Genomic DNA, 55971 nt, shown 5'->3' on the forward strand with positions numbered 1-55971 from the left:
TCGCGGGAATCTGTAGCGGTCGCGGCCGGCGCCGCGCTCGGCCGGCGCCGCGCTCGGCCGGCGCCGCGCTCGGCCGGCGCCGCGCGCGGGCGGACTGCCGCGCTCGGGCGGACTGCCGCGCTCCGGCCGCCCTGCTGTGCTCGGGCCGACCTGCCGTGCTCGGGCGGCGTGCGTGATCCCGGTCTCGAGGAAGGCTCAGCTGATCGAGACGAGCCGATTCACGTCGTCCTTCGGGAGGGTGCCCGCGGTCGCCGTGACGGTGAAGTCCTGCAGCGTGGAACGCCCCGACAGCACCGTGAGAAAGGCTGTGTCGGCGGCATCGCGTCCTGTCGCGATCCGCACGAGCGTGTCTCGTGGAGCGAGCGCTGTCGCGTCGACCACGCGCCATTCCCCGCCGATCCACGCTTCGGCGACGGCGTGGAAGTCCATGGGCGACAGTCCGGGCGCGTAGACCGAGACCAGGCGGGCAGGAACGTTCCGCGCGCGCAGCAGCGCGATCGTCAAGTGCGCGAAATCGCGGCACACCCCTTGACGCGACAGCAGCGTGCGCACGGCGCCGTCGGTGGGCAGGCTCGATCCGCTGACATAGGCGAGCCGTGTGCCGACCCATGAGGACACGGCGGCGAGCAGGTCGGGTCCGGCCGGAATGTCGTGGAACTCGGCCGCGGCCGTCGGGGCGAGAGTGTCGGACTCGGCATAGCGGCTGGGACGGGTGTAGCGCACCGGCTCGGCGGGTGGGACGTTCGCCGTGGGCCCGGCCTCGCCCGCTGCGCTGTCGCTGACGGTGCCGTCGATCGTCGCGGTGTAATCCAGCACGAGGATTCCGGGTGGGGCCTCGACCCGGTGCAGACGCGTGCCGTGGTCGTCGGCGAATTCGATCACTTCGAGCGGATGGCCGTCGAGCGTGAGCGCGAGCCTCTCGGCAGACGGTTCGTACGTCGAGGCGACTGCGACGGAAAAGATGAGATCCGCCGTCTCGGTCACGGACAGTTCGATGTGTGCAGCGACGTCTCTCTTCACGCGCCTACTCTCGCACGATGCGAGCCCTCCTCGGGCCGCCGAGGTCGACGGGACCACGCCTGGGTCGGCGCGAAAGGACCCATGCGTCAGTACGAAGGGCGTTCGGACGACTCCGGCATGGCTCGCTCGGCAGCGGATCCGGCGGATGCGGGTCCGACGAACCGGGCAGCCAGCGCCTCGGAGCCGCGAGCGAGGAGCGCGACATCGGCTCCGACGAGGATGAAGGAGGCCCCGGCCTCGAGATAGGCGTCGGCCGCGACCGGGTCGAAGGCGTTCACCCCGGCGGGCTTGCCGGCGGCGCGTACGGCCTCGAATGCACGGAGGGCGGCGGCGACGACATCCGGATGCGTCTGCTGGCCCAGCAGCCCCATGGACGCCGCCAGATCGCTTGGCCCGACGAACACGCCGTCGACCCCGTCGACCGCGGCGATGTCGGCCGCCGCCTCGACGCCGGCCGCGGTCTCGATCTGCACGAACAGCGACACGTGGGCGTCCGCGTCCTGGAGGTAATCGTCCACGCGGTTCCAGCGCGCCGAGCGCGCGAGGGCGGAGCCCACACCCCTCGTGCCACGCGGCGGATAGCGCACGGCGGCGACCGCGGCTTCGGCATCCGCCCTCGACGACACCATCGGCACGAGCAGGTTCTGCGCTCCGAGGTCCAGCACCTGCTTGATCGTCACGACATCACCGATCGGCACGCGCACGACGGGGATCACGGGGTACGCGGCGACCGCCTGCAGCTGTGCGAGCACCGACTCCAGCCCGTTCGGGGAATGCTCCATGTCGATGAGCATCCAGTCCAGGCCCGCTCCGGCGCAGATCTCGGCGACCAACGGCGATCCCGAGCACACCCAGATCCCGGCGAGGGGGCGACCGGATGATCTCGGTACGCCTTCTTCGTCGGCACTCGATCCGGCGGGCGCGGCCAGCGCCGCGCGGAAGGTCGGGGCTAGACGAAGCGGCATGTGATCTTTCCCATCGGTCCGTAGTCGCACAGCACGCTATCGCCCTGCGATACCCACATGGGGCGTGTGAACGATCCGGCGAGGATGATCTCGCCTGCTTCGAGGCGCGCGCCGTGCTGGTGGAACTTGTTCGCCAGCCACGCGACACCGGTCGCGGGATGGCCGAGCACGCCGGCGGCGACCCCGGTCTCTTCGATCTCGCCGTTGCGGCTCAGAACACCCGGGACCCAGCGCAGGTCGATCTCGTCGGGTCGTTTGCGGACGTCGCCGAGCACCATCGCGCCGTAGGCGGCGTTGTCCGAGATCGTGTCGACGATCGTGCGGCCCTCGAGCTCGATGTGCGAGTTCAGCACCTCGAGGGCGGGGACGGCGTAGTCGATCGCGGCCAGGGCATCGTCGAGCGTGCAGTCGGGGCCCTCGAGGGGCGCCTTGAGGACGAAGGCGAGCTCGACCTCGATCCGCACGTTCGAGAACAGGTGGACCGGGATCTCGCTACCGGACTCGTACACGGTGTCGTCGAACATCACGCCGTAGTCGGGCTCGGTGATTCCCGTGGCCTGCTGCATGGCCTTGGATGTCAGCCCGATCTTGCGACCGATCAGCGTGCGTCCGGCGGCGATGTTCTTGTCGCGCCAGACGCCTTGGATCGCATACGAGTCCTCGATCGTCGCGTCCGGATAACGCGCGGTGATCCGGGGGATCACGCCGTGTGTGCGATCGGCCTCGGCGAGCTCGTCGGCGAGCTGGGCGATCAGCCCTGGTGACAGCATCCGTCTCTCCTTCGTCGTCGGGTAGTGCGTGAAACCCTCAGAGTTGGTTGCCGAGCTTGTACTCGCCCTGCTTGTACTCCGGCATCGACTCCTCGCCGGGGCGCGTGTACGAGAAGCCGTCGGCACCGATCGTGACGGCCATCTCGGAGTCGTCGGTGCGCGCGACCACCGGCTGCGGGTTGCCGTCGAGGTCGAGCACGAGCGAGGCTTCGGTGTACCAGGACGGCACGACGGGGTTTCCCCACCAATCGCGGCGCTGGTTGTCGTGCACGTCCCAGGTCACCACGGGGTTGTCGGGGTCGCCGGTGTAGTAGTCCTGCGTGTAGATCTCGACCCGGTGGCCGTCGGGGTCGCGCAGGTACAGGTAGAACGCGTTCGAGACGCCATGGCGGCCGGGGCCGCGCTCGATCGCGTCGGAGCGGCGGAGGGCGCCGAGCTTGTCGCAGATGGCGAGGATGTTGTGCTTCTCGTGGGTCGCGAAGGCGACGTGATGCATGCGCGGGCCGTCGCCGCCGGTCATCGCGGTGTCGTGCACGGTGGGCTTGCGGCGCATCCAGGCGGCGTAGACGGTGCCGGCTTCGTCCTGGATGTCTTCGGTCACGCGGAAGCCGAGCGACTGCATGAAGTTGACCGCACGCGGCACGTCGGGGGTCACCTGGTTGAAGTGGTCCAGCCGCACCAGCTCGCCCGGCGTGTGGAGGTCGTAGCGCCAGGAGAGCCGCTCGACGTGTTCGGTCTGGAAGAAGAACTCGTACGGGAAGCCCAGCGGGTCCTCGACGCGCACCGAGTCGCCGATCCCTTTCGTGAAGCCCTCCGCGCGGCGCTCGATGCGGCAGCCGAGCTCGGAGTAGAACGCGACGGCCTTGTCGAGGTCCTCGGCGGTGCGCACGCGGTACGAGAATGCGGCGACGGCAGCGACGGGGCCCTGGCGCAGCACGAGGTTGTGGTGGATGAACTCCTCCGTGGAGCGGAGGTAGATCGCCTCGTCGTCCTCGTCCGTCACGTACAGCCCGAGCACGTCGACGTAGAACTGCCGCGACGCGACGAGGTCGGTCACGACGAGCTCCATGTAGGCGCAGCGCAGGATGTCGGGCGCGGGGTTCGTGGGCGTCGGTACCGGGTTGTCCGAGTGGATCGGCGCCTCCTGGCTCACGTAGAAGCCGGAAGAGGTGAGGGTCATGTCGTCACGGTGGGTCATTTCGCGTCCTTGCGTGTGGAGTTCGGCTGGGCGACGGGATCAGTGGGATGCCGGGGATCCGGCTTTGCCGAAGGTCGGGTTGTGTGCGGGGCCGAGCGTGATGTGCACGGCCTGCTGGTCGGTGTAGAAGTCGATCGAGCGGTAGCCGCCCTCGTGCCCGAGGCCGGATGCCTTGACGCCGCCGAACGGGGTGCGCAGGTCCCGCACGTTGTTGGAGTTCAGCCACACCATGCCGGCCTCGATGGCTTGCGAGAAGTTGTGGGCGCGCTTGAGGTCGCTGGTCCACACGTACGCCGCCAGGCCGTACTTCACGCCGTTGGCGAGGGTGAGGGCCTCGTCGTCGGTGTCGAACGGCGTGATCGCGACGACGGGACCGAAGATCTCCTCCTGGAAGATGCGGGCGTCGGGGGCCACGTCGACGAACACCGTCGGTGCGACGTAGTTGCCCGTGGGGAAGCCGTCGGGCCGGCCGCCGCCGGCGACGAGGCGGCCCTCGGTCTTGCCGATCTCGATATAGCTCATCACCTTGTCGTAGTGCTCGGGGTGCACGAGCGCTCCGACCTCGGTCGCCGGATCCTGCGGGTCGCCGACGATCACCCGCTTCGCCTGCGCCGCGTAGCGCTCGACGAATTCTTCGTAGATCGGGCGCTCGACGAGGATGCGGGAGCCCGCGGTGCAGCGCTCGCCGTTGAGCGAGAAGACGCCGAAGATCGTCGCGTCGACGGCGGCTTCGAGGTCGGCGTCGGCGAAGACCACGGCGGGGCTCTTGCCGCCGAGCTCCATCGACAGGCCCTTGAGGAACGGCGCCGCGTTGCCGAAGATGAGCTGCCCGGTGCGGCTCTCGCCCGTGAACGAGATGAGCGGGACATCGGGATGCTTCACCAGCGCGTCGCCGGCATCCTCGCCGAGCCCGTTCACGAGGTTGAAGACGCCCTGCGGAAGTCCTGCCTCTTCGAAGATGCCCGCCCACAGCGATGCCGACAGCGGCGTGAACTCGGCGGGCTTGAGCACCACGGTGTTGCCCGTGGCGAGGGCGGGGCCGAGCTTCCACGATTCGAGCATGAACGGCGTGTTCCAGGGCGTGATGAGGCCGGCGACGCCGATCGGCTTGCGGTTGACGTAGTTCATCTGGCGGCCGGGCACCTTGTAGGCGTCATCGGCCTGCGCGACGATCAGGTCGGCGAAGAACCGGAAGTTCTCGGCCGCGCGACGGGCCTGCCCGAGCGCCTGCGTGATCGGCAGACCGGAGTCGAAGGACTCGAGTTCGGCGAGGCGCGCATCGCGTGACTCGACGATGTCGGCGATGCGATGAAGGATCCGGGAACGTTCGCGCGGCAGCATCCGCGGCCAGGGGCCCTCTTTGAACGCGCGCGTGGCGGCGGCGACGGCCCGGTCGATGTCGGCCTTCTTGCCGGCCGCGGCGCGGAGGTACGTCTGGTTCGTCACCGGGTCGAGCACGTCGAACGTGTCGCCGTCGAGCGAGTCGACGAACTCTCCGTCGATGTAGTGCTGGATGCGGTCGGGCAGGTCGGCGGGCACGTGGCGCTCTCCGGCGAGCGTGACGGTGTCGGTCATGTGGTGCTCCTTCGCGTGTTTCAGAATGCAGGGAGACCGAGGGCCTCGTCGGGGTGCTCGTGGATCATGTAGGCGTCGAGTGTGGTCGAACGGTGTCGGCGGGCGACCTGCTCGATCTCTCCGAGCGGGGCGCCCGTCTCGATCAGATGCAGGATGCTCTCGTGCTCGCGCACCGACTCCTGGGCACGGCCGGGCACGAAGCTGAACGTGGAGTCGCGCAGGTGCCCGAGCCGGCCCCACTCCGCGTTGACGAGTTCGAGCATGCGTGGGTTCGCGCACTTCTCGAACAGCACGGCGTGAAACTCCTGGTTGAGCGCGGTGAAGGCCCGTGGGTCGAAGTGCCCGAGGGTCTCGATCATGAGCTCGTTGATCCGGCGCGCGTTGCGGATGTCGTCGGCGGTCAGGCTCCGTGCCGCCAGTGCGGTCGCGGTGCCTTCGAGGATCGACAGCGCTTGCATGCTGAACCGGTACTGCGAGTCGTCGACCATCGATACGCGTGCGCCGATGTTGCGCTCGAAGGTCACGAGGCCCTCGGCCTCGAGCTGACGGATCGCCTCGCGCACCGGCACCACGCTCATGGCGAGGTCGCCCGCGATCGTGCCGAGCACCAGCCGGTAGCCCGGGGTGTAGTCCTGATTGGCGATCCGCTCCTTGATGAAGCGGTATGCGAGCTGCGACTTGCTCGGCGTCGCGACGTTCTCGACGGTCATCGCCCCGCCTCCCGCGCCGCGTCCGGCTCCACTTTCCTGTTGGGGCTGCGCAGATCTGCGGCGCCGCTGCCGGAAACTGCAGCCGAAGCGCGCTCCGCGCCGTAGCGGGCGCGCCATTCGGCGTTCATCGGGAAGAGTCCGTCGACCGGGTTGCCCGCTGCGACGCGCGCGGCGATCCAGGCGTCCTCGTCCTCCTGAGCGAGCGCGGCATCGACGACCTCTTCGACGAGGCCCGGCGGGATGACGATGACGCCGTCGCGGTCGCCGACGATGACGTCGCCCGGCTGGACGGTGGTGCCGCCGCACGCGATGGTCACGTCGTGGTCCCACGGCACGTGCTTTCGGCCGAGGACCGCGGGGTGTGCGCCTGCGGAGTAGACGGGGATGCCCACGGCGGTGACGGCATCGGCATCGCGCACGCCGCCGTCGGTCACGATTCCGGCCGCGCCGCGCGCGTGCGCCCGGATCGCGAGGATGTCGCCGAGGGTGCCCGAACCGGCCTCGCCGCGGGCTTCGATCACGATCACGTCGCCGCCTCCGACGGCGTCGAACGCGCGCTTCTGCGCGTTGTAGCCGCCGCCGTGGCTCGCGAACAGGTCTTCGCGATTCGGCACGAAACGCAGTGTGCGGGCAGTGCCGACGAGCTTCGATTCGGGATGCAGCGGCCGAACGCCGTCGATCGTGACGTTGTTCAGTCCGAGCTTGCGCAGCTGCGCCGAGAGACCGGCGACCGGGACGGCTTCGAGCTTCTCGCGCAATGCGGGGGAGAGCGACGGGGTGGGTTCGGCGCCCTCGGCGGGTTCGGGCGAGAGTCCCGCCGCTTCGCGGGAGCCCCACGCCTCGGTGCGCTGCAGGTCATCGGCGGCCGGAAGCGAGCCGAGGTCGGGGTCGAACCCCGCCGCACCCTCGATGACCGTCGTGACGAGCCGGCCCGAGGTCGGACCGCCGTCGACCGAGACCTCGACTTCGACGACGTCGCCGGGGACGGCGACCGATGAGCCCGCCGGAGTGCCGGTGAGGATCACGTCTCCGGGCTCGAGGGTGAAGTGCTGCGACAGGTCGGCGACCAGCTGCGCGAGCGGGAAGATCAGGCCGGCCGTGGTGTCGTCCTGGGCGAGCCCTCCGTTCAGCCATGTGCGCACACGCAGCGCGGCGGGATCGACCGTGCGCGCGTCGATGAGTGACGGTCCGATCGGCGTGAAGCCGTCGCCGCCCTTCGAGCGGACGTTCGAGCCCTTGTCGTTCGCACGCAGGTCGTAGAGGCCGAAGTCGTTGGCGGCGGTGACCGCGGCGACGTGGCTCCACGCGTCGGCGGCCGCGACCCGTCGCGCGGGGGCGCCGATCACCAGCGCGATCTCGCCCTCGAAGGCGAGCAGCTCCGTTCCTGCCGGCCGTTCGATCGTGCTGCCGGAGGCTGCGACCGAGCTCGACGGCTTGAAGAAGTACGACGGATGCTGCGGCCGCCGTCCCCGCTGGTCTGCACGCGAGGCGTAGCTGAGGTGGATCGCGACGATCTTGCCGGGGCGACAGGGGAGGGCCGCGAATCGCGGATCGGCAGGGGAGTGCTCCGTGGGCGGTGCCACGGCATCCGCTGTCGTGTCGTTCTCAGTGGTCATGAGCTCCCTCGCTCTTGCGTCGTATTCGAAATCGTATATGATCGTCCCCACATCCGGCAACACCTTCCCCGAACGCGTTGACCGGTGACGACGACGTCAGCCATTCGACACAGGAGTCATGAAATGAGCACACCGCAGTCCGCGCCCGGCGGCGCACCGGGCTTCACCCCCACCGGCACGATCGCCGCTTCGACCGACCGGCGACGGGTCGTCTTCGCGACGGTCGTCGGCACCACCGTCGAGTGGTACGACTTCTTCATCTACGCGACCGCGGTCGGCCTGGTGTTCGGCCAGCTGTTCTTCGCCCCCCTCGGCGCCAACAGCGCGATCGTCGCGTTCGCCACGGTGGGCGTGAGCTTCCTGTTCCGCCCGCTCGGCGCGTTCCTCGCCGGCCACTTCGGCGACAAGTACGGCCGCAAGGTCGTGCTGATGTGGACGCTGATCCTCATGGGCGCGGCGACCTCGCTCATCGGTCTGCTGCCCACGTACGAGACGATCGGCATCTGGGCGCCCATCCTGCTCGTGCTGCTGCGCATCCTGCAGGGCATCTCGGCCGGTGGCGAGTGGGGCGGTGCCGTGCTGATGGCCGTCGAGCACGCACCCAAGACGCGCCGCGGCGCCTTCGGCGCCTCGCCCCAGATCGGTGTGCCGCTGGGCCTGCTCCTCGCGTCGGGCGTCATGGCGCTGATGGCGATGATCGCGCCCGGCGATGCGTTCCTCGTGTGGGGCTGGCGCATCCCGTTCCTGCTGAGCGTCGTGCTCATCGTGGTCGGCTACTACGTGCGCCGCCGCGTCGAGGAGAGCCCCGTCTTCGCGGAACTCGCCGAGCGCAAAGAGAAGGCGCGGATGCCGATCGTCACGCTGTTCCGCAAGCACCTGCTCCTCGTCTTCATCGCAGCGCTCGTGTTCGCCGGCAACAACGCCGTCGGCTACATGACCACCGGCGGCTACATCCAGGGCTACTCGACCAACCCCGAGGGCCCGATCGGCCTCGAGCGCGGGCCGGTGCTGTGGGCGGTCGCGGGCTCGGCCGTCACCTGGTTGCTCTCGACCCTCGCCGCAGGCTTCCTCTCGGACCGCATCGGCCGTCGTTCGACGTACATCATCGGCTGGATCCTGCAGCTCGCCGGAGTGTTCCTGCTCTTCCCGCTGGTCAACACCGGCGACATCTGGCTGCTGTTCCTGGGTCTTGCGATCCTCACGGTCGGCCTCGGCTTCACCTACGGCCCGCAGGCGGCGCTGTACTCCGAGCTGTTCCCGGCATCCATCCGCTTCTCGGGCGTCTCGATCTCGTACGCGATCGGAGCGATCCTCGGCGGCGCCTTCGCGCCCACCATCGCGCAGTGGCTGGTGCAGACGACCGGCTCGACGATGTCGGTCACGTGGTACCTGGCCGGCATGACGATCGTCGGTCTGATCGCGACCCTGCTGCTGCGCGATCGCTCGGGAATCCCGCTCGGCCCCGACCACGAAGCCGAGCAGTCGGTCAGCCCGATCTACGGGCTGTCCAAGGCCTGACGCTTCCGCCGCCCGCCTGTCACGGTGCTGTCGCCAACCGGCAACACGTGACGGGCGAGCGGCACGCGTGCGGCGCGGGGTTCAGGGGCGCGGCATCCCGGTCTCGCGGGTGCGCCCGCGCAGTTCTGCCACGATGCGGCCGTCGCCCGTCGAGACGCGCACGTCGTAGAGGCCCGACCGTCCTTCGAAGGCGCGGCGCTCGGCGACGGCCTCGAGCTCGTCGCCCTCATGTGCGGGGGAGAGGAAGGCGATGTCGGCCCCGGCGACGAGGGTGACGGCTTCCGTCTCGTTGCACGCCAGCGCCAGCGCGGTGTCGGCCAAGGCGAACACGAAGCCGCCGTGCGCCACCGCGAAGCCGTTGAGCATGTCGGAGCGCACGGTCATGCGCACCACGGCACGGCCGGGCTCGGCGCGCACGACCCGCATGCCGAGCGCCCCCGACGCCGCGTCGCCGGCGATCATGCGGCGGGTGTGGTCGGTGGCGTAGACGTCATCGTCCATTCGGCATCCCTTCGCCTCGCCCGAGGCGTGCCCGACGTCGATCGCAGCGGCGTTGAGCGGGGCACTCTCGTGTGCGATCATCGTACAGAACGAGCGTTCAGTAATCCATGACGCTCGACGTCGACGAGGACGAGCGGATGCCGGTGCCACGCACGGGCTCACTCGCAGGTGAGGAGCAACGGATGACGATGGAGACGCCGATCGGTCAGGCCACGTCTGCTCACGCGGACGACGCCCCGCTTCTCGAGAGCTACATCGGCGGTCGATGGGCCGCCCCCGACGGGTCGCGGGCCACGCTGCTGCAGGATGCCGCCACGGGCGTTCCCGTCGCACGCGTCGGAGCCGCCCCCGATATCCCGGCGGCCGTGGACTACGCGCGAACGGTCGGCCAGGCGTCCCTCGGCGACCTTCCGTTCCACCGGCGTGCGCTGATCCTGAAGGCGCTCGCGCAGGCCCTCACCGCCGCGAAGGACGACCTGTACGCCGTCAGCGCCCAGACCGGCGCGACGGCCCGCGACAGCATGATCGACGTCGACGGCGGCATCGGCGTGCTCTTCACCTACGCCTCGAAAGGGCGGCGCGAGCTGCCCAATGCGACCGTCCTCGTCGACGGCGCACCCGAGGCGCTCTCGCGCGACGGAAGCTTCGGCGGCCAGCACGTCTGGACCCGGATGGCCGGAGTCTCGTTCCAGGTGAACGCCTTCAACTTCCCGGTGTGGGGCATGCTCGAGAAGTTCGCGCCGGCGTTCCTCGCCGGCGTCCCGACGATCGCGAAGCCCGCGACGCCCTCGGCGTATCTCGCTGCGGCGGCTGTGCGTGTCATGGTCGATTCGGGGCTGCTGCCCGACGGATCGCTGCAGCTCGTGGTCGGGTCGGCCCACGGATTCCTCGACCACCTCGATGCGCGGGACTCGGTGAGCTTCACCGGCTCGGCGTCGACCGGACGGATGCTGCGGCGCGACGACGCGGTGGTCGTCCGGGGCGTCTCGCTCACCACCGAGGCGGACTCGGTCAATGCCGCTCTCCTCGGACCGGACGCGGTGTCGGGGACCCCCGAGTTCGACGCGTTCGTCGCATCGGTGGTGACGGAGATGACGGCCAAGGCGGGGCAGAAGTGCACCGCGATCCGGCGTGTGATCGTGCCGGCGGCATCCGTCGAAGATGTCGTCGAGGCCGTGCGGGCGAGGCTGGCGGTCAGGGTCGTCATCGGCGACCCTCGCGCCGAGAGCGTCACGATGGGACCGCTCGCAAGCCTCGCGCAGCGCGACGAGGTGCGGGCGCGCGTGATGGACCTGGTCGCGGGCGGTGGTGAGATCGTCATCGGTTCGCTCGACGAGCCCGAGGTCGTTCGTGCGGATGGCTCGGTCGGGGACGCGCCCGACGGGGCGTTCCTCGCGCCGCTGCTGCTGCGGTTCGCCGATGCGCGCGACGAGGACGCCGAGGGGGAGGTGCAACCGGATGCCGGACCCGCCGCCGCCAGGAGCGCTGCGGTGCATGAGGTCGAGGCGTTCGGACCCGTCGCCTCGGTGATCGGTTACCGCACGCTCGACGAGGCCGTCCGACTCGCGAACTTCGGCGGCGGCTCGCTCGTGGCGACGGTGTGCTCGGCCGATCCCGATGTGGTGACGGCGCTGGTCGCGGGCATCTCGCCGTGGCACGGGCGCGTGCTCGTGCTCGACGGTTCGGTCGCGCGGACCTCGACGGGCCACGGTTCGCCCGTGCCGCACCTGGTGCACGGCGGCCCCGGTCGTGCCGGCGGCGGCGAGGAGCTCGGCGGCATCCGCTCGGTGCTGCACCACATGCGCCGCACCGCGCTGCAGGGGTCGCCCGAGGTGCTGACCCGGCTCACCGGGCAGTGGCGGGCGGGCGCGGCGACCGATGACGGCATCCACCCGTTCCGAAAGCCCCTGTCGGCGCTGCGCGTGGGAGACCGCGTGGTCTCGCAGCCGCGGCCGATCACTCTCGACGACATCGAGCACTTCGCCGAATTCACCGGTGACACCTTCTACGCGCACATGGACGAAAAGGCCGCCACGGCGAACCCGTTCTTCCCCGGCCGTGTCGCGCACGGGTATCTGCTGCTGTCGTGGGCGGCGGGGCTGTTCGTCGACCCCGCTCCCGGCCCGGTGCTCGCCAACTACGGCCTCGAGAATCTGCGGTTCGTGACGCCGGTGTCGCCCGGCGACGAGGTGCGCGTCACCTTGACGGCGAAGCAGATCAGCCCGCGCGAGAGCGAGGAGTACGGCGAGGTTCGCTGGGATGCCGTGCTCGTGAACGAGCGCGACGAGATCGTCGCGACGTACGACGTGCTGACGCTGGTGGCCAAGGAGGCCTGAGCCGGGCGCGGCTGCGCCCTCGTCGCTCGGTCGGTGAGCGGATCGACGGGCGTCAGCGCGCCCGAAGGCCGTCGAGGGCGACCGAGACGGTGGCGTCGGCGAGGGCGGAGGCGTCCATCGGGCCGCCGGGGCGGTACCACTCGACGATCGAGTTGATCATGCCGAACAGCAGCCGCGAGGTGGTGCCGGCGTCGAGATCCGCGCGCAGCGACCCCTCGTCGTGCGCGGCCTCGACGAGCTCGGACACGCGATGGTCGAAATCACGGCGCCTGCGGATCGCGTCGCGCTCGAGGTCGGTGTTGCCGCGAAGCCGCAGCAGCAGGGTCACGTAGGGCAGCTCCGCGACGAGCACGCGCACGGCGCCGCGCAGTACCGACTCCAGACGCTGAGCGGCGTCGCCCTCGAGCACGACGGCGGCCTCGAGCACGGCTTCCAGCTCGTCCAGTGCACGGTCGAGCGCTCGCCGCAGCAGTTCCTCTTTGCCGCTCACGTGGTAGTACAGGGCGGACTTGCTGGTGCCCAGACGCTCGGCCAGCGCGCTGATCGAGGTGGCCTCGTAGCCGCGCTCGTTGAACGTGGCGACGGCGACGTCCAGCACCGCGTCGAGGTCGTACGGCGGCCGGTCGATGCGGCCGTTGCCGCGGCGATAGGCGACGGCCGGCGACGAGGCCTCCGCCGCGGTGCGGGCGGGGGTCGCGGCATCCGTGTTGCCTGTCATGGAACGCAAGAGTAGCATTACTGAACGACCGGTAAGTAGCACAAGGAGGTGTGATGACCCAGGTGATCCACGATGTCCGCGGCGTCGGGTACGACGCCGATGCGGACGGACTCGCGCGCTTCGAGCAGCTGATCGCGGCCGACGACAAGGTCGAGCCGGCCGATTGGATGCCCGACGCCTACCGGCGCACGCTCGTGCGGCAGATCTCGCAGCACGCGCACTCCGAGATCATCGGCATGCAGCCCGAGGGCAACTGGATCACCCGCGCCCCGAGTCTGCAGCGCAAGGCCATCCTGATGGCGAAGGTGCAGGACGAGGCGGGCCACGGCCTCTATCTCTACTCCGCCGCCCAGACGCTCGGCACCGCCCGTGACGAGATGTACGACCAGCTGCTCACCGGCCGCGCGAAGTACTCGTCGATCTTCAACTATCTCACCCCCACGTGGGCCGACATGGGCTCCATCGGCTGGCTCGTCGACGGAGCCGCGATCTGCAACCAGGTGCCGCTCTGTCGCGCGTCCTATGGCCCCTACGCCCGCGCGATGATCCGCATCTGCAAGGAGGAGTCGTTCCACCAGCGTCAGGGGTTCGAGATCCTGCTCGCCCTCATGAACGGCACCGACGCACAGCGAGAGATGGCGCAGGAGTCGGTGAACCGCTGGTACGCGCCGGCCCTCATGATGTTCGGCCCGCCCGACGACGAGTCGCCGAACTCGGCGAGATCCATGGCGTGGAACATCAAGCGGTTCTCGAACGACGAGCTGCGTCAGCGCTTCGTCGACATGATCGTGCCGCAGGCCGAGATCCTCGGCGTGACCCTTCCCGATCCCGATCTGCGCTGGAACGAGGAGCGCGGCCACTGGGACTACGGCGATCTGGACTGGGACGAGTTCCACGACGTGCTGGCCGGCCGGGGCCAGGCCAACAGCATCCGCATCGCGAAGCGCCGCCGCGCACACGACGACGGAGCCTGGGTGCGCGAGGCCGCTCGGGCATACGCCGAGAAGCAGAAGGCGACGGATGCCGCCGGCCGGGTACGACAGGCGGTGGCGTCGTGACCGGGCCCGGCGCCGAGGTGCGCCGCGAGGACGGCGGGCCGGAGATCTGGCCGCTGTGGGAGGTGTTCGTGCGCTCGTCCCGCGGGCTGTCGCACGTGCATGCGGGCTCGCTGCACGCGCCCGACGCCGAACTGGCCCTGCACAACGCCCGCGACCTGTACACGCGCCGCGGCGAGGGCGTCTCGATCTGGATCGTGCCGTCGGTCGCGATCACGGCGAGCGACCCCGACGCGCGCGGTGCGTTCTTCGAGTCGCCGCAGGGCAAGGACTACCGCTACCCGACCGCCTACCCGGCCTCGGCCGACGTGCCGCACCTGTGAGCCCCGCCATGAACGATCGGCTCACGATCCTGCAGCTGACGGATGCCGCCGGCTCGCGCGCTGCGAGCGCACCGGGTCGCGCGGGCTCTGCCGAGGCATCCGCGGCGGTGGCATCCGCTCCGGGCTCGGCATCCGCCGGGGTCGACGCGGCAACCGACGCGGTCGCCCGCTACGCGCTGGGTCTCGGCGACGACGCGCTCGTGCTCGCGCAGCGGCTCGGGGAGTGGATCGCGAACGCGCCCGAGCTCGAAGAGGACGTCGCCCTCGGCAACATCGGTCTCGATCTGCTGGGGCATGCCCGGGCACTTCTCACGTACGCGGGCTCGGCGTGGGGAAGGACCGAGGACGATCTCGCGTACTTCCGCGAGGAGGCGCAGTTCCAGAGCCGCTGGCTCTTCGAGTTGCCGAACGGTCCCGACGGCGGGCGCGACTTCGCGTTCACGATCCTCCGGCAGCTGATCGCCTCGCTCTACTTCGGCGCCCTGTACCGGCGGCTGGCGTCGTCGAGCGATGAGACTCTCGCCGCGATCGCCGCCAAGGCCGTCAAGGAGGTCGCGTACCACGCTGAGCACGCGACGCTCTGGACGCTGCGCCTCGGCCTCGGCACCGACGAGTCCCATCGCCGGATGACCCGCGCACTGGCGGACCTCTGGCCCTTCATGGGCGAGCTGTTCGCTCCGGATCCGGCGGTCCGGGCTCTCGTCGCCGCGGGGATCGACACCGTCGCGGTGGCGCCGGAGTCGCTGTGCGACGAGGTGCTCGCCGTCGTCGGCAGCGTGCTCGAGGATTCCGGACTCGCCGTGCCCGAGGTGCCCTTCCTGCAGGGCGGCGGCCGCCTCGGCCGGCACTCGGAGCAGTTCGGCCGTCTCGTCGGCGAGATGCAGCTGCTCGCCCGTGCTCACCCGGGGGCGACGTGGTGACCGCGACGTGTGAGAGCTCCGCCTCCGCGACGGCCTCGGCGGGATGCGCCGCCGGATCGCGCGGGGATCGATCCGTGCGCCCGACGCCGAGTCATGCCACAGCCGGCCGGCGAAAGAGGCGGCCATGACCGTCCTGCTCGAGCGCGAAGCGCGACCACGACCGGTGGATCCGGCGCGGGCGGCGTTGTGGGATGCCGCGGCCACGGTGCTCGATCCCGAACTGCCGGTGCTGACCATCGCCGACCTCGGCATGCTCCGCGGTGTCGAGTTCGACGGCGACGTCGCGGTGGTGCGGATCACGCCGACGTACTCCGGATGCCCCGCGATCGAGGCGATCCGAGCCGACATCGTCGCCGCACTGGCCGAGATCGACCAGCCCGCCCGCGTCGAGGTGGTGTTGAGCCCTGCCTGGACCACGGACTGGATGAGCGCCGACGGCCGCCGCAAGCTCCAGCAGTACGGCATCGCCCCGCCCCGCCGCCGTGACGCCGGGGGAGTGGTCGCGCTCGGTCTGGGCGTCCGGTGTCCGCAGTGCGGGTCGCTGCACACGCGCGAACTGTCGCGCTACGGCTCGACCTCGTGCAAGGCGCTCTGGCAGTGCCAGAGCTGCGGCGAGCCGTTCGATCGGTTCAAGGAGCTCTGATGGCCGGCGACATCGCGACGCGCGGGGACGCCGCGACGGATGCCGACGCGCCGACGAGGCCGGACGCCGCGGGCGCGGCGAAGGCGTCGGGTCGGGATGCGTCCCCCACCGTTGCGGCGTCGGCCTCGGCATCCGCTCATCCCGCGTCGAGCGGTGCCGACGACGCGCCGGGATCGGCACGGCGCCGCGCGGTCTTCCACGCGCTCCTGGTCGAGTCGGTGCGGCCCCTCACCGCGGATGCGATCGAGGTGGCGTTCGCTGTTCCGCCCGAGCTCGCCGACGCCTTCGACTACCGCCCCGGGCAGCACATCGCGCTGCGCATGACTCTCGACGGCGTCGAGATGCGCCGCAGCTATTCGCTGTGCCGGGCACCGTCGCGCCTTGCGTCGCCAGACCCGGCGATCGGGGGAGGAATCCCCGCCGGCCCGGCGTCGACGACGCTGAGCGTCGCGATCAAGCGGGAACGCGGCGGAGCCTTCTCGAGCTGGGCGCTCGAGCATCTGGCGGCCGGCGACGTGCTCGAGGTGATGAGTCCCGACGGCCACTTCACTCCCCATGGCCAGTACGACCGGCCGGCGCGATTCGCGGCGATCGCTGCCGGATCGGGGATCACCCCGATGATGGCGCTCATCGAGCACCATCTCGGCGAGCGGCCCGACGACGCGTTCGATCTCGTCTACTCGAATCGCACGGCGGTCGACGCGATGTTCCTCGACGAGCTGGCAGACCTCAAGGACCGCTTCCCCGCCCGGCTGGCCCTGCACCACGTGCTCACGCGCGAGCGGCGGCCGGCCGACCTGTTCTCGGGCCGCCTCGACGAGGCGCGTCTCGAGACGCTGCTTACGCGCGTGATCCACACCGAGTCGATCGACGAATGGTTCCTGTGCGGACCGTTCGAGCTGGTCGAGCGCGCGCGGGCCGTGCTCCTGCGGCTGGGGGTGCCGGTCGCGGCGATCCGCGTCGAACTCTTCTCGACAGGCCAGCCCGACGAGCACGCCGGGCCGAAGCCGCCGCCCGGCGAGGCCGCGCCGGGCGAGCCCGTGCGCACCATCTCGTTCCGCCTCGACGGCACGAGCGGAACCGTCACGACTCCGGTGTCTGCGGGCGAGACCATCCTCGCGGCGGCGCTGCGCACACGCGGCGACGTGCCCTTCGCGTGCGCGGGGGGCGTGTGCGGAACCTGCCGCGCGGTTCTTCGCGAGGGCACGGTCGAGATGGCGCAGAACCACGCCCTCGAGCCCGAAGAGCTTGCGCGCGGACTCATTCTCACTTGTCAGTCCGTGCCGACCAGCGACGCGGTCAGTGTCGACTGGGACGCGTGATCCCCGCCCGGAGAGAGAGCCTCCATGATCGATCTGTCCGTCTCGGGAGACGTCGCCGAGATCACGCTCAACAGGCCCGGCGCGCTCAACGCGCTCTCGCTCGAGGCGCTGGACGACCTGGATGCCGCGTACGCCGCGGCCGCGGCATCCGGGGTTCGCGCTCTCGTGCTGCGAGGCGAGGGTCGCGCGTTCTGCGCCGGCCGTGACATCGCCGGCGTCGACCCCGAAACCGATGACGTCCCCGGCTACCTCGGCGCCGTCGAGCGGGTCATGCGGCGGATCGCGGCGTTCCCCGCGCCCACATTCGCCGCGGTGCACGGTGCCTGCCTCGGTGTCGGCCTCGGCCTCGCGATCGCGACGGACGTCGTGTACGTCGCCGAGAACGCGAAGATCGGCTCACCGTTCGTGAACCTCGGGGCGCTGCTCGATTCGGGTGGACACGCACTTCTCTATGAGCGGCTCGGTGCCCATCGCACCCTCGATCTGATCTACACGGGCGAACTCCTCACGGGAGCCGACGCCGTTGCTGCAGGCCTGTTCAGCCGGGCGCTGCCGCCCGACGACCTGCTCGCCTTCACCCGCGAGCGCGCGGGGTATGCGGCATCCGGCCCCACCGCGTCGTTCCTCGCGTCCAAGCGCCTCATCGCCCGGCTTCGAGACGAACGGCTGTGGGATGCCGTCGCCCAGGAATCCCGCGAGCAGGACGCGCTGCGCGCGACCGCCGACTACCGCGAGGGCTTCGCCGCGTTCCAGCAGAAGCGGCCGCCGGAGTTCCGGGGGGCCTGAGCGCTCGCCGCCCGTTGGTGCGGCACTTTCCTGCGAGTGCTGCGTCGCGTGACGCAGCACTCGCAGGAAAGAGCAGCGGATGCCTCGGCCCGGCCGAAGCGCGTGCGCGGCGCCCGCTGGCGCTACGAGTTCACGCGGATGATCTCCTGCTGGTACGGCGCGACGACGGCGCCCGAGATGCGGCAGTCGAGCACGAGGAAGCGGCGGGTCGCGGCATCCTCCGCCGCCCACGACGCGAGGCGGTCAAGGTCCTCGAGGCGGCGCACCACCACCCCCTCGGCACCCACGCCCGCCGCCAGCGCGGCGAAGTCGACTTCGGGGATGAGCATCGGCTCCTGTGCGAGACCCTTGAGCCCGTAGAGGTTCACCTCGGCGCCGTAGGCGGCGTCGTTCCAGACGACCGCCATGCCGCGTCCGCCCGCGACGCGCACAGCGGACTCGAGGTCGGCCAGCGCCATGAGCCCGCCGCCGTCACCCGTGGTCAACACCACGGTGGCCTCGGGCTTCGCGAGCGCAGCCCCGGGCACCGATGGCCAGCCGAGACCGATCGACTGGAACGCCGTGCCGATCATCATCATCCGATCGGGAGACTGCACCGGCCAGAACATGTTGGCCCAGCCGATGAAGTGGCCGCCGTCCGACACGACCACTCGATCGGTCGGCAGCAGCTCCGCCAGGCGTGCGGCGACCGTGCGCGGGTCGAGCCGTCCGTCGGGGGCGACGGTCTCTCCCGAGTCATATGCGCGCAGCGGAATGAGATCCACCGACTCCCGCCAACCGCTGGGCGGCGCACCCCGATCGCGGAGTGCATCGGCCAGTGCGCGAGCGACGAGCGCGGCATCCGCACGCACGTATCCGCCGACGTGCGGATGCGTCGCCGCCGGCGCGACGTCGATCTGGAAGACCCGGGTGCCGGGCGCGAAGAGCTCGCCGAAGCGCATCGTGAACTGGTTGAGCGACGCCCCGAAGACGACCGCGACGTCGGCTTCGCGCACGAGCTGCATGGCGCCGTCGGCTCCGAAACCGCCCGTGACCCCGAGGTCGAACTCGGATCGCGGGAACACTCCGCGCCCGAGCGCCGTGGAGGCGGTCACCGCGCCGGCGGCGTCGGCGAGGTCGCCGAGGGCAGCGCTCGCCCCCGAGATCCACGCACCGCGCCCGGCGAGCAGGAACGGGCGCTCGGCGGTCGCGAGGGCTTCGACGATGGCATCCATCGCACCGGCGGCGAACGGCCCCGCCGGCGCGAGAGCCGCGGGCAGCCGGGGTTCCGGCGCCTCGGGCAGCGGTCCGGCATCCCTCGCCGCGACGTCGTAAGGGATCGCGAGCACCGTCGGCACACGGTAGGTCAGTGCGTGCTCGATCGCGATGACGCTCGTGGCCGCGGCATCCGCTCGTCCGACCGTGTACGTGCGCGCTCCGACCGCCGAGGCCAGCGCGATCTGATCGACGTCCCACGGCCGCGGCCCCGAGGTCGGCTCGTCGCCGACCACGAGCACGAGAGGCACATGCGCCTGGACGGCCTCGGCCAGCGCGGTGAGCGTGTTCGTGAAACCGGCGCCGTAGGTCGCGGTCGCCGCTGCCAGGCGCCCGGAGGCGCGGTGGAACGCGTCGGCTGCGACCACGCCACCGGCCTCGTGGCGGACGGCGGTGAAATGGACGTCGGTGGAGCGCTCGAGCGCATCGAGGAAATAGGCGTTGCCGTTGCCCATCACGCCGAAGACGTGGTCGATGTGGCGGGCGAGGGTGAGAGCGACGTGCGCGGACACAGTGGGCATGAGGAAACCTCTGCAGAGACAGGAACGGATCGGAGGCCGTATGTGTCTCGCGCGAGAGCGCTGCGTGCCCATTTTTCGAGCACCGGCGGGCGACGACGTCTGCCGGACGAGAACGAGTATAGGTCTTCGGCCATGATGGAAGGCATGAGGACGATCCAACTGCGCCGGTACACGCTCGTCGACGGAGAGTACGACGCATTCATCGCGTGGTGGGAGGGCTGCATGCCGCAGGTGCGTCCCGCGGCGGGATTCGCGATCGAGTTCGCCTACGGTCTGCCCGAGACGAACGAGTTCGTGTGGGCGGTGAGTGCCGAGGGTGACGAAGCGGCGTTCCTCGCCCTCGAGAACGCCTACATGGAGTCGGATGCCCGGGCACAGGCGTTCGCGGGTGTGCCGCAGCGCGTCGCCAGGTACGATATCGCCTTCGTGACGGAGTTCCCCGTCACCGCCTGAGTGGCGAAACTCCACACGAGCGCGCTGCGCTGGTGCGTTTTCGCCGGGCGCCGGGCACCTGGTCGTAGAGTGCGTGGAGTTTTGCAGGCGGGCTGCGTGATCCTCAGCCGCCGAGCGCGGCGCGGATGACTGCGGCCGACTCGTGCAGGCGAGTGGCGATCTCGACCGGCTCGTGACGGCTCGCGAGGTAGACCACGGCGATCGCCGCCGGACCCCGCCCGCGTATCGCGAGGGGCACGGCGACGGCCCGCAGACTCGGGATCACTTCGTCGTGGCTGGCGAACCAGCCTCGGCTCGCGGCATCCGTCACCTCCGCCGCGAGACCGGCCGGCAGATCGGCCGGCCAGGATGCATCGGGCAGCAGGGAGAGGATCGCCTTGCCCGGGGCACCGAGCGTGACCGAATGCCGCGTGCCGGGGCGCTGGGCCACCGATGCCACCGCGTGGCGCGGCTCGACGCTGGCGAGCGTGACGCATTCGTCGTGATCGAGGACGCTGAGAAAGCACGTCATGCCGAACTCGTTCGCCACGGCGGTGAGTTCGGGCAGCGCCTCGGCCTGCAGATCGTGCGCGACGCCGGCCGCGAGGGCGGCCATGCGCGCGCCCAGGAGGATGCGGCCGTTTCCGTCTCGCGCGACGAGCCCGTGGTCCTCGAGTGTGCGCAGAAGCCGGTAGGCGACAGAGCGGTGCACGTCGAGGCGCCGCGCGATCTCGTCGATGGCGAGGGGTGCGCGGGCGTCGGCCAGCACTTCGAGGATCCGGATGCCGCGGCTCAGCGTCTGCGATGCGGGAGCCTGTCCGTCCGCCATGCACACCTCCGGAGGAGTGGAGCCCTTGCCGGGGCTGGATCGGTCGTATACGATCTGTTCAATAGTAGAACAGTGTGTTCGAATATAGAACACGCTCGCTCGACTCGCAAGCATCCCGCACGCGCGGGCATCCGATCGCAGGCACCGCCGCAGCGAGACTCGACATCGTCGTCGCAAGGAGACCAGGCACATGCAGTTCCATCACCACGGGTACGTCTCCGGAGATCCGCGGGTCAGCGATGCTGCGGGTACCGGCATCGATCGCCCCGCCGAGCTTCCCGACGAGGTCGACGTGCTCATCGTCGGCAGCGGGCCGGCGGGCATGCTCCTCGCGGCGCAGATGTCGCAGTTCCCCGGCGTCACCACGCGCATCATCGAGCGCCGCGATGGCCGTCTCGTCCTCGGGCAGGCCGATGGCATTCAGCCGCGGAGTGTCGAGACCTTCCAGGCCTTCGGGTTCGCCGAGCGGATCGTGGCCGAGGCGTACAACATCGCGTACATGAACTTCTGGGGCCCCGACCCCGAGAACCCGCGCAACATCGTGCGCACCGCCCGCACCGAGGACTACGCCCTCAAGATCAGCGAGTTCCCCCACCTGATCGTCAACCAGGCCCGGGTCCTCGACTACTTCGCCGAAGCGGCTGCGAAGGGTCCCGGCCGCATCGTCCCCGACTACGGCGTCGAGTTCCTGGGACTCACCGTGCACGACGACGGCGAGTTTCCGGTCGAGGTGCGGGTGCGCCAGGCGGCGGGCGAACGCGCGGGGCAGGAGAGGACGGTGCGTGCGAAGTACGTCGCCGGCTGCGACGGCGCGCGCAGCGGTGTGCGCGAGGCGATCGGCCGCACACACGTCGGTGAGATCGCGCAGCACGCGTGGGGCGTCATGGATGTGCTGGTCAATACCGATTTCCCCGATTGGCGCACCAAGTGCGCGATCAACTCGCAGGTCGGCAACATCCTCCACATCCCCCGCGAGGGCGGGTACCTGAGCCGGATGTACATCGACCTCGGTGCGGTGGCCGAGGACGACCAGCATCGCGTGCGCCAGACGCCGATCGACGAGATCATCCGGCGGGCGAACGAGATCCTTCACCCGTACTCGATCGATGTGAAGCAGGTCGCGTGGCACAGCGTGTACGAGGTCGGGCATCGGGTCACCGATGGGTTCGACGATGTTCCGGCCGGAGCGGAGCGCGATCCGCGGGTGTTCCTCACCGGCGACGCCTGTCACACCCACAGCGCCAAGGCGGGCCAGGGCATGAACGTGTCGATGCAGGACGGTTTCAACCTGGGATGGAAGCTCGGTCACGTGCTGACCGGCCTCAGTCCAGCCTCGCTGCTGTCGACGTACTCGGCAGAGCGGCAGCCGGTGGCACAGCAGCTCATCGACTTCGACAAGGAGTGGTCGTCGCTGATGGCGCGCAAGCCCGAAGAGATCACCGACCCGCAGGATCTCGCCACGTACTACTTGGCGACCGCCGAGTTCCCTTCCGGGTTCATGACGCAGTACGGCGCCTCGGCGGTCGTGGCGGATGCCGCGCACCAGGCCCTGGCCGAAGGACTCCCGCTCGGCAAGCGATTCAAGTCCGTCGAGGTGGTGCGCGTCTGCGACGGGAATGTCGTGCACCTCGGCCATCACGCCAAGGCCGATGGGCGCTGGCGGATCTACGCGTTCGCCGATGCGCGGGCCGCGGGCGAGGAATCCGTGCTCACCGAGTGGGCGCACTGGCTGTCGTCGCCGGAGTCCCCCCTCGCGCGCCACACACCGAGCGGCGCCGATCCGGACGCGGTGTTCGACGTGAAGGTGGTGTTCCAGCAGCCCTACGAGGACGTCGACATCTCGCGGGTGCCGGACGTCTTCCTGCCGACGTCCGGACCGCTGGGCCTGACCGACTGGGAGAAGGTGTACGCCGCCGGGCCCACCGCGTGGAGCGACGCCGACATCTTCGCCGAGCGGGGGCTCTCGCGGGGCGGTGTCGTGGTCGTGGTGCGCCCCGACCAGTACGTCGCCGCCGTGCTGCCGCTCACTGCCACTGATGAACTCGGCGAGTTCTTCGCCGGCGCACTCGTCGACCAGCACGCCCGTGTGTGAGCCCAGGGGCCGCCGCACTCGGTGACCCGGAGACGAGATCCGCGCTTTCCGTCCCGCATTCTCGGAGTTGTTCGGACGGGCGAAAGTGTCGCTTCGACTGTACGTCGCGTACATCGGCATAACTCGAGGCGACGGGCAGAATTACCCGCAAGACCATGAACGACAGCGGATGCCGCGGCACGCGGCATCCGGAACCGACGAGGGAGTCCCCGTGACCGAGAACCGTGAGACCGAGCTGCTGGCGTCCGTTCCGGATGGCCTGTTCATCGGCGGCGCCTGGCAGGCGGCGACCGGCGGCAGGACGCTCAAGGTCTACGATCCGTCGAACGGGAACGTGGTCAAGGAGATCGCGGACGCCTCGCCCGAGGATGGCAAGGCGGCGCTGGATGCTGCGGTCGACGCGTTCCCGGCGTGGGCGGCGACGCCGGCGCGCGAGCGGGCCGAGATCCTCCGCCGCGCGTTCGATCTGCTGCAGGAGCGCAAGGAGGACTTCGCGCTGCTGATGACGATCGAGATGGGCAAGCCGCTCGCCGAGGCGCGCGGCGAGGTCGCGTACGGCGGCGAGTTCCTGCGCTGGTTCAGCGAGGAGACGGCCCGGGTGCAGGGCCGCTACGGCGCGAACCCCGAGGGCACCGGCCGCATGATCGTGTCGCAGCATCCGGTGGGTCCGTGCTTCCTCATCACGCCGTGGAACTTCCCGCTGGCGATGGCGACCCGCAAGATCGCGCCGGCGCTCGCCGCCGGCTGCACCGTCGTCATCAAGCCGGCCGAGCTCACCCCGCTCACCACCCTCGCGTTCGCGAAGCTGCTCGAGGACGCCGGGCTGCCGAAGGGCGTCGTCAACGTGTTCACCACGTCGACATCCGGCGCGGTGTCGGAGCCGATCATCCGCGACCCGCGACTGCGCAAGCTCTCGTTCACCGGGTCGACGCAGGTCGGCGTGAAGCTGCTCGAGCAGGCCGCTCCCGGGGTGATCCGCACGTCGATGGAGCTCGGCGGCAACGCCCCGTTCGTCGTGTTCGACGACGCCGACCTCGACAAGGCGGTCGATGGCGCGATGCTCGCGAAGTTCCGCAACATCGGCCAGGCCTGCACGGCCGCCAACCGCTTCCTCGTGCACCGCTCGGTCGCGGCCGAGTTCGCACGTCGCGTCACCGAGCGCGTGCAGGGCATGAAGATCGGCCGGGGCACCGAGGACGGCGTCTCGATCGGACCCCTGATCGATGACCGTGCGGTCGCGAAGGCGACGCAGCTGGTTCAGGACGCCGTCACCCGCGGAGCTTCCGTCGCTACGGGCGGGCACGCGGTCGAGGGTGCCGGCACGTTCTACGCGCCGACGGTCGTCGCCGACGTCCAGCCGGGAAGCGACATCCTGCGCGAGGAGATCTTCGGACCGGTGCTGGCCATCGTCCCCTTCGACACCGAAGACGAAGCGGTGCGCCTCGCGAACGACACTGAATACGGGCTCGTCTCGTACGTCTTCACCGAGAGCCTCGCCCGCGGCCAGCGCATGATCGAGCGCCTCGAGACCGGCATGATGGGGCTCAACATGGGCGTCGTCTCCAACGCCGCCGCCCCGTTCGGCGGCTGGAAGATGTCGGGCCTTGGCCGCGAGGGCGGCGCCGAAGGCATCCACGAGTACCTGCAGACCAAGTACACGCTCACCGCGAACCCGTTCTGACGCGGCGCGCCCGCGTCGGTCGTTGAGCGAGCGGCGCGGGGGAGCCTCGGAACGTGGCCATACCCGACACGAGATAATGGACGCATGTCCTCTCCTGTCGAACGCCGTTCAAACCCGACGGCATGGGCCGCGTTCTGGTTCGCGCTGGCCGGCCTTGTGCTCATGCCGATCCCGCTGTTCATCGGGCTGGTTCTGGGCGGCGGGCTTTCCATCGTTGCCGCGATCCTCGCCGTGATCGCCCTCCTCAAGGGACTCGCGCGCAACGGCAAGGGCATCGCTCCCGTCGTGTTCGCCGCGATCTTCATCGCGCTGACGTGGGGCGGCATCTCGATCGGCGGCGGCACCGTCTGGTAGGCCGGTGGCCGGTGGTCGCTGCACGATTGGCGCACCATGCGGGACCGCCGATCGTGTCTCTGTGATCGGCGGCGTCCCGGGACGGCATCTCAGAGGTTGCGGCGTGCGTCCACGTCGTCTGCGAGCCGATCCGCTTCGCGCGCCACAGCCTCCTGCTCGGCCTCGCTCAGCGGCGGGAGGCCGACTTCGTCGGCCGGAATGCCCGCGTACGGGTCGGCGACCGGAAACTCCTGACTGAAGGAGCCGGCGACGACTCCCCCCGGGGGAACCTCGTCGCCTGCGGCGCCCAACAGCGTCTCCTCGCCGGGAGCCTGCTTCGGTACGTCGTCTCCGAGGTGCTTACGGTGCCACTCGCCGCTCATGTTCACTCCCACCAGTACCAACAGTTCGAACCCCGATCATCATCGAGTCGATGAAGATGTGGGCGACGTTGTAGATCACCGGCATCATCCACGGAGTGTTGATGAAGTCTACGACCTGTCCGACCGGGAACCCAGGCTCGCGGAAGTGGTGGTCGGTCAGATGCGGCGAGACGTTCCCCGCCGGCTGCGGTCGGCGGCCGGGCACCCGACTCCACCATCCCCACCGAGCGGCGCCGTCGCGCATGATGGAGCGGTGACCACACCCGACAACGCGCTCTCGCTCACCATCGCCGGAACCCCCGACTTCGGGAGCGAGGTGCTGAAGTCGCTGTACCGCATCACGGGACGCTCCACCGTCGAGTTGCGGCGTGCGATCCAGGGCGGCGAGCCGGTCTACACCGCGGCGCTCTTCGGCGACCACCACATCCACGTCGTGCCCCGGCTCGAGAAGACCGCCGCCTACCTCGAAGGCCTCGGCGTTTCGTTCACCGTTCACGAGTGGGTCGACGGGGAGCGCGACGAGATCTCCCTCGATGTCATGCGCCAGATCATCCGAACTGCCGACGGCGGGGACGGCTGAGTCCTGCGCTGCGCGCCGACACACTGCGCGTCGACGCACACGGGCATGCGGCCTACGCTCGTCGTGTGCTCACCGATCGCGACATCGCCCGCTGGCGACTGCACTCGCAGCATCTCGGGGCATCCGTCGACGGCGCGGACGACGTCGTGCGATCCCTCCTCGCCGTGCAGGCGGAGAACCCGTCGCAGTCGACGTGGGCGGTGGCGACGCGCACGCACGACCCGTGCCAGGCTGACCTCGCCGCTCTGCTCGCGAGCGGGCAGGTGCTGCGCACCCATGTGCTGCGTCCGACCTGGCACTACGTTCACGCCGAAGACGCTCTGTGGCTGATCGAACTCACCCGCGACCGGGTGCTGCCCACGGTGGATCAGCAGCTCGCCCCGTTGGGCGACCGGTTGGACGCCCTTGCCGACGCCGTGATCGAGACTCTCGCCGCGTCACCCGACCGGACCCGCAGCGAGCTCGCCGACGCGCTGGCGCAGCGCGGTTACGAGCTGAGCGGGATGCAGCTCATGCTTCTGGCGGCTCATCTCGAGTTGCACGCGCTGATCTGCAGCGGCGCCCCTCGTGGCTCAGAGCACACCTACGCGCTGTTCTCCGACCGGGTCGCCGCGCCGCGCCGCCTGGACCGTGAAGAAGCGCTCGTCGAGCTCGCCCTGCGCTACTTCACCTCTCACGGGCCCGCCACCGCGCGCGACCTCGCGTACTGGGCGACACTCACCCTCACCGACGCGCGTCGTGGGCTGGCCGGGGCGGCTGACCGGCTCGACTCGTTCGAGCACGACGACCGCACGTACTGGCACGCCCCGGGGCAGCCCCCGGCATCCGCTTCGCCGCGCGGACACCTGCTGCAGGTGCTCGACGAGATGTACCGTGGCTATCAGGACTCACGCTGGGTGCTGGATGCCGACGGCCTGCTGTCGCGCGGACGCGAGACGGCGATCGGCATGGCCCTCGTCGACGGGCAGGTCGTCGCCGGCATGAAGCGCACGGTCACAACGCGCGCGGTGACGTTCGAGATCCGTCAGCTGCGGCCGATTGCTCCGGGTGAACAAGACGCGATTCAGGATGCCGCCGCCCGCTACGCCCGCTACCTCGACCTCGAGCCCCGCCTCACGTGGCAGGAGCCTCCGCGCTGAGCCACGGCCGTGGCGCGGTGCGCTCTCTTCTCGTCGAGCATGCAGGCTCAGAGCACCACGAGGAAGCCGAGCACTGCGCTCGCGGCCGACAGGATCGCGAGCGCGATCGACGGGGTCGCGTTCTCTTTGCGGCGCACGTGCACCACGATCGCTCCGATCATCACGACGGTGAGGGCGGTGGCGGCGATCGGCGCCAGGATCGGAGCGATGCCGGTGAGCAGGGGCAGGATCAGGCCGATGCCGCCGATGACTTCGGCGGCGCCGATGAGCTTGACGGTGGGGTCGGCGAAGTCGTCGGCCCAGGCCATTCCGCTCGCGACGAGCGCGGGCTTCGGGCGGGCGACCTTCATCGAGCCGGCCAGGATGAAGGCGAGCGCGAGGAGTCCGTTGAGGATCCAGAGGGCGATGAGCATGGGATCTCCGTGTAAGAAAGGGGGGCTGTTACGATCAGTAACCAACCCCATCACATGTGCGCACCGCGTACAAAAGGCACACCGATGTAAGCAGGTGACACGCGATGACCAGCTCGGCAGCACCCATCACCACGTACGAGGATTCGTGTGCCGCGGTCGGCGATGGCCGAGCCGTGCGCGAGGTCCTCGACCGGGTCGGCGACAAGTGGACGCTGCTCGTGGTCGCGACCCTCCGCAACGGGCGCTTGCGCTTCAGCGAACTGCAGCGTCACATCCCCGGGATCTCGCAGCGGATGCTGACGCTCACCGTCCGCCAGCTCGAGCGTGACGGGCTCGTGTCGCGCACCGTGCACGCCGAGGTGCCGCCCCGCGTCGAGTACGAGCTGACCGAGCTCGGCGGCACGCTGCTCCAACTCTCGATCGCGCTGGGGGACTGGGCGATCGCGAATCAGCCGCGCATCGAACAGGCGCGCCAGGTGTACGACGCGGCGGCAGCCGCGAAGGCGGGCTGAGGGCCTCGCGGCAGCGCAGCCCCGTTTGCGCACGCGCAACGTCGGCGGGGTGCGGCAGGATGGCGGCATGGTCGCGACGCCTCCTCCAGACTCCGCTGGCGCGTCGAGTGGAACCTCGGGCCGCGGAGGCCGAGCATCTGCAACGCGCCGTGAGCGGCTGCGGTCGCACCGGCTGAGCGCCCCCGCCCCGTCGGTGGCCGCCGCCGCCCGCCACATGCTGGCCACTCAGGGTCAGGAGTTCTGGGGCGGGCGCTGGGCGCTCGCCGCTCGAACGAAGGGTCGCGCCACCATTCGGGACGTCGACGCCGCGTTCGAGCGCGGTGAGATCGTACGGTCGTGGACGATGCGCGGCACGATCCATGTCATCCCGTCCGAAGACCTGGCGTGGGTGCTGTCGATCACGGGCGAGCGGCAGGGCCGCCAGGTCGCGGCGGTCCGGCGCGCAGAGGGCATCGACGACGACGAGATGGCGCGTACCGAGCAGATCGCCCGCGCCGCACTGAGCGGAGGCAACCGTCTCACTCGCAAAGAGCTCTTCGAGGCGCTCGAGGCGGGTGGTGTCAGCACCGCGGGTCAGCGGGGCTATCACCTGCTGGTGTCGCTGTCGCTGCGCGCGATCGTGTGCCAGGGGCCGATCGTCCCCCGCGAGGGCGGCCCGACACGCGAGCAGTACATCGTGCTCACCGAAGAGTGGATTCAGGATGCCGCGTCCCCGGCGAATCCGCTGGCGGAGCTGTTCACCAGGTTCATCGCATCGCACGGGCCGGCCGGTGCCCGCGACTTCGCCTGGTGGACGGGACTGCCGCTCGGAGTCGCCCGCAGTGCTGCTGTGGAATCCCTCGCGCTGAGCGACGGGCGGCGAGACGAGGCATCGGCTCGTCTGACCGTGGTAGCCGAGCAGCCCGAGCCTCAGTACGTCGTCACGGGTCCCGCCGTGCCACGGCGCAGCGCGGCGGCTCCCGAAGTGCTCGCGCTCCCGCCCTTCGAGGAGTACTTCCTCTCGTACGCCGACCGTACAGTGCCGTGCGCACCCGAGTTCCTCTCGGCGATCGGCCCGGGCTTGAACGGGATCGTGCGGCCGATCATCGTCGCGCGCGGCGAGATCGTCGGCGTGTGGACGCACTCGGTCGCCGTGGGGCGGCACGCCGACGATCCGGTTCCGGTGCTGTTCACCCAGGGGTCCGCAACGGACCTGGAGGTCGCGGCTGCGCTGGATCGATACCGCGACTTCATCACCGCCTAGGCTGCGCGGGCTCGTTCTTCCGCAGCGCAGCCGAGACGGAAGCCGTTCGCTCAGACGTGGCGCTCGAGGAACGAATACACCTCGTTGTCGTCGACGCCGGGGAATGCGCCGCGGGGGAGCGGGGAGAACATCTGCATGTGCACCCGGGCGCTCGGCCACGCCTTGCCCGACCAGCGCTGGGTGACCTCGCTCGGCGGGCGCCGGCAGCACGTCTCGTCGGGGCAGGTCGATGTCGCGCGCTTCTGCGTCTCGCGCCCGCGGAACCAGCGGGCATCGTCGAACGGCACCCCTACCGTGATCGAGAACTCACCGGCCGACGTCGTCCCCGTCTGCGTCGAGCACCAGAAGGTGCCGGCCGGAGTATCGGTGTACTGGTAGTGCTCGGTGGTGCGATTCTGCTCCGAGAAGGCGGCGCGGGCCGAGAACCTGCGGCACGCGATCTGGCCGTCGACCGCGCCGGTGACATCCATCGGCAGGGGCAGATCGTCGTTCTCGTACACGCGCGAGATCGCGCCCGATCCGTCGACTCGCAGGAAGTGCAGCTTGATGCCGAGGTGCTGCGTCGCGAGGTTGGTCAACCGCATTCCGGCGGACTCATGCGTCGTGCCGAACGCATCGCGGAAGTCTTCGACCGCGAGGTTGCGATCCTTCTTCGCCTGCTGCAGGAATGCGACCGATGCCGTCTCGGGCATGAGGCAGCACGCGGCGTAGTAGTTGATCTCGAGCCGCTGCTGCAGGAAGTCGGCGTAGTCGGTCGGACGCCGGTGTCCGAGCAGTCGGTGCGCCATCGCCTGCAATGCCATCGAGCGCAGGCCGTGCCCGCCCGGGATGGACGCCGGCGGCAGGTAGATGCGGCCGTTCTCGAGATCGGTGACAGAGCGGGTCGAGTGCGGAAGGTCGTTGACGTACAGAAGCTCGAACCCGAGCTTCTCGGCCATGATGCTCACCGTGCGGTGCGTCAGCGCCCCCGAGACGTGGCCGGCTGACTTGAGCTGCTTCTCGGCGAGACGCTCGATGTCGGGCAGGTAGTTGCCGATCTCGCGCATCCGCAGGCGCTGCTCGGTGTTGGCCCGTCGCGCCTCTTCGGGCGTTGCGATCGCCTCGCTCTCGCGGCGCTGGAGCTCTCGGTGAAGGCCCAGCACCGATTCGATGGTCTCGTCGGCCATGCTCTTGGTCACCTTGACCGGCGCGACGCCCAGCTGCCGGAACACCGGGCTCGCCTGTGCGCGCTCCAGCTCGATCTCCAGCGCCGCACGGCGGTTGGGCGGCTCGGTCGACAGCAGCTCGGTCACCTCGACGCCGGTGGCGCCGGCGATGGCCTGGAGCAGCGACAGCTTGGGCTCGCGCTTGCCGTTCTCGATGAGGCTCAGCTGGCTGCCTGCCACGCCCACGATCTCACCCAGCTCGTCGAGGGTGAACCCGTGCGCCACGCGCTGATGGCGGATGCGGTGTCCGAGCGTGGACAGTTCCAGGGGGGTGGGGGCCATTCCTTGATGCTAGCGAAAGAAGTGCGACTTTTGACACACGTTTCCGCGGGAAGAGACGGGTGAATGGGCGGAAAGTGGAGTGAGAACACGAATCTCTACCGTCGAATCGAAGAGGAGCGACACCATGGCACTTGCCGACATCTTCCCCCGCACCGAAGGCTCCGCCCCTGTCTCCGCGCCCGTGACCGTCACCCGCTCCTCCGGCGACCTGCCGGCTATCCAAGGCGAAGGGATGGCCGCGCTCGTCGCGTGGGTGGATGAGATTGCGGCGTTGACGACGCCGGAGCGGGTGTTCTGGGTGGATGGGTCTCGTGCGGAGAACGAGGCGTTGCTGCGTGAGCAGGTTGATGAGGGGAAGCTGATCAAGCTGAACCCGGAGTGGCGTCCGGGGTCGTACCTGGCCCGCTCGCATCCGAGTGATGTGGCGCGCACGGAGGGGCGCACGTTCATCGCGTCGGAGCGTGAAGAGGATGCCGGCCCGACGAACAATTGGGCGCAGCCGGCGGAGATCCGCGCGACGATCACGCCGCTGTTCGAGGGGTCGATGAAGGGCCGCACGATGTATGTGGTGCCGTTCTCGATGGGCCCGGTCGGGGGTCCGTTGTCGCACATCGGAGTGCAGGTCACCGACAGCGCCTACGCGGTGACGTCGATCGGCATCATGACGCGGGTGGGCACCGAGGTGTTGCGTGAGATCGCCGGCGGTGCGCCGTGGGTCAAGACGGTGCATTCGGTGGGGGCGCCGCTGCAGCCGGGCGAGATGGATGCGGCGTGGCCGTGCAACGACGAGAAGTACATCGTGCATTTTCCCGAGACGCTGGAGGTGTGGTCGTTCGGGTCGGGCTATGGCGGTAACGCGATCTTGGCGAAGAAGTGCTTCGCGCTGCGGATCGCGTCGGTGATCGGCCGTGACGAGGGCTGGCTGGCCGAGCACATGCTGCTGATCCGGGTCATCGACCCGGCCGGGCGTGCGTATCATGTGGCGGCGGCGTTCCCGTCGGCGTGTGGCAAGACCAACCTGGCGATGCTGCGTCCCACCATCCCGGGGTGGCGGGTGGAGACCCTGGGTGATGACATCGCGTGGCTGCGTCCGGGTGAGGACGGCCGGTTGTGGGCGATCAATCCCGAGGCGGGGTTCTTCGGTGTCGCGCCGGGCACCGGGGAGTCGACGAACGTCACCGCGGTCGAGACGCTGTGGGGCAACACCATCTTCACCAATGTGGCGTTGCGTCCCGACGGGGACGTGTGGTGGGAGGGGCTGACCGATGAGGCGCCGGCCCAGTTGACCGATTGGGAGGGCAAGGCGTGGACGCCGGCATCGGGTCGTCCCGCCGCGCACCCGAACTCCCGGTTCACCGTCGCCGCGGCGCAGTGCCCGCAGATCGCGGCGGACTGGGATGCCCCCGAGGGGGTGCCGTTGGACGCGATCCTGTTCGGCGGGCGCCGGGCCACGAACGTGCCGCTCGTGGTCGAGGCGACCGACTGGACGCATGGCGTGTTCATGGGCTCCAACATCTCGTCCGAGCGCACCGCGGCCGCCGAGGGCACGGTGGGGGAGTTGCGGCGTGACCCGTTCGCGATGCTGCCGTTCTGCGGGTACAACATGGCCGACTACTTCGGGCACTGGTTGAAGATCGGGCAGCAGCTGCGGTTCGATCGTGCGCCGCGGGTGTTCCAGGTGAACTGGTTCCGCAAGAGCGCGGACGGCCGGTTCCTGTGGCCCGGGTTCGGAGACAACTCGCGGGTCATCGACTGGATCATCCGTCGTGTCGAGGGCGAGGTCCCCGCGATCGACAGCCCCATCGGGCGGCTGCCGCGTCCCGGCGATCTGGACCTGGACGGCATCGAGGTGCCGGCCGCGGACCTGGACGCGTTGTTCGCGATCGACAAGGACTCCTGGCTGCGCGAGGTCGAACTCACCGAAGAGTTCTACCGCACCTTCGACGGTCGTGTTCCGGCCCCGCTGTGGGCCGAGCTCGCCGCGCTGCGCTACCGCCTGCAGCGCGCCTGACGGTCCCAGACCGGCGCCCGGCCCTCTTCTTGGCAGAGGGGCCGGGCGCCTATTCCTTTGCTGCCGCTCACACCAGCAGCTGGTGCTTGGCCAGGTCCCGGTACAGCGGGGTCGACGCGACGAGTTCGGAGTGCGTCCCCTGGCCGACCACGCGGCCGTGGTCCATCACGACGATGTGGTCGCTGTCGACCACGGTCGACAAGCGGTGGGCGATCACGATGAGCGTGCGGCCCGCGGCGACGGCGTCGATCGCCTCTCGCATGCGCTGCTCGTTCAGCCCGTCGAGCGATGAGGTCGACTCGTCGAGAAGCAGGATCGGGGGAGCTGCCAGCAGTGCCCGCGCGATCGCCAGACGCTGACGCTCGCCCCCTGACAGCATCACGCCGCTCTCGCCGACCGGCGCGTCGAGTCCGAGCGGATTGCGGTCGAGCACCTCGCCCAGGTTCACCGCGCGAAGCACCGCCTCGCACTCCGCATCGGATGCCGCGGGCGAGGCGAGTCGAAGATTGTCGCCGATCGTGCCGGCCAGGGTCGGTGCGTCCTGCTCGACGTAGCCGAGCTGGGCCCGCAGATCCGCGCGGTCGAGCGTGCGTACATCCCTGCCGCCCAGCAGGATCGCACCACCGGTCGGGTCGTAGAACCGCTCGATGAGAGCGAGCGTCGTGCTCTTTCCGGCGCCCGAAGGGCCGACGAGCGCAACGCGCGCGCCGCGCGGCACGGCGAACGAGACGCCGTGGAGCACCCCGCCTTCGATCGCGGCGGTGGTGGCGGAATCCGCGCTGTTCGCGCTGGAGACGTCGCCGAGAGCGATGGCAGATGTCGCGACGTGTGCGTTCTCGAGCACGGCGATGGCCTCGGACTCCGCCTTGCGGCGAGCTTCGACGACGGCCTCGGGGTAGCGGAAGTGCACGCCTCGGAACTCGATCGCGGGTGCGGGTACGACGGGCTCGGCGGCATCCGCCTGCGCTCGAACCGAAGCCGCGATCGCCTCGTCGTCATGGTCTTCCGTAGGCAGGTCGAGCACCTCTTGGATTCGCCCGAGGGCACCCAGCGCCTGATTGACCGAGGTGATCGCGCCGAAGAACGATCCGAGCGGGGCGATCAGCATGAACAGGAACATGATGAACGTCACGAGGCTGGCGATCGACAGTGCCCCCGTGGCGACGCGGAAACCGCCGAGACCGATGACGACGAGGAGAGAGACCTGCAGCGCGATGCCCGCGATGGGCACCACCAGCGCCGAGACCTTCGCGATGCGCACGCCGACGCGGTAGGCGTCGGTGGCCTGCTCGGTGACGCTGTCGACCTCGCGCTCGGTGGCGCCCGACGCGCGAACGGTGCGGATCGAGCCGACTGCCCGCTCGACGCCCGACGCGAGAGCGCCGACCTTCTCCTGCTGCTCGGTCGACGCGGTGCGGATGCGGCCGCTCAGCGCCGTCACGGCCACGACCGAGATGCCGATCACGACGACGATGATCGCCAGCAGCACCGGGTCGATGACCGCCATCGCGATGAGCGCGCCGACGAACAGCAGCGCGTTGCCGATCGAGTCGGCCAGACCCTGCGTCAGAGCGGAGTAGAGCAGCGTCGTGTCGCTGCCGACTCGCGAGACGAGGTCGCCGGTGCGACGCGCGTCGAACTCGCTCACGGGCAGGTGCAGGATCCGCGAGATGAGCCGGCGCCGGCTCGAGTAGACGACGGCGGTGCCGGTGCGCTGCAGCAGATAGTGCTGCCAGCCGGAGATGAGCGAGGCGATGACGACGAATCCGACGAGGGCCCACAGCAGGAGTCCGAGGTCGAGGTTCGCCTGCACGCGCGTGATCACCTGGCCGACCAGGAGAGGCTGCACGAGCGACGCGGCCGCGCCGAGGATGCTGAGCACGACGACGATGACGAGCGTGCCCTTGTGCTCGAAGATGTACGGCAGCAACTGCGAGAACGAAGCCCGAGGGCCTTCGTCGGCCTTGCCGCGGCGGGTGCGTGCGCTTCGCCCACGCGCCTTCGGGGCGTCCGGTGCGGATGCCGCGTCGAGGGCGGGGGCTTCGTCGATTTCGGCGGAGGGCATGGGTGTACCTCGTTCGTGCAGTGGGCTTACCTTCGACCGTACTTCTTGTGGACGGCCTGTCGGGACACTCCGAGCGCGCTCGCGATCGCCTGCCACGAGAATCCGAGGTTGCGGGCTCTGCGCACCTGCGCCTCCTCGGCGCGGGCGAGCTCGCGGCGCACCTCGGCGAGACGGTGCAGTTCGGCGATCGGCTCGCGCTCCGGCGCGGCGCCGATAAGAGTGCGGATGTCGTCGCCGCTCATCGCGTCCCCCTCTCGTCGCCTCGTCGAGTGTCAACCGTAGTTGACGCCCTGTCTCCTGTCAACACTAGTTGACGGATGACGGTGTCGAGGGCCGGCGCTAATGTGGTCCGGTGTCGGCCCCCGTGATCACCGCAGCGAATCTCGTCAAGACCTACAAGGTCAAAGGCAGACCCGACTTCGTCGCGGTGGACGGACTCTCGTTCGAGGTTGCCCCGGGGGAGTCGTTCGGGCTTCTCGGACCGAACGGCGCCGGCAAGTCGACGACCATGAAGATGATCGGCGCAGTCTCGACCCGCACCGGCGGCGATCTGTCGATCCTCGGACTCGATCCCGACCGCTACGGACCCGAGATCCGCTCGCGCCTGGGGGTCGTGCCGCAGCAGGACAACCTCGACGGCGAGCTCAACGCGCGCGAGAACCTCTACATCTACGGCCGCTACTTCGGGCTGTCCGCCAAGGTGTGCCATCAGAAGGCCGACGAGCTGCTGGCGTTCGCCGCGCTCGAAGACAAGGCCAAGAGCAAGGTCGATGCCCTGTCGGGCGGCATGAAGCGGCGCCTCACCATCGCGCGAGGACTCATCAACGATCCGCGCATCCTGCTGCTCGACGAACCCACGACGGGCCTCGATCCGCAGGCGCGCCACGTGCTGTGGGACCGCCTGTTCCGCCTCAAGGAGCGCGGCACGACCCTCGTGCTGACCACGCACTACATGGACGAGGCCGAGCAGTTGTGCGACCGCCTCGTGGTGGTCGACAAGGGCCGGATCATGGCCGAGGGCACGCCCGCGTCGTTGATCCGCGAGCACTCGAGCCGCGAAGTGCTCGAGGTGCGCTTCGGATCCGATCGCAACGAGCAGGTCGCGCCGCAGCTGCAGGGCATCGGCGATCGTGTCGAGGTGCTGCCCGATCGCGTGCTGGTCTATGCGAACGACGGCGAGGCCGCGCTCGAAGCCGCGATCCAGCGCGGGCTCCACCCGATCACGTCGCTCGTGCGGCGATCGAGTCTGGAAGACGTCTTCCTGCGCCTCACCGGAAGGTCGCTGATCGAATGACCTCCCTTCCCGAGGACGCTCACCCGGCGAGGGAGCCCGACGACCGGCGGATGCCGCGCGGCGCGGCATCCGCTGCCACCTCCGCGCCGCCGTCACTCGACGAGCTGCGCGCCGAGGCGATGGAGTGGGGGCGAAAGCCCCGCGCCCTGGGCACGTGGTACGTCACCGAGCACATGGTGCGCGCGATGCGCGCGTACGGCTGGACGATCATCGTCGGCGCGCTGGGGCAGCCGATCCTCTATCTTCTGGGACTTGCCGTGGGTCTGGCCGCGCTCATCGACGCACCTGTCGACGACAACGGGGTCGAGGTGACCTATCTCGTCTTCGTCGCCCCGGCCCTGCTGATGACCGCGGCGATCTCGGTGGCGTCCGAAGAGTTCTCGTTCCCCGTAGTAGCGGGATTCAAGTGGCGCCGCTACTTCTTCGGATTCAGCGCGTCGGCGCTCTCGCCCGGCCAGATCGCCGGCGGTGTGGTCGCGGGCGCCACCGCGCGCATCGTGTTCGTCGTGGTGGCGTACTACCTCTTCCTCTGGATCTTCGGAGCCGTTCCCGACCCCGCGACGGGCTGGCTGACCATCCCGGTCGGCGTGCTCGCGGGGCTGGCCTTCGGCATCCCCTACATGGCGTACGCCGCGTCGATCAGGGAAGACAAGGGGCAGTTCGCGCTGGTGCAGCGCTTCGTCTTCATGCCGATGTTCCTGTTCTCGGGCACGTTCTACCCGCTCGCGACGCTGCCGCTGTGGCTGCAGTGGATCGGGTGGGTCTCGCCGCTCTGGCACGCGACAGAACTCGGCCGCATGGCGACCTACGATCGACCATCCGCGCCGATCGCGGTCGCCGTGCACGTCGGGTATCTGCTCGTGCTGTCGATCGGCGCGTATCTGCTCGCGCGACGGATCTTCCAGAGGAGGCTCGGCGAATGACGGCGGCGACGGCGACGGACGCCGTAGCGCGTGCAGGCGGGGTGCGGGCCCTGTGGGCGGGCAACCCGCAGTCGGTGGTGCAGCGCGGGCTCATCGCGGCGCGCTCGTCGAGCTGGGCGGTCGTGCTCTCCGGCTTCTTCGAGCCGGTGTTCTATCTCGCCTCGATGGGCATCGGGCTGGGGCCTCTCATCGGCGACGTGCAGACGAGCGGCGGGATCGAGGTGTCGTACGCCGCCTTCATCGCTCCCGCGCTGCTCGCGGTCTCGGCGATGAACGGCGCGATCTACGACTCGACGTGGAACGTCTTCTTCAAGCTCAACTACGGCAAGCTCTACGAGGGCATGCTCGCGACCTCGCTCGGTCCGCTCGACGTTGCCCTCGGCGAGATCCTGTACGCGCTGCTGCGCGGTCTGCTGTACGCGACCGGGTTCATGATCGTCATGCAGATCCTGGGGCTCAATCTCGCGCCCACCGCGATCCTGGCGATTCCGGCCGTGCTGCTGATCGCCTTCGGGTTCGCGAGCGTCGGCATGGCGGTCACGAGCTACATGAAGACGTTCCAGCAGATGGACTGGATCAACTTCGTGCTGCTGCCGATGTTCCTCTTCTCGGCGACGCTGTACCCGATCACGATCTACCCGGAGTGGATCCAGCACATCATCATGGCGTTCCCGCTGTGGCACGGCGTCGAGCTGATCCGCGGCCTGACCACGGGTGTCATGAGCCCCGACATGTGGTGGCACATTCTGTACTACGTCGTCATGGTCGCGGTCGGGCTGGTCTTCACGACCAAGCGCCTGCGCGCCCTCTTTCTCGACTGACGCCGAGCGTCGCGACCCTCGAAACGACGGATGCCGCAGCCCGCGTGGGCTGCGGCATCCGCGAGTCGGCTGAACCCGCGTCAGAGCGAGGCGGTCTCTCCGACGCCCAGATCGGCGTCGTAGTCGATGTCCTTCGTCTCGGGTGCCAGAAGCACGGCGATGAAGGTCAGCACGCCCATCACCGACAGGTAGATCCCGACGAGCCAGGGGCTTCCGCCCGAGGCCGCCCAGAGCGCCACCGCGACGATGGGCGCGAGCGCCGCGCCCAGGATCGACGACAGGTTGTACGAGATCGCCGAGCCGGTGTAGCGGACGTTGGTCGGGAACAGCTCGGGCAGCACAGCGCCCATCGGCCCGAACGTCGCGCCCATGAGCATGAACCCGAAGATCAGGAACGCCTGCGCGAGGGCGCCGGTGAACTTGGGGTCGGCCTGCGGCATCAGGAACAGGTTGAAGGTGAGGCCGAACACGATGATGAGGCCGGTCACCCACAGCAGGAGCTTGCGCCGGCCGATGGCGTCGGCGATGGGACCCGACAGCAGCGTGAAGATGCCGAAGAACACCACGCCGATGATCTGCATGATCACGAAGTCCGTGTAGCCGAAGCCGAGCCCGGGGTAGAACTGGGCCGCGAACGCGGTGGCGTCGAAGGGTTTGCCCGCCGCCTCCGCCGCGGCCTGCGCGGCAGCCGAAGCGGTTTCGAGACTGGCCGCCTTCGTGCCGTACGACAGCGTGAAGTTGGTCATCAGGTAGAACAGCACGTAGGTCGCGAGCATGATGAACGTGCCCAGGATCAGGTGCCACCAGTGGCGGCGCACGACCGTGGCGAGCGGGAACTTGCGGATCGCGCCCTTCTCCTCGGCCTTGACGAATGTCTCGGACTCGACCAGGCGCAGGCGCACCCACAGGCCGATGATCACCATGACCGCCGAGAAGAGGAACGGCACGCGCCAGCCCCACGCGAGGAAGTCGGCCGAACGCTGGCCCGCGCCCTCGGGATGGGGAAGCAGGAAGTTGATCGCGAGGAAGACCGAGTTCGCGATGATGAACCCGAGCGGTGCGCCCAGCTGCGGGAACGTGCCGTACCAGGCGCGCTTGCCCGCCGGGGCGTTCTCGGTCGCGACCAGCGCTGCGCCCGACCACTCGCCGCCGAGGGCGAAGCCCTGCGCGAGACGGAGGATCAGCAGCAGGAACGCGGCCCACCAGCCGATGTCGTCGTAGGTGGGAAGGCATCCGATGAGGAAGGTCGCGATGCCCATCGTGAGCAGCGACGCGACGAGGGTGGCCTTGCGACCGAACCGGTCGCCGAAGTGACCGAAGATGACCGCGCCGAGGGGGCGGGCGATCATCGCTGCGCCGAAGACGCCGAACGACGCGAGGAGGGCCGTGGTGTCGTTGCCGGTCGGGAAGAAGAGGATCGGGAAGACCAGCACCGCGGCCGTCGCGTAGACGTAGAAGTCGTAGAACTCGATCGTGGTGCCGACGAGGCTCGCGGTGATGACACGCGAGCGGGGATTGAGGGGGACCGCGGTTGCCGCGGTGGTGGGGGAAGCCATTGAGAACCTGTGAAACGCGAAGCGAGACATCCTCGTGGGATGGGCGGTGGGCAGCCGCTCGGCGCGGGGTGACGCGTCAGGCGGCACTGCACTGGGTCACCGTGCGTGCGGGCCTGGTCGCCCGCGCACGAGAATCCATCCTACGCGTCAGCGCCAGATGACAGCGATCGCGGCGTTCGTCAGCGTGAGCACGCCGATGGCCCAGAACATCGCCGGGGGCAGCGAGCCGGTCTTGCGCTGTCGCCCCGCGCCGATGCCGAGGAGCGCGCCGATCGCGAGCAGGATCACGAGCTTCACGCCCAGCTTCACGTAGTTGAGGTCGTACTCGATGCCCCACGGCGCTGCGAGGACGAGACCCGCGACGGCCGCGATCGCGAGACCCCAGTCCATCAGGCGGGTCACGCGCCGACGTCCGTTCACCGCCTCGACCACCCAGGCGCCGAAGAGCACGGCGAACCCGACCAGGTGAATGAGCACGACGATGTGGCGGAGGATTTCCATGCTCGTCACGCTAGGCCGATCGCTCTGCGCGCGCCAGGTAGGCGCGCCTCACTCGCGGCCGCGGAGTCCGGTTGCTAGGCCTGTCGAAGCCCGCGCAGCACCAGTGCGGTGCGGATGGCGGCATCCGCTGCTTCGAAGCCCTTGTCCTCGATCGACCCGGGCAGTCCCGCACGAGCGATGCCCTGCGCCTCGTCGTCGAGCGTGAGCACGCCGAAGCCGACCGGCTTGCCGGTGTCGAGCGCGACGCGGGTGAGCCCGTCGGTCGCCGCCGACGAGACGAACTCGAAGTGCGGGGTGCCGCCGCGGATGATGACGCCCAGCGCCACCACCGCATCGGCTCCCGCCTCCAGCGCCGCCTTCGCGACCACCGGAAGCTCGAACGAGCCCGGAACGCGCACGAGTCGCGACGTCGCACCCGCCTCTTCGAGGGCGCGCTGCGAGCCGGCGATCAGGCCGTCGGTGATGACCTCGTGCCACATGCCGGCGATCACGACGACGTCGAGGCCCGTCGCGTCGACGGGTCCGGTGGTCTGGGGCGCGCCCTTACCGCTCAATGCTCTGCTCCTTCGTGCATCTGCGCGAGCGCATCGGCGAGGTCGCCCTCGTCGATGATGTGGCCCATGCGATCGCGCTTGGTGGCCAGGTACTGGTGATTGTTCGGACCGACGCCGACCAGGAGCGGAACCTGCTCGACGATGTCGAGGCCGAAATCGCGCAGCTGGTTGACCTTGTCGGAGTTGTTCGTCAGGAGGCGCACCTTCTCGATACCGAGGTCGGCGAGGATGCCGGCGGCCGCGGCGTAGTCGCGGGCGTCGGCGGGAAGGCCCAGCGCGAGATTCGCGTCGACGGTATCGAGGCCTCGCTCCTGCAGGGAGTACGCGCGGAGCTTGTTGATGAGTCCGATGCCGCGCCCTTCGTGCCCGCGCATGTAGACCACGACCCCACCGTCCTGTTCGATGGCGTCGAGCGCCGCCTCGAGCTGCGGGCCGCATTCGCACTTGAGCGAGCCGAACGCCTCACCCGTCAGGCACTCCGAGTGCACCCGCACGAGCGGGGTGTCGGTGAGCTCGCCGGAGACGACCGCGATGTGATCGGTGCCTGTCACGCGATCCTTGTAGGCGAGGAACCGGAACGCACCGTGCGAGGTCGGCACGTGGGCCTCGGCGCGCAGGCTCACGCGGCGCTTGTGGGAGTGATGGGCGGGCGCCTGGACCGGCTCGTGCTCGTCGAGGTAGGCGATGAGCTGCTCGATCGTGATCACCGGAACATCGTCGCGGGATCCCAGTTCCATCAGGCCGGGCAGCCGCATCATCGACCCGTCCTCGGCGACCACCTCGGCGATCGCACCGACCGGTTCCAGCCCCGCGAGGCGCATCAGCTCGACCGCGGCCTCGGTGTGACCGGCGCGCTCGCGCACCCCGCCGTCCACCGCGCGCAGCGGCAGGATGTGCCCCGGGCGCTTGACGCTGGTGGGCGCCGATGCGGGGTCGGCCAGCACGTTGAGCGTGTGTGCGCGGTCGGAGGCGCTGATGCCCGTGGAGTCGCGATCCGCCGCGTCGACGCTCACCGTGTAGGCGGTGCCGCGGGCATCTTCGTTGACCTCGACCATCGGCGGCAGGTCGAGGCGATCGGCCCACTCCGCAGGCATCGGCGCGCAGATGAACCCGCTCGACCAGCGCACGGTCCAGGCGATCCACTCGGGGGTCGCCAGCTGCGCCGAGAGGATCACGTCGCCCTCGTTCTCGCGGTTCTCATCGTCGGCGACGATGACGGGCTTGCCGACGCGGAGCGCGTCGAGGGCCTCGGTGATCGTGGCAAGGCTCATCTCGAGCCTCCTTCCGTCGGTGCGGCATCGGCCGCGGGGAGTTCGGGGGCGGCGACGGCCGCCGGGACCGTGGGAGACGCGGAAGCGGCGGGAGAGAAGGCGAGCAGGCGGCGCACGTGGCGGGCCAGGATGTCGGTCTCGAGGTTCACGCGGTCGCCCGCCACCCGCTCTCCGAGGGTCGTCGCGGTGAGCGTCTCGGGAATGAGCGAGACCTCGAACCACGCGTCGTCGGCGGAGGAGGCGCCGACCGGCGCGGGGCTCGCCGCGCTCACGGTGAGCGACACGCCGTCGACGGCTATCGAGCCCTTGTCGACGACGAGGGGGGCGAGATCGGCGGGCAGCGAGATCCGCAGCACACGCCATTGCGCACCCGGCCGCACCTCGAGCACCTCTCCGGTGCCGTCGATGTGGCCCTGGACGATGTGTCCGCCCAGACGCCCGTGTGCAGCGGTAGCGCGCTCGAGGTTCACCACCCGGCCCTCACCCACTCCCGCCAGTGTCGACATGTCGAGCGTCTGCCTCATCACGTCGGCCGTGAACCACTCCGGCCCCTGGCCGACGACGGTGAGGCAGACGCCGCTGACGGCGATCGAGTCGCCGTGCGCGGCATCCGACACCGCCTTCGGGCCGCGGACGGTCAACCGCACGCCGTCGCCGGCCGGCTCGACAGCGGTGATCTCGCCGAGCTCTTCGATGATTCCGGTGAACATCAGGCGACTCCTTCTTCTGGATTGCGTCCGCGAGCAGGTCGCGGGGCGGCGACGATCAGCAGATCGTCACCGAGGTTCTGAACGCCCGTCACCCGGAGGCGGAGTGCTTCGGCGATCGTCGAGACGCCGATGTCGCGAAGGGCGAGCATGTCGCCGCCGATCAGCACCGGCGCGACATAGACCAGCAGCTCGTCGGCGAGGCCTTCGCGGACGAAGGATGCAGCGACCGCGGGGCCACCTTCGACGAACACGCGCTGGATGCCGCGCGTGCGCAGGTCGTCGAGCATCGAGCGGAGATCGCCCGGGTACTGGAGGAACGCGCGGGGATGCTGCCGCACGACGGCGTCAGCGGGTACCGGGCGCGATCCGACGATGACCGGAACGGGCTGATCGGGCAGCAGCGAGCCGTCGTCGGCCCGCGCCGTCAGCGCGGGGTCGTCTGCGAGCACGGTGCCGGTTCCGGCGACGATCGCGTCGGCCAGCGCCCGGCGACGATGGACGTCGGCTCGTGCGGCAGGACCGGTGATCCACTTGCTGGTGCCGTCGGATGCCGCGGCCCGTCCGTCGAGGCTCTGCGCCCACTTGACGGTGACATGAGGCCGGCCCAGGCGCTGCACGGCGAGCCATGAGTCGAGCAGGGCGGAGCCTTCGTCGGCGAGCAGCCCCGCCTCGACGTCGACACCCGCCTCATGCAGTCGCGCTGCGCCGCCAGACGAATGGTCGCCCGGATCGGAGACCGAATACACGACGCGGATGATTCCCGCGGCGATGAGCGCCTCGGAGCACGGACCGGTGCGGCCGGTGTGGTTGCACGGCTCGAGCGTCACGACCGCCGTCGCGCCGCGAGCGGCTCCCGGGTCGAGCTTCGACAGCGCGTCGACCTCGGCGTGGGGCGTGCCGGCACCGTGGTGCCATCCCTCGGCCAGCACATCGCCGGCGGGGGAGAGGATCACCGCGCCCACCTGCGGATTCACGCCGCGGGGGCCCCGCAGCGCGTTCGCCAGCGCGCGGCGCATCGCGTCGTGTTCCGCTGCGCTCGCCATCCGAATCCCTGTCTGCCGTGTAGGCACTCCGGGGTTGGGAAAACAGCGGCGCGCGTCACGCCACCCGTGCTGCCTCCCATCCGGACTAGCGACGGGATTCCGTATGGAACCCTTTCGCAACACCGTCGGTCCCGGAATTTCACCGGATCAGCCGTGGCGGCATCCGAATCGGATGCTGATGCCACAGCTCGCGGACTGTCACCGCCGGTTCGGATTCTCACCGACCCCGGAGCACGTTGATGCTCTGAGTGTAGTCAACGCGGCATCCGGGGATTCATTCCATGTCCTCGAATGAAGTGTCACTCCGTGAGATGGAGCGACCAGGTGGCGCGCTCCCGGTGCTCGCGGACCTGCAGACGCGTGGCCTCCTCACTCGGTGAGAGCCCGCGCCACGGGCTCGTCCACGACGAGATCGGTGACGAGCCGGGCGGCCAGCGCACCCTGCAGGCTTGCGAGCTTCGAGACTCCCGAGACGACGCACACCCGCCGCGGAACGCGCCGGAGGACTCCGAAGCTCGGGCCGGTTGCACGATCGTTCAGCGTGATGCCGTCGCTGGATCCGTCGGCGCGGAAGAACACGGTGGCCACGTCGCCGACGACCCCCTCGCGCTCGAGCTCGTCCAGCTCGCTGGTCTCGAGGTAGCCGCCGCTGTAGACGTGGCTGGGCACGCGGGAGCCCGCCGAGCCGGTGCTGAAGACGACCAGGTCCATCGCGGCCTGCATCGCGAGGATGCGTCGGGTGCTGCGCTCGCGCCACATGGCGAGCCGTGTGCGCGGATCGTCGAAGAACGCCGGAACCGGGAACTGCTGCGCGCTCCCGCCGTACGCCGCCGCGAACCGGCTCAGGATCTCGCTCGCGTAGAGCAGGCCCGTGGTGTGCGTGTTGCCCGAGCCGTTGAGCTGCACGAACGTCGTGCCGTGCACGGCTTCGGGCACGAGGTGGCGGCTGATTGCGGCAGTCGTGGATCCCCACGCCACGCCGATCGTCATGTCCTGCTTCACGAGATCGCGCAGCAGATGGGCCGCCGCGATCGCGACGCGCTGGAGCCGGTCGACTTCGGTGGCATCGTCGGAGACGGGAACGACGTGCGCGGCCACGTGGAATCGCTCGGCGAGGCGTTCCTCCAGCAATTGGGGAGCGGCGAAGGGCGAGCGGATGCGGATGTCGACGATGCCGGTCGCGCGGGCGTGTGCGAGCAGGCGCGACACGGTGGAACGCGAGGTGCCGAGCTCGCGCGCGATGGCCTCCATCGTGCGCTCCTGGACGTAGTAGAGATGCGCGGCGGTGAGCGCTCGTTGAGTGCTGCGGGCGTCGTCGAGCGGTTCCATTCCTCAATCGTGCACGTATGTGCATCAGTCGTGCAACATCGTCCAACGATGCGATCATGAACAGAGGAGCACGATCGACCGGAGGTTCGGGTCGGCCGACGAAGGGGAGAGCGATGACGGAGCGGGGTTCAGCTCGGGGGTTCGAAGAACTGGTGAAGCGCCCCTACGCCGATGTCCTGATCATCGGAGGCGGCATCAACGGGCTCGCGACCTTCCGCGACCTCGCCCTGCAGGGGATCGATGTCGCACTGGTCGAGCGCGCCGACTTCATCAGCGGAGCATCGGCGGCCTCGTCGCACATGATCCACGGTGGCATCCGGTACCTCGAGAACGGCGAGTTCCGTCTGGTGCACGAGGCGGTCACCGAGCGCAACGGGCTCCTCAAGATCGCCCCGCACTACGTTCGCCCGCTGCAGACGACGATCCCGATCTTCTCCACCTTCTCGGGCGTGCTGACAGCGCCCCTGCGCTTCCTCCGCCACGGTGGGGGAGAGCCGCGCGAGCGCGGCGCCGCGCTCATCAAGATCGGCCTCGTGATCTACGACTCGTTCTCGCGCGGAGGCGGGCGCGTGCAGCGCCACACATTCCACGGGCGCAAGCGCTCGCTCGCCCAGCTGCCGCAACTGAACCCGGGGGTCAAGTACACCGCGACCTACTGGGATGCCTCGCTCCACGACCCGGAACGCCTCGCGCTCGACGTGCTGCGCGACGGCCGTGCCGCCGGCGGCGAACGCGCCCGTGCCGCGAACTACACCGCAGCGGCCGGGGTCCGCGGCGGTCGCGTCGTGCTGCAGGATGCGGTGACCGGCGCCGAGACGGAGTTCACGGCATCCGTCATCATCAACGCCTCGGGTCCATGGACGGACCTCACCAACCTCGCGCTGGGCGACCCGACCCGCTACATGGGCGGCACCAAGGGATCGCACGTCGTCCTCGATCACCCCGAACTGCTGGCCGCGACCGGCGGACGCGAGCTGTTCTTCGAGAACGAGGACGGCCGCATCGTGCTCATCTACCCGCTGAAGGGGCGGGTGCTGGTCGGCACGACCGACCTCGAACACGAGATCGGCGACCCGGTCGTGTGCACCGAGGCCGAGGTCGACTACTTCATCGACCTGATCGGTCAGGTGCTTCCCGCGGTCGAGGTCGATCGCTCGCACATCGTCTACCGGTTCTCGGGCGTGCGTCCGCTGCCCGGGCACGGAGATCTGGCACCGGGATTCGTCTCTCGGGACTACCGCATCGAGGCCGAAGAGCTCGTCGGCGGGGACGCCACGGTACTGACCCTCGTCGGCGGCAAGTGGACGACGTTCCGGGCCTCGGCCGAGCACCTCGCCGATCGCGCGCTGGAACTGCTCTCGACGCCCCGCCGTCGCTCGACGAAGGGCGTCGCCATCGGCGGCGGCCAAGGCTACCCGGTGACCGAGCGCGCGCGGCAGCAGTGGATCGCCGCGCACAGCGCCGACCTGCCCGCCGCCCGCGTCGCCACGCTGCTCGACCGCTACGGAACCGTCGCCTCGGCCGTGATCGACGCGATCGACGACGATCCCGACGACGCGATGCTCGCGCACGCACCGGGCTACAGCTCCGGAGAGCTGCGCCACCTCGCGCAGAGCGAGGACGTCGTCCACCTCGAGGACCTGCTGATGCGCCGGACGAGCATCGCGTTCCTCGGCGGTGCATCGGCGGACGCAGCGGCCGAGATCGCGGATGCCGTCGCGCCGGTGCTCGGGTGGGACGTCACGCGCACGGCCGCTGAAGTGCAGCGCGGGCTCGCCGCCGCCTATGCCGCCGATCCGACCTGGGCGCCCGCATCCGCACGATAGCCTGACCGCACCCGGCCCCATCGCCGGTGGCCACGGGCGAAGCCGCCCGTGAGAGAGGAGCCGGCGTGGCAGACCACGTACTGGCGATCGACCAGGGGACCACCTCGACGCGCGCCATCGTCTTCGACGCGACGGCCACGATCGTGGGGGTCGCCCAGCGCGAGCACGAGCAGATCTTTCCCCGTGCCGGATGGGTCGAGCACGACCCGGTCGAGATCTGGACCAGCACCGAATGGGTCATCTCCGCCTGCCTGTCCCGGGCGGGCATCGAGGCATCCGACATCGCCGCCGTCGGCGTCACGAACCAGCGCGAGACCGCGATCGTGTGGGATCGGCGCACCGGACGGCCGGTCCACAACGCGATCGTCTGGCAGGACACCCGCACGCAGCCGCGGCTGGACGAGATCGCCGCCGCGGACGGCGCCGGCACGTTCCGCTTCGCGGAGGAGACCGGCCTGCCGCTGGCGACGTACTTCTCGGCGTCGAAGATCGCCTGGATCCTCGATCACGTCCCGGGTGCGCGCGCGGCCGCCGCGAGAGGCGACCTGCTCTTCGGCACCCCCGACACCTGGGTCGTGTGGAATCTCACCGGCGGCGCGCGCGGCGGCATCCACGTGACCGATGTCACCAACGCCTCACGGACGCTCCTGATGGACCTCGTGACGCTCGACTGGTCGGACGACCTGCTCGAAGTGTGGGGCATCCCGCGCGCGATGATGCCGCAGGTGCGCTCCTCGTCGGAGGTCGTCGGCACCTCGCAGCTGCCCGACGTCTTACACGGCGTGCCCATCGCCGGCATCCTCGGAGACCAGCAGGCGGCCGCGTTCGGTCAGGCCGCGTTCCACGCCGGGGAATCGAAGAACACGTACGGCACGGGCAACTTCCTGCTGGTGAACACCGGCACCGACATCGTGCGCTCCGACAGCGGTCTCATCACGACCGTGGCGTACCGGCGCGAGGGCGAGGCCGCCCACTACGCGCTGGAAGGCTCGATCGCCGTCACCGGATCGCTCGTGCAGTGGCTCCGAGACAACCTCGGCATCATCCAGCGCTCCGAAGACGTCGAGACGCTCGCCGCCACCGTCGACGACAACGGCGGTGCATACTTCGTGCCGGCCTTCTCGGGACTCTTCGCACCCTACTGGCGCCCCGATGCGCGAGGTGCGCTCGTCGGGCTCACGCGCTATGTCAACAAGGCGCACATCGCCCGGGCCGCGCTCGAGTCCACGGCGTTCCAGACGAGAGACGTCATCGACGCCGTCGTCGCAGACACGGGCCGCGCGCTGGACGAGCTGCGAGTGGACGGCGGGATGACCCGCGACGACCTGCTGATGCAGTTCCAGGCCGACATCCTCGGCATCCCCGTCGTGCGCCCGAAGGTCGTCGAGACGACCGCCCTCGGCGCAGCGTACGCCGCGGGCCTCGCGACGGGGGTGTGGGGAGACCTCGACGAACTGCGCGCGCACTGGCGCGAGGATGTGCGCTTCGAACCTCGGATGCCGGACGACGAGCGCGAGCGTCGCTACCGGATGTGGCGCAAGGCCGTGTCGAAGTCGCTCGACTGGGTCGACGACGACGCCCGCGCCCTCATGGGGACCGAGGGCGACTGAGGTGCGCGCTACTTGAGAAGCCGCGACAGCCTCCGGTCGGCGAGGATCTTTCCGCCGGTCTGACAGGTCGGACAGTACTCGAGCGAGTTGTCGGCGAAGAAGACGCTGCGCACGACGTCGCCGCAGACCGGGCATGTCTCGCCCCGTCTGCCGTGCACCTGCATGCCGCGGCGCTTGGCGTCTTTGAGGTCGGCGGGCGGCTTGCCGGATGCCTCGGCCACCGCCTCGGTGAGTGTGGTGATCATCGCGGCGAAGAGGCGCTCGATGTCCGCGTCGTCGAGGCTCGATGCGAGCGCGTAGGGCGACATCTTCGCCGCGTGCAGGATCTCGTCGGAGTAGGCATTGCCGACTCCCGCGATGGTCGCCTGGTCGCGCAGCACTCCTTTGATCTGAGTGCGCCGGCCGGCCAGCAGCCCCGCCAGCGTGTCGCGGGTGAACGCGGGGTCGAGCGGGTCGGGGCCCAGCCGTGCGATGCCCGGGACATCCGACGGGTCGCGCACCACGGAGAACGCGAGCGACTTCTTCGTGCCCGCTTCGGTGAGGTCGAACCCGGATCCATCGCTCAGCGCCACACGCAGGGCGATCGGCGTCTTGCCCGGTTTGATGAGGGTCGGCGCGAGCTGGTCGGTGAACCGCAGCCACCCGGCCTTCGCGAGGTGGAAGACGAGGTGGGGCGCGGCATCCGTCCCGGTCGTTGCGAGGTCGATGAACTTGCCGTGGCGCGTCGCACCCGTGATCTCGGCGCCGTGCAGCGCGTCGATCGGCGGATCGTACGTCTTGAGCGCTGCGATGTTGGCGACCATCGTGCGCGTGATCTGCAGACCGGTCAGCCGCTCGGCGAGGAAGTCGACGAGACCCTGCACCTCCGGCATCTCGGGCATGCGCTCATCCTGCCATGAGGCGCCGACGCGCGGGGAGGTCGCACGAGTTCGTGGATGCGGCTCCGCGTCAGCCTTCGAGGACAGGCCAGGGTTGCGGCATCCGCTCGTCCGTCCTCAGCAGCGCAGCCACCCAGCCGTCGTCGCGGTGCTTCGCATTCGCGAGAGCCAGACGCATCAGCCCTTCGTAGCGGAACCCGAGCCGTCTCGCGACGCGGGCCGGGGCGACGTTGCCGACCACGGCTCGCCACTCGAGGCGAATGAGATCGAGGCCATCGGCGGCGAAGCTCCAGTCGATGACGGCGTTCGCCGCCTCGTTCAGCCGCCCGGAGCCGCGCGATGCCGGCGCCATCCAGTATCCGATCTCACCGTTGCCGAGCCCGTCGATGCGGTAGACGCCGATCGTGCCGACGAGGGCGGTGCCCTCATGGATCGCCCACGTCAGATTCTTGCCGGCGTCCCAGTCCGACGGCACGCGCTCCACGAAGCCTTCGGCATGCGAACGCTCGTAAGGGAAGGGGACGGGTGTGTACCGCTGAATCCCCGCGTCCTGGCAGGCCTCGTAGATCGCGTCGACGTCCGCCCCACGGGGGAGCGACAGCTCGAGCCGCGCGGTGCGAAGCGTGACGGGTTGCATGCGGTCAGGCTAGTTGCCCGCCCCCTCCCCTCCGCAACTCCGGATCGCCGGGCGACAGCCACGGAGGGCGCGCGTGATCCCGCGCCCGCGTGTGCCCGGGCAGAGGGGCTCAGCTCCGGCGGAGCAGGCCGACCCTGTCGTAGACGTCCGATACTGTGCGGTTCGCGACTTCTTCCGCCTTCGCGGCGTTGACGGCAAGCACCCGGTCGAGCTCGGCGGGGTCGTCGAGCAGCTCCAGCGCGCGAGCGCGCACCGGACCGAACTCGTTCACCACGACCTCGGCGAGGCCCTTCTTGAAGTCGCCGTAGCCGCGCCCGGCGAACTCGTCCTCGATCGCGGGGATCTGACGGCCGGTGAGGGCGGCGTAGATCACGAGCAGGTTCGAGACCCCGGGCTTGCTCTCCCGGTCATAGCGCACCGCGCCCTCGGAGTCGGTGACCGCGCGCATGATCTTCTTCGCCGAGACCGCCGGGTCATCGAGCAGCCACAGCACGCCGGCGTCGGATTCGGCCGACTTCGACATCTTCGCGGTCGGATTCTGCAGGTCGTAGATGCGGGCGGTGTCCTGCTGGATCACGGGCATCGGCACGCGGAACGTCTCGCCGTACCGGCTGTTGAAGCGCTCGGCGAGGTCGCGCGTGAGTTCGACGTGCTGCTTCTGGTCGTCGCCCACGGGAACGATGTCGGTCTGGTAGAGCAGGATGTCGGCGGCCATCAGCACCGGGTAGGTGAACAGGCCGACCGAGGTGGCGTCCGAGCCGTACCGCGACGACTTGTCCTTGAACTGGGTCATGCGTCCGGCCTCGCCGAACCCGGTGATGGTAGACAGGATCCACGCGAGCTCAGGATGCGCCGGAACGTGCGACTGCACGTAGAGGGTGGACTTGGACGGCTCGATGCCGGCTGCGATGTACTGCGCGGCGGTGCGGCGGGTCTTCTCGCGCAGCTCTGCCGGATCGTTCGGCTGCGTCAGAGCGTGCAGGTCGACGACCGAGAAGAACGCGTCGTACTCCTCTTGCAGATCACGCCACTGCATGAGGGCCCCGATGTAGTTGCCGATCTGGAGCGAGTCGGCGGACGGCTGCATGCCGGAGTACAGGCGGGGTTTGCTCATCCGTCAAGTCTATTCAGCGGATGCCGCACCCCACGCCGCGCGAGCGGCTCGCCGATCGGATCCGCCGGTACGCGAGTCGTCAGCGGCCGATCGTGTAGTCGGCGATCACCGGGGCGTGATCGCTCCAGCGGGTGTCCCAGGAGGGTGCGCGTACGACTTGGTAGGAGGTCACGCGCTCGCCGAGCGCGGGAGTCGCCAGGTGGTAGTCGATCCGCCACCCGGTGTCGTTGTCGAACGCGCGCCCGCGCATCGACCACCAGGTGTAGGGCCCGTCCACGTCGCCGTGGAAGCGGCGCCCCACATCGACCCAGCCGAGTCCCGTGCCGCTCGAGCCGTCGACGCCCGCGACCTGCTCGCCGGCCGCGCCGAGGAACCGATCGAAGTAGGCGCGCTCACGGGGCAGGAAACCGGCCTTCTTGACGTTGCCCTTCCAGTTGCGGATGTCGAACTCGCGGTGGCCGACATTCAGATCGCCCATCACGACCGCGAGCGGCGACGCGGCAGTGAGCTGCGGCATCCGGCTCTCCATCGCGTCGAGGAACGCCCACTTGGCGTCCTGCTTCGCCGTCTCGGCCTCGCCGGTGTGCACATAGGCGCTCACCACGATGAGTCGTTCGCCGTCGATGTCGAAGTCGGCCTCGATCCAGCGACCCGCGGAGTCCAGCGGATCGGGTCCGAGCACGCGACGCACCTCGACCGACGGCATGCGACTTGCGACCGCTACGCCGGCACGGCCCTTGGAGAGCGACTCGTCATTGACGATCTGCCAGCCGGGCAGGGCGGTGCGCAGCTCTTCTTCGGTGGCCCGCACCTCTTGCAGCGCCATCACGTCGATGTCGGCCGCATCGAGCCAGTCGAGCATGCCTTTGCGCGTCGCCGCGCGGATTCCATTGACGTTGACAGAGGCGATGCGAACACGGCGAGACACGATCGCCAGCCTACCGATGGTCGCCGACACGGTCGCCGACGGTGGCGGCGGAGCAACCGCGCGTCCCTCACTCGAGAAGGATGCCGGGCTTCTTCGCGACGGGTGGGGGAGCGGATGCCTCGACCTGCGAGAGTTCCTGCTCGGCGGCCTGCACGGCTCGGTCGGCGAGCCAGACGCGGAACCAGGGTGCGGCGTCGCGGGCCTCCTGCGCCGTCCGCAGCCGCACCCGCGCCGCGACGAGGAGCGCCGCGTGCTCGGCGGCGAGCCGCTCCGCCTCGGTCTGCGGAAGCAACGGGATGTCGGCGTCGTGCGCTGCGACCGCGACCCACCCGGCCGCGACGAGCATGATGATCCCGATGATCCGGAACCACAGCAGCAGACCGACGAAGATCGCGAAGGTCGCGAGGAGGGCGTTGGACGGCGTGTAGATGAAGAGCCAGCCGGTGAACAGCTGGAGGACGGTGATGGCGCCGCCCCCGAGGAGTGCCCCGGGCCAGATCCGCCGCCAGGGGAGCTTGGTTCCCGTGAGGAAGCGGATCAGCCCGCCGAGCGCCCCGCTGAACACCACGAACGAGATGACGATCGTGCCGATGCGCGTCGCGACACCTTCCCAGCTGGATGCATCGGTCCAGCCGAAGAATGAGAAGACGAGCTCGAGCGCCCACGTGCCGATGGAGGTGGCGACGAACCCCAGCGCGAGGGCGAGGGCGAAGAAGACCGCGCCGATGAAGTCGCGCGCCTTGAGATAGAAGTAGCTGCGGAGGTCCGGCGGAAGGCCGAAGATGTCGCGCACCGCGCGGCGTGTGAAGGTGACGAACCCGATCGCCGTCCAGATCAGGGTGCCGAGCGCGATCGCGCCGGTGACGCCCAGCACACCCGCGCTCTCCGTCGCGATCGCCGTCACCTGCTCCTCAGTGAAGATTCCCTGGGGACCGATGAGGCCCGGAATGTAGGTGTTGATCAGCTCGATCAGCCCCTGGATGGCTTCGGGGCTGCCGCCGAGCCACAACCCTGCGATCGCGAAGGCGACGTAGATGCCGGCGAAGGTCGCGAACAGCGCCTGATAGCTCACGCCGGCCGCGAGCAGGAAGCCGTTGTGCTGCAGGAAGTGCCGCCAGACACGCACCGGAAACCACGCCAGTGTGCGGCGGGTCAGCCGTGTCGCCTTGCTCAGCGGCTCGTCGAATCGCTCGCGCAGGCCCTCCTGCGTCGCCTCCCACCGGGCGCGGAGCGACTCCTCCTCGCGCTGCGCGGTATCGGCCTCGTCGCGGGTCTTGTCGGGGGCCGGGGCGGTCTTGCGACCCTGTTCGCTCACAGATGCCACAGTAGCGATGCCGGATGCCGCCTCACGCAGCGGGCGCTTCCGATCGGGTTCGGAACCGCGGAACGGCCAACAGCACGGCCACCAGGGCCGCGGCCGGAAGAAGGAAGGCGATGCCGAGGCCCGGCGCATCGGCGAGCAGGCCGATCACGACGGCGCCGAGGATGGCCCCGGCGTAGTTGAAGAGATTGACGCGCGCGATCACCTGGTCGCTGTGGGCCGGGTCCAGCTCGCCCGCGGCGCCGAAGGTCACGGGGATGAGCACTCCCGCGCTCACCCCGGCGAGGGCGAATCCGACGACCGCCGCGACAGGAAAGGGCAGCAGTGCGATCATCGCGCACCCGATGGCCGAGACCGTCGTGGCGATCGCAACGAGCCGGGCGCGCCCGACGACGGTGACGAGGCGGTCGGTGACGAGCCGCGTCACCAGCACGACGGCCTGGTAGGCGGCATAGCCGAGCGGCGCGATCCACGCGAGCGCCGACAGGTCGTCCTGCAGGTAGACGGTGCTCCAGGTGCTCACGGCCGAGTCGGCCACGAACACCGCGAGGATCACCAGCCCGAACACCCAGATGCCCGCGCGGGGAAGCTTCGAGCGCTCCGCGGCGGGCAGCGCCTCGTCGATGGGAACCTCGCGCTGCGCGAGGCGCACGACCACGACGGCGGCGGCGACCGCGATGGCGGCGGCCACGGTGAGCGCGATACCGGCACCGACGGCGGATGCCGCAACCACCGACACGAGGAGCGCTCCGACGATCGCCGCGGCAGTGGCGGCGGCGAAGAACCCGCCCAGCAGGTGTCGGCCGTACGCCCGCTGAACCGCGACGCCCTGCATGGCCACTGCGGCATCGACGCAGCCGAGACCGATTCCGAAGACCGCCCAGGCCGAGGCGAACACCGCGAACGGCGTCGGGAGGGCGATCAGCGGCAGAGCGACTGCCTGCACGATCAGGCCGAGCGCGAGGGCCGCCCTGCTGCCGTAGCGCACCGCGACGGCGTTCGCGATCACCGAGCCCAGGGCCGCCATGAGTGCGACTCCGAGCACGATGAGCGACACGACCGTGTCGTCGACCTCCTGGCGGGCCTTGAGCGCCGGAAGCGAGGTGACGACGACGGCGTACCCGAGCCCCTGCGCGGCGTACGCCGCGGTCACGGCGAAGCGGGCGGACCTCAACCGTGCCGAGGCGGCCGGCCGCGGCATCCGCTCGTCGTTGTTCTGATCGCGCTGCGCGTTATCGCCTCGTTGCGATGCGGGCACGGGCGTGAGCCTAGGCGCGTCCGCGGAGCACGGCCTGCTTGACTTCGGCGATCGCCTTGGTCACCTCGATGCCACGGGGGCATGCCTCGGTGCAGTTGAAGGTGGTGCGGCAGCGCCACACCCCTTCTTTGTCGTTGAGGATGTCGAGGCGCATGTCGCCGGCGTCGTCGCGGGAGTCGAAGATGAAGCGGTGCGCGTTGACGATCGCGGCAGGGCCGAAGTACTGGCCGTCGGTCCAGAACACCGGGCACGACGAGGTGCATGCCGCGCACAGGATGCACTTCGTGGTGTCGTCGAAGATCTCGCGATCGACGATCGACTGGATGCGCTCCTTGCCGGGCTCCGCCTTGGTGCCGGGGATGAGGAACGGCTGCACCTCGCGAAACGACGCGAAGAACGGCTCCATGTCGACGACGAGGTCCTTCTCCAGCGGAAGGCCCTTGATGGCCTCGACGTAGATCGGCTGCGAGATGTCGAGGTCCTTGATGAGCGTCTTGCACGCGAGGCGGTTGCGGCCGTTGATGCGCATCGCATCGGACCCGCAGATGCCATGCGCGCACGACCGCCGGAAGGTCAGCGAGCCGTCGACCTCCCACTTGATCTTGTGCAGGGCGTCCAGGACGCGGTCGGTGGAATAGAGTTCCACGTCGTAGTCGACCCAGCGCGGCTCCTCGTCCACCTCGGGATCGAAGCGGCGGATGATGAAGGTGACCAGGAACGACTGGATGCCGGTGTCAGCGGGGGTCTCGGCCTTCACGGTCTCATCGACCGGTGCGTCCACTGCGACGAGGGTCGCCATCAGTACTTCCTCTCCAACGGTGGGTAGCGCAACTCGCCGGCCTCGTTCTTCGTGAAGACGACGGGCTTCCAGTCGAGACGGATGTGATCCTCGGAATGCGAGGATCCGGCATCGCCCGACAGGTACGCCATGGTGTGCTTCATGTAGTTCTCGTCGTCGCGCGTGGAGTAGTCGTCGCGCATGTGCCCGCCGCGGCTCTCCTTGCGGTTGCGGGCGGTGACGACGACGACCTCGGCGATGTCGAGGAGGAACCCGAGCTCGACGGCTTCGAGCAGGTCGGTGTTGAACCGCTTGCCCTTGTCGTCGACGTGCACGTTCTTGAAGCGCTCGCGCAGTTCTTCGATGACTTCGAGAACCTCGCCGAGCGACTCGTCGGTGCGGAACACCTGGGCCTTGCGGTCCATCTCGTCCTGCAGGGTCTTGCGGAGCACGGCGATGCGCTCGGTGCCCTGGTTGTTGCGCAGGCCCTCGATCAGGTCCCGCACGGCGTCGGCCGGGTTCTCGGGAAGCGGGACGAACTCGGCGGTCTTGACGTACTCGACCGCGTTGCGGCCGGCGCGCTTGCCGAAGACGTTGATGTCGAGCAGCGAGTTGGTTCCGAGACGGTTCGAGCCGTGCACCGACACGCACGCGCATTCGCCGGCGGC

53 protein-coding genes and 1 riboswitch (1 of these 54 only partly in view) are annotated in these 55971 nt (G+C 69.6%); of the genes, 22 read left to right on the forward strand and 31 right to left on the reverse strand.

Translation table 11 applies throughout. The annotated features are described in order from the left end of the window. Positions 1–195: 195 nt before the first annotated feature. From KEC57_RS14030 to KEC57_RS14060, 7 genes are all read right to left on the reverse strand, one after another. Entirely contained in the window at positions 196–1020 is an 825-nt protein-coding gene (locus KEC57_RS14030) for a transglutaminase-like domain-containing protein (protein ID WP_229385269.1), read from the reverse strand. A gap of 86 nt (positions 1021–1106) precedes the next feature. Next, the gene (locus KEC57_RS14035; protein ID WP_229385270.1) at positions 1107–1985 is read right to left on the reverse strand and encodes an HpcH/HpaI aldolase family protein; all 879 of its coding nucleotides are present in this window, start codon (positions 1983–1985) and stop codon (positions 1107–1109) included. Beyond that, a complete protein-coding gene (locus KEC57_RS14040; protein WP_229385271.1) occupies positions 1970–2755 on the reverse strand; it encodes a fumarylacetoacetate hydrolase family protein in 786 nt (261 codons plus the stop codon). The genes KEC57_RS14035 and KEC57_RS14040 overlap by 16 nt, the downstream gene beginning before the upstream one ends. Positions 2756–2792: 37 nt before the next feature. After that, a complete protein-coding gene (gene hpaD / locus KEC57_RS14045; RefSeq protein WP_229385272.1) occupies positions 2793–3953 on the reverse strand; it encodes a 3,4-dihydroxyphenylacetate 2,3-dioxygenase in 1161 nt (386 codons plus the stop codon). 39 nt (positions 3954–3992) lie between these two features. Beyond that, the gene (gene hpaE / locus KEC57_RS14050; RefSeq protein WP_229385273.1) at positions 3993–5528 is read right to left on the reverse strand and encodes a 5-carboxymethyl-2-hydroxymuconate semialdehyde dehydrogenase; all 1536 of its coding nucleotides are present in this window, start codon (positions 5526–5528) and stop codon (positions 3993–3995) included. Positions 5529–5548: 20 nt separating this feature from the next. Next, positions 5549–6238 (reverse strand): GntR family transcriptional regulator, encoded by a 690-nt coding sequence (locus KEC57_RS14055; RefSeq protein ID WP_229385274.1) that lies wholly within the window; start codon positions 6236–6238, stop codon positions 5549–5551. Beyond that, entirely contained in the window at positions 6235–7854 is a 1620-nt protein-coding gene (locus tag KEC57_RS14060; protein ID WP_229385275.1) for a fumarylacetoacetate hydrolase family protein, read from the reverse strand. The genes KEC57_RS14055 and KEC57_RS14060 overlap by 4 nt, the downstream gene beginning before the upstream one ends. A 123-nt stretch (positions 7855–7977) precedes the next feature. Between KEC57_RS14060 and KEC57_RS14065 the strand changes: the two genes are divergently transcribed. Further along, entirely contained in the window at positions 7978–9372 is a 1395-nt protein-coding gene (locus KEC57_RS14065; protein ID WP_229385276.1) for an MFS transporter, read from the forward strand. Between the two features lie 81 nt (positions 9373–9453). Here KEC57_RS14065 and paaI read toward each other — a convergent pair whose 3' ends face one another. Continuing rightward, the gene (paaI, locus tag KEC57_RS14070; RefSeq protein WP_229385277.1) at positions 9454–9954 is read right to left on the reverse strand and encodes a hydroxyphenylacetyl-CoA thioesterase PaaI; all 501 of its coding nucleotides are present in this window, start codon (positions 9952–9954) and stop codon (positions 9454–9456) included. A 107-nt stretch (positions 9955–10061) separates the two neighbouring features. On the opposite strand from paaI, the gene paaZ reads away from it, so the two are divergent. After that, on the forward strand, positions 10062–12209 hold the full coding sequence (gene paaZ, locus KEC57_RS14075; protein ID WP_229385549.1) for a phenylacetic acid degradation bifunctional protein PaaZ: 2148 nt from the start codon (positions 10062–10064) through the stop codon (positions 12207–12209). A gap of 52 nt (positions 12210–12261) precedes the next feature. On the opposite strand, the gene KEC57_RS14080 is transcribed toward paaZ, so the two are convergent. Next, positions 12262–12927 carry a TetR/AcrR family transcriptional regulator gene (locus KEC57_RS14080; RefSeq protein ID WP_229385278.1) on the reverse strand — a complete coding sequence of 222 codons (666 nt, stop codon included), beginning with the start codon at positions 12925–12927 and terminating at the stop codon, positions 12262–12264. A gap of 53 nt (positions 12928–12980) precedes the next feature. Here KEC57_RS14080 and paaA point away from each other — a divergent pair, with 53 nt between their 5' ends. The 6 genes from paaA (at position 12981) to KEC57_RS14110 (ending at position 17976) form a co-directional block, all read left to right on the forward strand. Beyond that, positions 12981–13985, forward strand: coding sequence for a 1,2-phenylacetyl-CoA epoxidase subunit PaaA (gene paaA, locus KEC57_RS14085; RefSeq protein ID WP_229385279.1), 1005 nt, complete (start codon positions 12981–12983; stop codon positions 13983–13985). Beyond that, positions 13982–14305, forward strand: coding sequence for a 1,2-phenylacetyl-CoA epoxidase subunit PaaB (paaB, locus tag KEC57_RS14090; protein ID WP_229385280.1), 324 nt, complete (start codon positions 13982–13984; stop codon positions 14303–14305). The genes paaA and paaB overlap by 4 nt, the downstream gene beginning before the upstream one ends. Before the next feature lie 8 nt (positions 14306–14313). Further along, positions 14314–15225: a 1,2-phenylacetyl-CoA epoxidase subunit PaaC gene (gene paaC / locus KEC57_RS14095; RefSeq protein WP_229385281.1), complete on the forward strand. Its 912-nt coding sequence runs from the start codon at positions 14314–14316 to the stop codon at positions 15223–15225. 124 nt (positions 15226–15349) lie between these two features. Next, the gene (gene paaD, locus KEC57_RS14100; protein ID WP_229385282.1) at positions 15350–15868 is read left to right on the forward strand and encodes a 1,2-phenylacetyl-CoA epoxidase subunit PaaD; all 519 of its coding nucleotides are present in this window, start codon (positions 15350–15352) and stop codon (positions 15866–15868) included. After that, positions 15868–17190 (forward strand): 2Fe-2S iron-sulfur cluster-binding protein, encoded by a 1323-nt coding sequence (locus tag KEC57_RS14105; RefSeq protein ID WP_229385283.1) that lies wholly within the window; start codon positions 15868–15870, stop codon positions 17188–17190. Before paaD ends, KEC57_RS14105 begins: the two co-directional genes overlap by 1 nt. Positions 17191–17214: 24 nt before the next feature. Further along, a complete protein-coding gene (locus KEC57_RS14110; protein WP_229385284.1) occupies positions 17215–17976 on the forward strand; it encodes an enoyl-CoA hydratase/isomerase family protein in 762 nt (253 codons plus the stop codon). A gap of 122 nt (positions 17977–18098) precedes the next feature. Here the strand turns inward: KEC57_RS14110 and KEC57_RS14115 are convergent, their stop codons facing one another. Continuing rightward, positions 18099–19751 carry a thiamine pyrophosphate-binding protein gene (locus KEC57_RS14115; RefSeq protein WP_229385285.1) on the reverse strand — a complete coding sequence of 551 codons (1653 nt, stop codon included), beginning with the start codon at positions 19749–19751 and terminating at the stop codon, positions 18099–18101. Positions 19752–19895: 144 nt separating this feature from the next. Between KEC57_RS14115 and KEC57_RS14120 the strand changes: the two genes are divergently transcribed. Continuing rightward, the gene (locus KEC57_RS14120) at positions 19896–20204 is read left to right on the forward strand and encodes a hypothetical protein (protein ID WP_229385286.1); all 309 of its coding nucleotides are present in this window, start codon (positions 19896–19898) and stop codon (positions 20202–20204) included. A gap of 103 nt (positions 20205–20307) precedes the next feature. On the opposite strand, the gene KEC57_RS14125 is transcribed toward KEC57_RS14120, so the two are convergent. After that, complete coding sequence (locus KEC57_RS14125; protein WP_229385287.1) at positions 20308–21012, reverse strand: IclR family transcriptional regulator; 705 nt, start codon at positions 21010–21012, stop codon at positions 20308–20310. 190 nt (positions 21013–21202) lie between these two features. Between KEC57_RS14125 and KEC57_RS14130 the strand changes: the two genes are divergently transcribed. The 3 genes from KEC57_RS14130 to KEC57_RS14140 all read left to right on the forward strand — a co-directional run bounded on the left by KEC57_RS14130 (position 21203) and on the right by KEC57_RS14140 (position 25139). Beyond that, positions 21203–23104 (forward strand): FAD-dependent monooxygenase, encoded by a 1902-nt coding sequence (locus KEC57_RS14130; RefSeq protein WP_229385288.1) that lies wholly within the window; start codon positions 21203–21205, stop codon positions 23102–23104. A gap of 169 nt (positions 23105–23273) precedes the next feature. After that, positions 23274–24785 carry an NAD-dependent succinate-semialdehyde dehydrogenase gene (locus tag KEC57_RS14135; RefSeq protein ID WP_267492663.1) on the forward strand — a complete coding sequence of 504 codons (1512 nt, stop codon included), beginning with the start codon at positions 23274–23276 and terminating at the stop codon, positions 24783–24785. An 84-nt stretch (positions 24786–24869) separates the two neighbouring features. After that, a complete protein-coding gene (locus tag KEC57_RS14140) occupies positions 24870–25139 on the forward strand; it encodes a hypothetical protein (RefSeq protein ID WP_229385290.1) in 270 nt (89 codons plus the stop codon). Positions 25140–25228: 89 nt separating this feature from the next. Here the strand turns inward: KEC57_RS14140 and KEC57_RS14145 are convergent, their stop codons facing one another. Further along, complete coding sequence (locus KEC57_RS14145) at positions 25229–25501, reverse strand: hypothetical protein (protein WP_229385567.1); 273 nt, start codon at positions 25499–25501, stop codon at positions 25229–25231. Positions 25502–25754: 253 nt separating this feature from the next. Here KEC57_RS14145 and KEC57_RS14155 point away from each other — a divergent pair, with 253 nt between their 5' ends. Beyond that, positions 25755–26081 (forward strand): hypothetical protein, encoded by a 327-nt coding sequence (locus tag KEC57_RS14155; protein WP_229385291.1) that lies wholly within the window; start codon positions 25755–25757, stop codon positions 26079–26081. 65 nt (positions 26082–26146) lie between these two features. Beyond that, positions 26147–27220 (forward strand): winged helix DNA-binding domain-containing protein, encoded by a 1074-nt coding sequence (locus tag KEC57_RS14160; RefSeq protein WP_229385292.1) that lies wholly within the window; start codon positions 26147–26149, stop codon positions 27218–27220. A 47-nt stretch (positions 27221–27267) separates the two neighbouring features. Here KEC57_RS14160 and KEC57_RS14165 read toward each other — a convergent pair whose 3' ends face one another. Then, positions 27268–27633 carry a DoxX family protein gene (locus KEC57_RS14165; protein WP_229385293.1) on the reverse strand — a complete coding sequence of 122 codons (366 nt, stop codon included), beginning with the start codon at positions 27631–27633 and terminating at the stop codon, positions 27268–27270. Between the two features lie 104 nt (positions 27634–27737). On the opposite strand from KEC57_RS14165, the gene KEC57_RS14170 reads away from it, so the two are divergent. Both KEC57_RS14170 and KEC57_RS14175 read left to right on the forward strand, forming a co-directional pair. Further along, a complete protein-coding gene (locus KEC57_RS14170) occupies positions 27738–28145 on the forward strand; it encodes a winged helix-turn-helix transcriptional regulator (protein WP_229385294.1) in 408 nt (135 codons plus the stop codon). Positions 28146–28359: 214 nt separating this feature from the next. After that, positions 28360–29388, forward strand: a complete 1029-nt coding sequence (locus KEC57_RS14175; protein WP_229385295.1) for a winged helix DNA-binding domain-containing protein — start codon at positions 28360–28362, stop codon at positions 29386–29388. A gap of 50 nt (positions 29389–29438) precedes the next feature. Here the strand turns inward: KEC57_RS14175 and KEC57_RS14180 are convergent, their stop codons facing one another. After that, positions 29439–30875, reverse strand: coding sequence for an XRE family transcriptional regulator (locus tag KEC57_RS14180; protein ID WP_229385296.1), 1437 nt, complete (start codon positions 30873–30875; stop codon positions 29439–29441). Positions 30876–30999: 124 nt separating this feature from the next. Between KEC57_RS14180 and KEC57_RS14185 the strand changes: the two genes are divergently transcribed. Further along, the gene (locus KEC57_RS14185) at positions 31000–32886 is read left to right on the forward strand and encodes a phosphoenolpyruvate carboxykinase (GTP) (protein WP_229385297.1); all 1887 of its coding nucleotides are present in this window, start codon (positions 31000–31002) and stop codon (positions 32884–32886) included. A 67-nt stretch (positions 32887–32953) separates the two neighbouring features. Here the strand turns inward: KEC57_RS14185 and KEC57_RS14190 are convergent, their stop codons facing one another. Further along, entirely contained in the window at positions 32954–34951 is a 1998-nt protein-coding gene (locus tag KEC57_RS14190) for an ABC transporter ATP-binding protein (protein ID WP_229385298.1), read from the reverse strand. Between the two features lie 26 nt (positions 34952–34977). Continuing rightward, positions 34978–35193, reverse strand: a complete 216-nt coding sequence (locus KEC57_RS14195; RefSeq protein WP_229385299.1) for an AsnC family protein — start codon at positions 35191–35193, stop codon at positions 34978–34980. Positions 35194–35303: 110 nt separating this feature from the next. On the opposite strand from KEC57_RS14195, the gene KEC57_RS14200 reads away from it, so the two are divergent. From KEC57_RS14200 to KEC57_RS14210, 3 genes are read left to right on the forward strand one after another with little or no spacing between them, the layout of a single operon-like run. Beyond that, positions 35304–36245, forward strand: coding sequence for an ABC transporter ATP-binding protein (locus tag KEC57_RS14200; RefSeq protein WP_229385300.1), 942 nt, complete (start codon positions 35304–35306; stop codon positions 36243–36245). A gap of 50 nt (positions 36246–36295) precedes the next feature. Continuing rightward, positions 36296–37168: an ABC transporter permease gene (locus KEC57_RS14205; RefSeq protein WP_229385550.1), complete on the forward strand. Its 873-nt coding sequence runs from the start codon at positions 36296–36298 to the stop codon at positions 37166–37168. Next, entirely contained in the window at positions 37165–37989 is an 825-nt protein-coding gene (locus tag KEC57_RS14210; protein WP_229385301.1) for an ABC transporter permease, read from the forward strand. Before KEC57_RS14205 ends, KEC57_RS14210 begins: the two co-directional genes overlap by 4 nt. Positions 37990–38069: 80 nt before the next feature. Here the strand turns inward: KEC57_RS14210 and KEC57_RS14215 are convergent, their stop codons facing one another. From KEC57_RS14215 to KEC57_RS14245, 7 genes are all read right to left on the reverse strand, one after another. Beyond that, positions 38070–39545, reverse strand: a complete 1476-nt coding sequence (locus tag KEC57_RS14215; RefSeq protein WP_229385302.1) for an MFS transporter — start codon at positions 39543–39545, stop codon at positions 38070–38072. Positions 39546–39692: 147 nt separating this feature from the next. Beyond that, positions 39693–40046: a Fe-S protein gene (locus KEC57_RS14220; protein WP_229385303.1), complete on the reverse strand. Its 354-nt coding sequence runs from the start codon at positions 40044–40046 to the stop codon at positions 39693–39695. Positions 40047–40120: 74 nt separating this feature from the next. Further along, a complete protein-coding gene (ribH, locus tag KEC57_RS14225) occupies positions 40121–40600 on the reverse strand; it encodes a 6,7-dimethyl-8-ribityllumazine synthase (RefSeq protein ID WP_229385304.1) in 480 nt (159 codons plus the stop codon). Continuing rightward, positions 40597–41871 (reverse strand): GTP cyclohydrolase II, encoded by a 1275-nt coding sequence (ribA, locus tag KEC57_RS14230; protein WP_229385305.1) that lies wholly within the window; start codon positions 41869–41871, stop codon positions 40597–40599. Before ribA ends, ribH begins: the two co-directional genes overlap by 4 nt. Then, entirely contained in the window at positions 41868–42581 is a 714-nt protein-coding gene (locus KEC57_RS14235; protein WP_229385306.1) for a riboflavin synthase, read from the reverse strand. The genes ribA and KEC57_RS14235 overlap by 4 nt, the downstream gene beginning before the upstream one ends. Further along, positions 42581–43624 (reverse strand): bifunctional diaminohydroxyphosphoribosylaminopyrimidine deaminase/5-amino-6-(5-phosphoribosylamino)uracil reductase RibD, encoded by a 1044-nt coding sequence (ribD, locus tag KEC57_RS14240; RefSeq protein ID WP_229385307.1) that lies wholly within the window; start codon positions 43622–43624, stop codon positions 42581–42583. Before ribD ends, KEC57_RS14235 begins: the two co-directional genes overlap by 1 nt. A 63-nt stretch (positions 43625–43687) precedes the next feature. After that, positions 43688–43862: riboswitch (FMN riboswitch) on the reverse strand. 131 nt (positions 43863–43993) lie between these two features. Further along, positions 43994–44953: a sugar-binding transcriptional regulator gene (locus KEC57_RS14245; protein WP_229385308.1), complete on the reverse strand. Its 960-nt coding sequence runs from the start codon at positions 44951–44953 to the stop codon at positions 43994–43996. A gap of 113 nt (positions 44954–45066) precedes the next feature. On the opposite strand from KEC57_RS14245, the gene KEC57_RS14250 reads away from it, so the two are divergent. Both KEC57_RS14250 and glpK read left to right on the forward strand, forming a co-directional pair. Beyond that, complete coding sequence (locus tag KEC57_RS14250; RefSeq protein WP_229385309.1) at positions 45067–46779, forward strand: glycerol-3-phosphate dehydrogenase/oxidase; 1713 nt, start codon at positions 45067–45069, stop codon at positions 46777–46779. A 65-nt stretch (positions 46780–46844) separates the two neighbouring features. Next, positions 46845–48389, forward strand: coding sequence for a glycerol kinase GlpK (gene glpK / locus KEC57_RS14255; RefSeq protein ID WP_229385310.1), 1545 nt, complete (start codon positions 46845–46847; stop codon positions 48387–48389). An 8-nt stretch (positions 48390–48397) separates the two neighbouring features. On the opposite strand, the gene KEC57_RS14260 is transcribed toward glpK, so the two are convergent. From KEC57_RS14260 to sdhA, 8 genes are all read right to left on the reverse strand, one after another. Next, entirely contained in the window at positions 48398–49270 is an 873-nt protein-coding gene (locus tag KEC57_RS14260; RefSeq protein WP_229385311.1) for an Fpg/Nei family DNA glycosylase, read from the reverse strand. Positions 49271–49337: 67 nt separating this feature from the next. Continuing rightward, positions 49338–49904, reverse strand: a complete 567-nt coding sequence (locus tag KEC57_RS14265; RefSeq protein WP_229385312.1) for a GNAT family N-acetyltransferase — start codon at positions 49902–49904, stop codon at positions 49338–49340. A gap of 109 nt (positions 49905–50013) precedes the next feature. Continuing rightward, positions 50014–51018 carry a tryptophan--tRNA ligase gene (trpS, locus tag KEC57_RS14270; RefSeq protein WP_229385317.1) on the reverse strand — a complete coding sequence of 335 codons (1005 nt, stop codon included), beginning with the start codon at positions 51016–51018 and terminating at the stop codon, positions 50014–50016. A 79-nt stretch (positions 51019–51097) separates the two neighbouring features. Continuing rightward, positions 51098–51946, reverse strand: a complete 849-nt coding sequence (locus KEC57_RS14275) for an exodeoxyribonuclease III (protein ID WP_229385319.1) — start codon at positions 51944–51946, stop codon at positions 51098–51100. A gap of 67 nt (positions 51947–52013) precedes the next feature. Then, entirely contained in the window at positions 52014–53261 is a 1248-nt protein-coding gene (locus tag KEC57_RS14280; RefSeq protein ID WP_229385320.1) for a YihY/virulence factor BrkB family protein, read from the reverse strand. A 31-nt stretch (positions 53262–53292) separates the two neighbouring features. After that, complete coding sequence (locus tag KEC57_RS14285) at positions 53293–54525, reverse strand: MFS transporter (RefSeq protein WP_229385321.1); 1233 nt, start codon at positions 54523–54525, stop codon at positions 53293–53295. Between the two features lie 10 nt (positions 54526–54535). After that, complete coding sequence (locus KEC57_RS14290) at positions 54536–55324, reverse strand: succinate dehydrogenase iron-sulfur subunit (protein ID WP_229385322.1); 789 nt, start codon at positions 55322–55324, stop codon at positions 54536–54538. After that, on the reverse strand, positions 55324–55971 hold the 3' end of the coding sequence (gene sdhA, locus KEC57_RS14295; RefSeq protein ID WP_229385323.1) for a succinate dehydrogenase flavoprotein subunit. Its footprint extends 1197 nt past the window's final position; 648 of the gene's 1845 nt are visible here — the last part of the coding sequence; its start codon lies off the right edge, out of view — the gene reads right to left on this strand; its stop codon occupies positions 55324–55326. The genes KEC57_RS14290 and sdhA overlap by 1 nt, the downstream gene beginning before the upstream one ends.

This window comes from Microbacterium allomyrinae (assembly GCF_020682705.1).
In the GTDB taxonomy this organism is placed as follows: domain Bacteria; phylum Actinomycetota; class Actinomycetes; order Actinomycetales; family Microbacteriaceae; genus Microbacterium; species Microbacterium allomyrinae.

Bases quoted from the DNA above. Each gene is read 5' to 3' on its own strand.
- KEC57_RS14035 (WP_229385270.1), bottom strand. From the start codon at position 1,985: ATGCCGCTTCGTCTAGCCCCGACCTTCCGCGCGGCGCTGGCCGCGCCC.
- KEC57_RS14040 (WP_229385271.1), bottom strand. From the start codon at position 2,755: ATGCTGTCACCAGGGCTGATCGCCCAGCTCGCCGACGAGCTCGCCGAG.
- hpaD (WP_229385272.1), bottom strand. From the start codon at position 3,953: ATGACCCACCGTGACGACATGACCCTCACCTCTTCCGGCTTCTACGTG.
- hpaE (WP_229385273.1), bottom strand. From the start codon at position 5,528: ATGACCGACACCGTCACGCTCGCCGGAGAGCGCCACGTGCCCGCCGAC.
- KEC57_RS14055 (WP_229385274.1), bottom strand. From the start codon at position 6,238: ATGACCGTCGAGAACGTCGCGACGCCGAGCAAGTCGCAGCTCGCATAC.
- KEC57_RS14060 (WP_229385275.1), bottom strand. From the start codon at position 7,854: ATGACCACTGAGAACGACACGACAGCGGATGCCGTGGCACCGCCCACG.
- KEC57_RS14065 (WP_229385276.1), top strand. From the start codon at position 7,978: ATGAGCACACCGCAGTCCGCGCCCGGCGGCGCACCGGGCTTCACCCCC.
- paaI (WP_229385277.1), bottom strand. From the start codon at position 9,954: ATGATCGCACACGAGAGTGCCCCGCTCAACGCCGCTGCGATCGACGTC.
- paaZ (WP_229385549.1), top strand. From the start codon at position 10,062: ATGGAGACGCCGATCGGTCAGGCCACGTCTGCTCACGCGGACGACGCC.
- KEC57_RS14080 (WP_229385278.1), bottom strand. From the start codon at position 12,927: ATGACAGGCAACACGGATGCCGCGACCCCCGCCCGCACCGCGGCGGAG.
- paaA (WP_229385279.1), top strand. From the start codon at position 12,981: ATGACCCAGGTGATCCACGATGTCCGCGGCGTCGGGTACGACGCCGAT.
- paaC (WP_229385281.1), top strand. From the start codon at position 14,314: ATGAACGATCGGCTCACGATCCTGCAGCTGACGGATGCCGCCGGCTCG.
- paaD (WP_229385282.1), top strand. From the start codon at position 15,350: ATGACCGTCCTGCTCGAGCGCGAAGCGCGACCACGACCGGTGGATCCG.
- KEC57_RS14105 (WP_229385283.1), top strand. From the start codon at position 15,868: ATGGCCGGCGACATCGCGACGCGCGGGGACGCCGCGACGGATGCCGAC.
- KEC57_RS14110 (WP_229385284.1), top strand. From the start codon at position 17,215: ATGATCGATCTGTCCGTCTCGGGAGACGTCGCCGAGATCACGCTCAAC.
- KEC57_RS14115 (WP_229385285.1), bottom strand. From the start codon at position 19,751: ATGCCCACTGTGTCCGCGCACGTCGCTCTCACCCTCGCCCGCCACATC.
- KEC57_RS14120 (WP_229385286.1), top strand. From the start codon at position 19,896: ATGAGGACGATCCAACTGCGCCGGTACACGCTCGTCGACGGAGAGTAC.
- KEC57_RS14125 (WP_229385287.1), bottom strand. From the start codon at position 21,012: ATGGCGGACGGACAGGCTCCCGCATCGCAGACGCTGAGCCGCGGCATC.
- KEC57_RS14130 (WP_229385288.1), top strand. From the start codon at position 21,203: ATGCAGTTCCATCACCACGGGTACGTCTCCGGAGATCCGCGGGTCAGC.
- KEC57_RS14135 (WP_267492663.1), top strand. From the start codon at position 23,274: ATGCCGCGGCACGCGGCATCCGGAACCGACGAGGGAGTCCCCGTGACC.
- KEC57_RS14140 (WP_229385290.1), top strand. From the start codon at position 24,870: ATGTCCTCTCCTGTCGAACGCCGTTCAAACCCGACGGCATGGGCCGCG.
- KEC57_RS14145 (WP_229385567.1), bottom strand. From the start codon at position 25,501: ATGAGCGGCGAGTGGCACCGTAAGCACCTCGGAGACGACGTACCGAAG.
- KEC57_RS14165 (WP_229385293.1), bottom strand. From the start codon at position 27,633: ATGCTCATCGCCCTCTGGATCCTCAACGGACTCCTCGCGCTCGCCTTC.
- KEC57_RS14170 (WP_229385294.1), top strand. From the start codon at position 27,738: ATGACCAGCTCGGCAGCACCCATCACCACGTACGAGGATTCGTGTGCC.
- KEC57_RS14175 (WP_229385295.1), top strand. From the start codon at position 28,360: ATGCTGGCCACTCAGGGTCAGGAGTTCTGGGGCGGGCGCTGGGCGCTC.
- KEC57_RS14180 (WP_229385296.1), bottom strand. From the start codon at position 30,875: ATGGCCCCCACCCCCCTGGAACTGTCCACGCTCGGACACCGCATCCGC.
- KEC57_RS14185 (WP_229385297.1), top strand. From the start codon at position 31,000: ATGGCACTTGCCGACATCTTCCCCCGCACCGAAGGCTCCGCCCCTGTC.
- KEC57_RS14190 (WP_229385298.1), bottom strand. From the start codon at position 34,951: ATGCCCTCCGCCGAAATCGACGAAGCCCCCGCCCTCGACGCGGCATCC.
- KEC57_RS14195 (WP_229385299.1), bottom strand. From the start codon at position 35,193: ATGAGCGGCGACGACATCCGCACTCTTATCGGCGCCGCGCCGGAGCGC.
- KEC57_RS14205 (WP_229385550.1), top strand. From the start codon at position 36,296: ATGCCGCGCGGCGCGGCATCCGCTGCCACCTCCGCGCCGCCGTCACTC.
- KEC57_RS14210 (WP_229385301.1), top strand. From the start codon at position 37,165: ATGACGGCGGCGACGGCGACGGACGCCGTAGCGCGTGCAGGCGGGGTG.
- KEC57_RS14215 (WP_229385302.1), bottom strand. From the start codon at position 39,545: ATGGCTTCCCCCACCACCGCGGCAACCGCGGTCCCCCTCAATCCCCGC.
- KEC57_RS14220 (WP_229385303.1), bottom strand. From the start codon at position 40,046: ATGGAAATCCTCCGCCACATCGTCGTGCTCATTCACCTGGTCGGGTTC.
- ribA (WP_229385305.1), bottom strand. From the start codon at position 41,871: ATGAGCCTTGCCACGATCACCGAGGCCCTCGACGCGCTCCGCGTCGGC.
- KEC57_RS14235 (WP_229385306.1), bottom strand. From the start codon at position 42,581: ATGTTCACCGGAATCATCGAAGAGCTCGGCGAGATCACCGCTGTCGAG.
- ribD (WP_229385307.1), bottom strand. From the start codon at position 43,624: ATGGCGAGCGCAGCGGAACACGACGCGATGCGCCGCGCGCTGGCGAAC.
- KEC57_RS14245 (WP_229385308.1), bottom strand. From the start codon at position 44,953: ATGGAACCGCTCGACGACGCCCGCAGCACTCAACGAGCGCTCACCGCC.
- KEC57_RS14250 (WP_229385309.1), top strand. From the start codon at position 45,067: ATGACGGAGCGGGGTTCAGCTCGGGGGTTCGAAGAACTGGTGAAGCGC.
- KEC57_RS14260 (WP_229385311.1), bottom strand. From the start codon at position 49,270: ATGCCCGAGATGCCGGAGGTGCAGGGTCTCGTCGACTTCCTCGCCGAG.
- KEC57_RS14265 (WP_229385312.1), bottom strand. From the start codon at position 49,904: ATGCAACCCGTCACGCTTCGCACCGCGCGGCTCGAGCTGTCGCTCCCC.
- trpS (WP_229385317.1), bottom strand. From the start codon at position 51,018: ATGAGCAAACCCCGCCTGTACTCCGGCATGCAGCCGTCCGCCGACTCG.
- KEC57_RS14290 (WP_229385322.1), bottom strand. From the start codon at position 55,324: ATGGCGACCCTCGTCGCAGTGGACGCACCGGTCGATGAGACCGTGAAG.